This is a genomic window from Halorubrum sp. SD690R, from assembly GCF_005435035.1.
Classification (GTDB): Archaea; Halobacteriota; Halobacteria; order Halobacteriales; family Haloferacaceae; genus Halorubrum; species Halorubrum ezzemoulense.
Genome location: NZ_SGTV01000001.1, coordinates 1 through 54,515, shown reverse-complemented (window position 1 = coordinate 54,515; position 54,515 = coordinate 1). Strand labels below are relative to the sequence as shown.

The 54,515-nt window shown below is 69.9% G+C and carries 58 protein-coding genes and 2 tRNA genes (1 of these 60 running past the window's edge); 33 read left to right on the top strand and 27 right to left on the bottom strand.

Features of this window, described 5'->3' with window-relative positions; all coding sequences use genetic code 11:
* Positions 1–23, top strand: the end of a protein-coding gene (locus tag EXE41_RS00295; RefSeq protein ID WP_049931441.1) for a CrcB family protein. Its footprint begins 340 nt before the window's first position; only the last 23 of its 363 coding nucleotides appear in the window; the start codon falls outside the window, past its left edge; the stop codon is at positions 21–23.
* Positions 24–99: 76 nt separating this feature from the next.
* Positions 100–414, top strand: coding sequence for a hypothetical protein (locus EXE41_RS00290; RefSeq protein ID WP_049931442.1), 315 nt, complete (start codon positions 100–102; stop codon positions 412–414).
* A gap of 61 nt (positions 415–475) precedes the next feature.
* Here the strand turns inward: EXE41_RS00290 and cca are convergent, their stop codons facing one another.
* A complete protein-coding gene (gene cca, locus EXE41_RS00285) occupies positions 476–1,924 on the bottom strand; it encodes a CCA tRNA nucleotidyltransferase (protein WP_086216291.1) in 1,449 nt (482 codons plus the stop codon).
* Positions 1,925–2,084: 160 nt separating this feature from the next.
* Here cca and EXE41_RS00280 point away from each other — a divergent pair.
* A tRNA-Asn gene (locus EXE41_RS00280) sits at positions 2,085–2,157 on the top strand.
* A 328-nt stretch (positions 2,158–2,485) separates the two neighbouring features.
* A tRNA-Ile gene (locus EXE41_RS00275) sits at positions 2,486–2,560 on the top strand.
* Positions 2,561–2,765: 205 nt separating this feature from the next.
* On the opposite strand, the gene EXE41_RS00270 is transcribed toward EXE41_RS00275, so the two are convergent.
* Entirely contained in the window at positions 2,766–3,629 is an 864-nt protein-coding gene (locus EXE41_RS00270) for a TIGR01548 family HAD-type hydrolase (protein WP_137689984.1), read from the bottom strand.
* A gap of 96 nt (positions 3,630–3,725) precedes the next feature.
* Complete coding sequence (locus EXE41_RS00265; protein WP_137689983.1) at positions 3,726–4,226, bottom strand: UPF0146 family protein; 501 nt, start codon at positions 4,224–4,226, stop codon at positions 3,726–3,728.
* 39 nt (positions 4,227–4,265) lie between these two features.
* Here EXE41_RS00265 and EXE41_RS00260 point away from each other — a divergent pair, with 39 nt between their 5' ends.
* From EXE41_RS00260 to EXE41_RS00250, 3 genes are all read left to right on the top strand, one after another.
* On the top strand, positions 4,266–4,787 hold the full coding sequence (locus EXE41_RS00260) for an archaemetzincin family Zn-dependent metalloprotease (protein ID WP_049931446.1): 522 nt from the start codon (positions 4,266–4,268) through the stop codon (positions 4,785–4,787).
* Positions 4,788–4,899: 112 nt separating this feature from the next.
* The gene (locus EXE41_RS00255; RefSeq protein ID WP_049931447.1) at positions 4,900–5,199 is read left to right on the top strand and encodes a DUF6432 family protein; all 300 of its coding nucleotides are present in this window, start codon (positions 4,900–4,902) and stop codon (positions 5,197–5,199) included.
* Between the two features lie 47 nt (positions 5,200–5,246).
* Positions 5,247–6,404, top strand: coding sequence for an aminomethyltransferase family protein (locus tag EXE41_RS00250; RefSeq protein WP_094553276.1), 1,158 nt, complete (start codon positions 5,247–5,249; stop codon positions 6,402–6,404).
* A gap of 25 nt (positions 6,405–6,429) precedes the next feature.
* Here EXE41_RS00250 and EXE41_RS00245 read toward each other — a convergent pair whose 3' ends face one another.
* The 9 genes from EXE41_RS00245 to EXE41_RS00210 form a co-directional block, all read right to left on the bottom strand.
* Entirely contained in the window at positions 6,430–7,605 is a 1,176-nt protein-coding gene (locus EXE41_RS00245; protein WP_049931449.1) for an inorganic phosphate transporter, read from the bottom strand.
* Positions 7,605–7,733 (bottom strand): hypothetical protein, encoded by a 129-nt coding sequence (locus EXE41_RS19845; RefSeq protein WP_254921732.1) that lies wholly within the window; start codon positions 7,731–7,733, stop codon positions 7,605–7,607. The genes EXE41_RS00245 and EXE41_RS19845 overlap by 1 nt, the downstream gene beginning before the upstream one ends.
* Before the next feature lie 411 nt (positions 7,734–8,144).
* A complete protein-coding gene (locus tag EXE41_RS00240; RefSeq protein WP_137689982.1) occupies positions 8,145–8,678 on the bottom strand; it encodes a metallophosphoesterase in 534 nt (177 codons plus the stop codon).
* Positions 8,679–8,990: 312 nt separating this feature from the next.
* Positions 8,991–9,974, bottom strand: coding sequence for a replication factor C small subunit (locus EXE41_RS00235; RefSeq protein ID WP_086219969.1), 984 nt, complete (start codon positions 9,972–9,974; stop codon positions 8,991–8,993).
* 49 nt (positions 9,975–10,023) lie between these two features.
* Positions 10,024–10,278 carry a hypothetical protein gene (locus EXE41_RS00230; RefSeq protein WP_176450635.1) on the bottom strand — a complete coding sequence of 85 codons (255 nt, stop codon included), beginning with the start codon at positions 10,276–10,278 and terminating at the stop codon, positions 10,024–10,026.
* A gap of 44 nt (positions 10,279–10,322) precedes the next feature.
* Positions 10,323–11,246, bottom strand: a complete 924-nt coding sequence (locus tag EXE41_RS00225) for a DUF5995 family protein (protein WP_137689981.1) — start codon at positions 11,244–11,246, stop codon at positions 10,323–10,325.
* 81 nt (positions 11,247–11,327) lie between these two features.
* Positions 11,328–12,272, bottom strand: a complete 945-nt coding sequence (locus tag EXE41_RS00220) for an electron transfer flavoprotein subunit alpha/FixB family protein (RefSeq protein WP_137689980.1) — start codon at positions 12,270–12,272, stop codon at positions 11,328–11,330.
* Positions 12,272–13,060, bottom strand: a complete 789-nt coding sequence (locus tag EXE41_RS00215; protein ID WP_049931454.1) for an electron transfer flavoprotein subunit beta/FixA family protein — start codon at positions 13,058–13,060, stop codon at positions 12,272–12,274. Before EXE41_RS00215 ends, EXE41_RS00220 begins: the two co-directional genes overlap by 1 nt.
* Before the next feature lie 147 nt (positions 13,061–13,207).
* A complete protein-coding gene (locus EXE41_RS00210; RefSeq protein WP_137689979.1) occupies positions 13,208–14,488 on the bottom strand; it encodes a hypothetical protein in 1,281 nt (426 codons plus the stop codon).
* Positions 14,489–14,674: 186 nt separating this feature from the next.
* Here EXE41_RS00210 and EXE41_RS00205 point away from each other — a divergent pair, with 186 nt between their 5' ends.
* Together EXE41_RS00205 and EXE41_RS00200 are read left to right on the top strand one after the other, a co-directional pair.
* Positions 14,675–16,051, top strand: coding sequence for a hypothetical protein (locus EXE41_RS00205; RefSeq protein WP_137689978.1), 1,377 nt, complete (start codon positions 14,675–14,677; stop codon positions 16,049–16,051).
* Positions 16,052–16,195: 144 nt separating this feature from the next.
* On the top strand, positions 16,196–16,642 hold the full coding sequence (locus EXE41_RS00200) for a type IV pilin (protein ID WP_086215919.1): 447 nt from the start codon (positions 16,196–16,198) through the stop codon (positions 16,640–16,642).
* A 27-nt stretch (positions 16,643–16,669) separates the two neighbouring features.
* Here the strand turns inward: EXE41_RS00200 and EXE41_RS00195 are convergent, their stop codons facing one another.
* Positions 16,670–17,359: a methyltransferase domain-containing protein gene (locus EXE41_RS00195; protein WP_137689977.1), complete on the bottom strand. Its 690-nt coding sequence runs from the start codon at positions 17,357–17,359 to the stop codon at positions 16,670–16,672.
* A gap of 114 nt (positions 17,360–17,473) precedes the next feature.
* Here EXE41_RS00195 and EXE41_RS00190 point away from each other — a divergent pair, with 114 nt between their 5' ends.
* Positions 17,474–18,271 (top strand): DUF6663 family protein, encoded by a 798-nt coding sequence (locus tag EXE41_RS00190; protein WP_137689976.1) that lies wholly within the window; start codon positions 17,474–17,476, stop codon positions 18,269–18,271.
* 31 nt (positions 18,272–18,302) lie between these two features.
* Here EXE41_RS00190 and EXE41_RS00185 read toward each other — a convergent pair whose 3' ends face one another.
* Positions 18,303–19,277 carry a C-terminal binding protein gene (locus tag EXE41_RS00185; protein ID WP_086215917.1) on the bottom strand — a complete coding sequence of 325 codons (975 nt, stop codon included), beginning with the start codon at positions 19,275–19,277 and terminating at the stop codon, positions 18,303–18,305.
* Positions 19,278–19,520: 243 nt separating this feature from the next.
* Here EXE41_RS00185 and EXE41_RS00180 point away from each other — a divergent pair, with 243 nt between their 5' ends.
* Positions 19,521–19,796 carry a hypothetical protein gene (locus tag EXE41_RS00180; RefSeq protein WP_049931522.1) on the top strand — a complete coding sequence of 92 codons (276 nt, stop codon included), beginning with the start codon at positions 19,521–19,523 and terminating at the stop codon, positions 19,794–19,796.
* Positions 19,797–19,861: 65 nt separating this feature from the next.
* On the opposite strand, the gene EXE41_RS00175 is transcribed toward EXE41_RS00180, so the two are convergent.
* Complete coding sequence (locus EXE41_RS00175; protein WP_004598013.1) at positions 19,862–20,143, bottom strand: helix-turn-helix domain-containing protein; 282 nt, start codon at positions 20,141–20,143, stop codon at positions 19,862–19,864.
* A 284-nt stretch (positions 20,144–20,427) separates the two neighbouring features.
* Here EXE41_RS00175 and EXE41_RS00170 point away from each other — a divergent pair, with 284 nt between their 5' ends.
* From EXE41_RS00170 to EXE41_RS00160, 3 genes are all read left to right on the top strand, one after another.
* A complete protein-coding gene (locus EXE41_RS00170) occupies positions 20,428–20,736 on the top strand; it encodes a hypothetical protein (protein ID WP_086215915.1) in 309 nt (102 codons plus the stop codon).
* A 1-nt stretch (position 20,737) separates the two neighbouring features.
* Entirely contained in the window at positions 20,738–22,558 is a 1,821-nt protein-coding gene (locus tag EXE41_RS00165; RefSeq protein ID WP_049931463.1) for a ribosome biogenesis/translation initiation ATPase RLI, read from the top strand.
* 87 nt (positions 22,559–22,645) lie between these two features.
* The gene (locus tag EXE41_RS00160; RefSeq protein WP_049931464.1) at positions 22,646–22,912 is read left to right on the top strand and encodes an HAH_0734 family protein; all 267 of its coding nucleotides are present in this window, start codon (positions 22,646–22,648) and stop codon (positions 22,910–22,912) included.
* A gap of 27 nt (positions 22,913–22,939) precedes the next feature.
* On the opposite strand, the gene EXE41_RS00155 is transcribed toward EXE41_RS00160, so the two are convergent.
* The 3 genes from EXE41_RS00155 to EXE41_RS00145 form a co-directional block, all read right to left on the bottom strand.
* Entirely contained in the window at positions 22,940–23,569 is a 630-nt protein-coding gene (locus EXE41_RS00155) for an L-threonylcarbamoyladenylate synthase (protein WP_137689975.1), read from the bottom strand.
* A 101-nt stretch (positions 23,570–23,670) separates the two neighbouring features.
* Entirely contained in the window at positions 23,671–24,180 is a 510-nt protein-coding gene (locus EXE41_RS00150; RefSeq protein WP_086215912.1) for a redoxin domain-containing protein, read from the bottom strand.
* A 1-nt stretch (position 24,181) separates the two neighbouring features.
* Entirely contained in the window at positions 24,182–24,478 is a 297-nt protein-coding gene (locus EXE41_RS00145) for a glutathione S-transferase N-terminal domain-containing protein (RefSeq protein ID WP_089308014.1), read from the bottom strand.
* Between the two features lie 210 nt (positions 24,479–24,688).
* Here EXE41_RS00145 and EXE41_RS00140 point away from each other — a divergent pair, with 210 nt between their 5' ends.
* A complete protein-coding gene (locus EXE41_RS00140) occupies positions 24,689–26,113 on the top strand; it encodes a hemolysin family protein (RefSeq protein ID WP_049931468.1) in 1,425 nt (474 codons plus the stop codon).
* Positions 26,114–26,286: 173 nt separating this feature from the next.
* Here EXE41_RS00140 and EXE41_RS00135 read toward each other — a convergent pair whose 3' ends face one another.
* Positions 26,287–27,018 (bottom strand): DUF5781 family protein, encoded by a 732-nt coding sequence (locus tag EXE41_RS00135; protein ID WP_137689974.1) that lies wholly within the window; start codon positions 27,016–27,018, stop codon positions 26,287–26,289.
* A gap of 164 nt (positions 27,019–27,182) precedes the next feature.
* Here EXE41_RS00135 and EXE41_RS00130 point away from each other — a divergent pair, with 164 nt between their 5' ends.
* Positions 27,183–28,241, top strand: a complete 1,059-nt coding sequence (locus tag EXE41_RS00130; protein ID WP_137689973.1) for a hypothetical protein — start codon at positions 27,183–27,185, stop codon at positions 28,239–28,241.
* A 53-nt stretch (positions 28,242–28,294) separates the two neighbouring features.
* On the opposite strand, the gene EXE41_RS00125 is transcribed toward EXE41_RS00130, so the two are convergent.
* Together EXE41_RS00125 and EXE41_RS00120 are read right to left on the bottom strand one after the other, a co-directional pair.
* Positions 28,295–29,014, bottom strand: coding sequence for a queuosine precursor transporter (locus tag EXE41_RS00125; RefSeq protein WP_137689972.1), 720 nt, complete (start codon positions 29,012–29,014; stop codon positions 28,295–28,297).
* The gene (locus EXE41_RS00120; protein WP_086215908.1) at positions 29,007–29,234 is read right to left on the bottom strand and encodes a type II toxin-antitoxin system ParD family antitoxin; all 228 of its coding nucleotides are present in this window, start codon (positions 29,232–29,234) and stop codon (positions 29,007–29,009) included. The genes EXE41_RS00125 and EXE41_RS00120 overlap by 8 nt, the downstream gene beginning before the upstream one ends.
* Before the next feature lie 154 nt (positions 29,235–29,388).
* Between EXE41_RS00120 and EXE41_RS00115 the strand changes: the two genes are divergently transcribed.
* The 4 genes from EXE41_RS00115 (at position 29,389) to EXE41_RS00100 (ending at position 33,726) form a co-directional block, all read left to right on the top strand.
* A complete protein-coding gene (locus tag EXE41_RS00115) occupies positions 29,389–29,988 on the top strand; it encodes a biotin transporter BioY (protein ID WP_049931473.1) in 600 nt (199 codons plus the stop codon).
* Positions 29,989–29,994: 6 nt separating this feature from the next.
* Positions 29,995–30,729: an energy-coupling factor ABC transporter ATP-binding protein gene (locus EXE41_RS00110; protein ID WP_137689971.1), complete on the top strand. Its 735-nt coding sequence runs from the start codon at positions 29,995–29,997 to the stop codon at positions 30,727–30,729.
* Complete coding sequence (locus EXE41_RS00105) at positions 30,726–31,439, top strand: energy-coupling factor transporter transmembrane protein EcfT (RefSeq protein ID WP_049931475.1); 714 nt, start codon at positions 30,726–30,728, stop codon at positions 31,437–31,439. The genes EXE41_RS00110 and EXE41_RS00105 overlap by 4 nt, the downstream gene beginning before the upstream one ends.
* A gap of 124 nt (positions 31,440–31,563) precedes the next feature.
* A complete protein-coding gene (locus tag EXE41_RS00100; protein ID WP_137689970.1) occupies positions 31,564–33,726 on the top strand; it encodes a (Fe-S)-binding protein in 2,163 nt (720 codons plus the stop codon).
* Positions 33,727–33,784: 58 nt separating this feature from the next.
* On the opposite strand, the gene EXE41_RS00095 is transcribed toward EXE41_RS00100, so the two are convergent.
* The gene (locus tag EXE41_RS00095) at positions 33,785–34,081 is read right to left on the bottom strand and encodes a hypothetical protein (RefSeq protein WP_049931477.1); all 297 of its coding nucleotides are present in this window, start codon (positions 34,079–34,081) and stop codon (positions 33,785–33,787) included.
* A gap of 225 nt (positions 34,082–34,306) precedes the next feature.
* Here EXE41_RS00095 and EXE41_RS00090 point away from each other — a divergent pair, with 225 nt between their 5' ends.
* The 5 genes from EXE41_RS00090 to EXE41_RS00070 all read left to right on the top strand — a co-directional run bounded on the left by EXE41_RS00090 (position 34,307) and on the right by EXE41_RS00070 (position 40,139).
* The gene (locus EXE41_RS00090; RefSeq protein ID WP_049931478.1) at positions 34,307–35,299 is read left to right on the top strand and encodes a PstS family phosphate ABC transporter substrate-binding protein; all 993 of its coding nucleotides are present in this window, start codon (positions 34,307–34,309) and stop codon (positions 35,297–35,299) included.
* A 56-nt stretch (positions 35,300–35,355) separates the two neighbouring features.
* Complete coding sequence (gene pstC / locus EXE41_RS00085) at positions 35,356–36,330, top strand: phosphate ABC transporter permease subunit PstC (RefSeq protein ID WP_089308007.1); 975 nt, start codon at positions 35,356–35,358, stop codon at positions 36,328–36,330.
* Complete coding sequence (gene pstA / locus EXE41_RS00080) at positions 36,330–38,096, top strand: phosphate ABC transporter permease PstA (RefSeq protein ID WP_137689969.1); 1,767 nt, start codon at positions 36,330–36,332, stop codon at positions 38,094–38,096. Before pstC ends, pstA begins: the two co-directional genes overlap by 1 nt.
* A 1-nt stretch (position 38,097) precedes the next feature.
* Positions 38,098–38,931 (top strand): phosphate ABC transporter ATP-binding protein PstB, encoded by an 834-nt coding sequence (gene pstB, locus EXE41_RS00075; RefSeq protein WP_137689968.1) that lies wholly within the window; start codon positions 38,098–38,100, stop codon positions 38,929–38,931.
* A gap of 155 nt (positions 38,932–39,086) precedes the next feature.
* Entirely contained in the window at positions 39,087–40,139 is a 1,053-nt protein-coding gene (locus tag EXE41_RS00070) for a sodium:calcium antiporter (protein ID WP_086215904.1), read from the top strand.
* Positions 40,140–40,191: 52 nt separating this feature from the next.
* Here the strand turns inward: EXE41_RS00070 and EXE41_RS00065 are convergent, their stop codons facing one another.
* Positions 40,192–41,124 carry a VOC family protein gene (locus tag EXE41_RS00065; RefSeq protein ID WP_137689967.1) on the bottom strand — a complete coding sequence of 311 codons (933 nt, stop codon included), beginning with the start codon at positions 41,122–41,124 and terminating at the stop codon, positions 40,192–40,194.
* Positions 41,125–41,249: 125 nt separating this feature from the next.
* Between EXE41_RS00065 and EXE41_RS00060 the strand changes: the two genes are divergently transcribed.
* From EXE41_RS00060 to EXE41_RS00045, 4 genes are all read left to right on the top strand, one after another.
* Positions 41,250–41,669 (top strand): cobalamin B12-binding domain-containing protein, encoded by a 420-nt coding sequence (locus EXE41_RS00060; RefSeq protein ID WP_049931484.1) that lies wholly within the window; start codon positions 41,250–41,252, stop codon positions 41,667–41,669.
* The gene (gene meaB, locus EXE41_RS00055; protein ID WP_089308005.1) at positions 41,670–42,845 is read left to right on the top strand and encodes a methylmalonyl Co-A mutase-associated GTPase MeaB; all 1,176 of its coding nucleotides are present in this window, start codon (positions 41,670–41,672) and stop codon (positions 42,843–42,845) included. It begins immediately after the preceding gene.
* 90 nt (positions 42,846–42,935) lie between these two features.
* Entirely contained in the window at positions 42,936–43,889 is a 954-nt protein-coding gene (locus EXE41_RS00050; protein WP_137689966.1) for an alpha/beta fold hydrolase, read from the top strand.
* Positions 43,890–43,967: 78 nt separating this feature from the next.
* Positions 43,968–44,726 (top strand): response regulator, encoded by a 759-nt coding sequence (locus EXE41_RS00045; RefSeq protein ID WP_137689965.1) that lies wholly within the window; start codon positions 43,968–43,970, stop codon positions 44,724–44,726.
* Positions 44,727–44,790: 64 nt separating this feature from the next.
* Here EXE41_RS00045 and EXE41_RS00040 read toward each other — a convergent pair whose 3' ends face one another.
* A complete protein-coding gene (locus EXE41_RS00040; RefSeq protein WP_049931488.1) occupies positions 44,791–45,309 on the bottom strand; it encodes a DUF4442 domain-containing protein in 519 nt (172 codons plus the stop codon).
* A gap of 456 nt (positions 45,310–45,765) precedes the next feature.
* Here EXE41_RS00040 and EXE41_RS00035 point away from each other — a divergent pair, with 456 nt between their 5' ends.
* On the top strand, positions 45,766–46,758 hold the full coding sequence (locus EXE41_RS00035) for a TIGR00269 family protein (protein WP_049931489.1): 993 nt from the start codon (positions 45,766–45,768) through the stop codon (positions 46,756–46,758).
* Between the two features lie 66 nt (positions 46,759–46,824).
* Here EXE41_RS00035 and ftsZ read toward each other — a convergent pair whose 3' ends face one another.
* From ftsZ to EXE41_RS00020, 3 genes are all read right to left on the bottom strand, one after another.
* Positions 46,825–48,075: a cell division protein FtsZ gene (ftsZ, locus tag EXE41_RS00030; protein ID WP_049931490.1), complete on the bottom strand. Its 1,251-nt coding sequence runs from the start codon at positions 48,073–48,075 to the stop codon at positions 46,825–46,827.
* A gap of 4 nt (positions 48,076–48,079) precedes the next feature.
* Positions 48,080–48,259 (bottom strand): ribbon-helix-helix domain-containing protein, encoded by a 180-nt coding sequence (locus tag EXE41_RS00025; RefSeq protein ID WP_006111915.1) that lies wholly within the window; start codon positions 48,257–48,259, stop codon positions 48,080–48,082.
* Between the two features lie 214 nt (positions 48,260–48,473).
* Entirely contained in the window at positions 48,474–49,103 is a 630-nt protein-coding gene (locus EXE41_RS00020; RefSeq protein WP_137689964.1) for a zinc ribbon domain-containing protein, read from the bottom strand.
* Positions 49,104–49,281: 178 nt separating this feature from the next.
* Here EXE41_RS00020 and EXE41_RS00015 point away from each other — a divergent pair, with 178 nt between their 5' ends.
* Genes EXE41_RS00015 through EXE41_RS00005 form a run of 3 tightly spaced genes read left to right on the top strand, consistent with a single transcriptional unit; the run spans position 49,282 to position 54,343 of the window.
* On the top strand, positions 49,282–49,764 hold the full coding sequence (locus EXE41_RS00015) for a hypothetical protein (protein WP_049931492.1): 483 nt from the start codon (positions 49,282–49,284) through the stop codon (positions 49,762–49,764).
* Between the two features lie 18 nt (positions 49,765–49,782).
* Positions 49,783–53,364, top strand: coding sequence for a chromosome segregation protein SMC (gene smc / locus EXE41_RS00010; protein WP_137689963.1), 3,582 nt, complete (start codon positions 49,783–49,785; stop codon positions 53,362–53,364).
* Positions 53,357–54,343, top strand: a complete 987-nt coding sequence (locus EXE41_RS00005; protein WP_137689962.1) for a ScpA family protein — start codon at positions 53,357–53,359, stop codon at positions 54,341–54,343. Before smc ends, EXE41_RS00005 begins: the two co-directional genes overlap by 8 nt.
* Positions 54,344–54,515 lie beyond the last annotated feature (172 nt).

The window sequence follows — 54,515 nt, the reverse complement described above, 5'->3', positions numbered from 1 at the left end:
TCGCCGTCGCGGTCGCCGGCTGACGGAGGCTCACGGCGGCCGGGCCGTTCCTCCCCGACAAGCGACAAGTACAGGCTCCCCCAGTTCCTATGCGAGTGCGTGACCGACACCGACCGCTCCGTCGACGGCGAGTCGACCGCTCCGGCCGACTCGGGTGGTCCCGCTGACGACGTTACCCCCGAGGACGTCCCCGACTTCGGCGACCTCTCGATCCTCCAGCGCGGGTTCGTCGCCGCCGCGCAGAACCCCTCGCGCGGGCTGCTGGTCGTCGGCCTCTTCGTGTTCGCGCTCGCCTTTTACGCCGCGTTCTGGCTGTCGTTCCCCGGCGCCGCCGGACTCCTCACCGCGATCGCGCTGATCGTCGTCGTCGTCGCCGCGGCCGTCTACTGGCTCCTCGACCGCCTCTCCCGCTGAGCGGCCCCCTCGCCCGGATCGCTTTCGCCCGTTTCATTGGGAACGGCTCCCCTCGACGGTCTCACGGCCGCGGCTCGTAGAACCCGCGGAGCGGTCGACCGAACGCGGGGGCGAGCGTCGCCACCGCCTCGCCGACCAACACGTCGCGGTCGGCGAACGCCGGTTCCACCTGCGCGCCGAGCGCCACGTCGCCCGCGGCGTCGCTCTCTAGGTACCCGCGGACGGTGACGAACTCCCGCTCGCGCTCGACGACGTACCGGTCGCCGTCGATGAACGGCCCGTAGGTGTCCGGGTCGACGTCGTCGACGTACGACTCGTAGAAGTTCGCGGCGTGCTTCCGCACCGCGACCGGCGGCCCGTCGTGGCGCGCGACCGCCGGTCGCTCGGTCACCTCCAGTTCCGCGTACAGCGCGGCCCGCGTCGACTCGACGGCTGCGGCGCGCTCGGGCACCTCCCGGTCGCCGCTCCCCCCGTCGGCGTCGCTCCCCCCGCCGCCGTTCCTCGTTCCCGCTGCGTCGGTCATGGCGCGCGCTCGGAGCACGTCGAACCCGTGATCGTTGAGCCCGCCGACGATCCCGTCCAGCGATCGGCGGAGCTGCGGCCACAGCTGGTCGTCGACCACGTCCGGCGCGTCGAACACGACCGCGACCGGCGTCGTTCCCCGTCGGTCGAGATGCGCTCGCACTTCCTCGGGGTCGAGCGGTTCCGGTTCGTCAGGCTCGAAGAGCGCCTCGCTCGGGGCCGCGAGCAGCTCCCGCGCGTAGTGCTGGAAGCGTGCGAGGTTCGTCGCCGACAGGACCGCCGCGACGTTCCGCGTCGGGTCCGTCGGATCGACGACGACGAGGGGATCCTCGAACGTGCGCTCGGCGTGCCCCTCTGGGTCGAACTCCACCGGGGGGTGCCAGCTCCGCGCCGACTCGACGAGCGGGACGAACCCGCCGAGCTCCAAGACGAGCAACTCCGTGAGGTACCCCGAGAACCCCTCGGTGCGGAGGTCGCTGCCGTACGCGCCGATCCCCTTCAGGAACGCCTTCGCGAGCACCACGTCCGCGGCGAGGTCGTCGTCGAGCCGCGCAGAGAGGTACGCGTCGTGGAACGGGGTGCGGTCGACCGCGGAGACCAGATCCCCCGCCGTCTCCACGTCGTGACAGGGGACGAGGTCCACGTCGAACCCCTCGTAGTTCCCCTTCACGTACGGGTGTTCGGCGTACTCCTCGTGGCCGTCGGGGAGGACCGCGTGCCCGACCGCCAGCCCGTACTCCTCCAGCTCGGCGCGGTCGAGATCTGCGTCGAACCGGACGAACAGGTCGATGTCGCGGTCGCCCGCGACCCACGTGCCCCGCGCCGTCGACCCGACTTGGACCACGTCGGCGCCGACGGGGAGGTCGGCGATCGCCTCGTGGGTCCGGTCGGTCAGTGCCGTGGCCGCCGCTCGCAGTCGCTCCCGCTCTTCCGGCTCGGGAAGGACGCGCTCGCGGACCCGTGACAGCACCGCCTCCAGATCGTCCATACCGAACGGTCTCGCGGTCCGGCCGAAAACGTGTCGGTCGGATCGGCGGCGCGGCGGGCCGACGGAGCGCCGCCGCCGTCCCGCGGTCCGGCCCGTCGGCTTCCGCGCCGTCGGGCGGAAACGAAAGCCATATCAAAAGGACGCGAGTACCCGAAAACAGGCCGAAGTAGCTCAGTTGGTAGAGCGCCTCGCTGTTAACGAGGCGGTCCCAGGTTCGAGTCCTGGCTTCGGCGCCTCCCTTCGTACGTTTCTCGTCTATGCTCTCACCAGACCGTAGTCCTATTTTGCTCGTTTCCGCTCTGACTGAGTATGCCGAATCGAAGCGAGCAATTTGCTTCACTCGAGGAGCCACAGAAGCGCGGCCAAGCGGCCGAAGCGATCGTAACTGATACTTATCGAAGATGCTGGTGACACACAGATGACTATCCGGTACGAGCGGTCAAACATAACATATCAAAAACATCAATTGGCACGAGGATTACCATCTCAACGAAACATTAGCTTCGCTTGGTTCCAACCCGATAGGATAAAGAGGAACCGAGAGACAAATCGATCCGTGGCGGGCCTTTAGCTTAGTCCGGTTAAAGCGACTCGCTCATAACGAGTTGATCGCCGGTTCGAATCCGGCAAGGCCCATTCCGGTTTTTCACCGATTCCCCGCTGTATCTGGCCGTCTACTCCTGCTGGAGCGTCACGTCGGTCGCGGTCTCGTTCGCGGGGTCGTCGCTCACCGGACCCGACGTGTCCCGGATACCGGCGGTATCCGCGATCGCCGGCGAGATCCGTCACGGAGCGGTTAACGCGGGAGGGGCGCACGGTGCCCGAGCCGACGCGACGACGACTACTCCAGTAGCCCAACCAGTTCGTTCACGTCTTCGACCACGGCGTCCGCGCCGTTACCGGCGAACTTCTCGCGCCCCGCCTCGCCGGTGAGCCCGCCGGTGAGGACGCCAACCCCGTAGTAGACGCGCGTCTCGTCAGACTCGTCGGCGTTGCGTGCGGTCCGCACGTCGTCGAGGGTGTCGCCCGCGAACGCGACCCGCCCGGCGCCGAACCGCTCGGCGAGCTCGACGAGCGCCCGCGGGTGCGGCTTCCCCTCTTCCCAGTCGTCCATCGTGAACCGCCGGTCCTCGGGCGCGTCGAGGCCGACGCGGTCCAAGGCGATGTCGGCCTCGGCCGCCGGCCGCCCGGTGAGGACGCCCACGTCGAACCGCCCGGTGAGGTCGGCGATCGTCTCGGGGTCGACGAGCGTCGGCTCGTCGTGGATGTACCCGTCGGCCTCGAACGGCGGCTCGCCCCCCTCTAACTCGCGGTACAGCTCGCTGCCGAGGTACAGCGCCTGAAACGTCTCGCGGAGCGCGTCCCGGTCCCACTGGTCGCGGACGCGGGCCTGTGCGACTCGCGGGAGGTCGCCGACGACCTCCTTGGCGGCGTCGAGCCCGCCCCCGAGCTCGCGGACGCGCTCGGTGAACTCGTCGACGTCCATCCGGAGCCCCTCGCGGCGGGCCAACACGAACAACGCCGCCGCGTCGGTCAGCTCCCAGTCGTTGTTGAACCCGCCGGCGTTCTTGAACGCCTGGACCGCGTCCGGGTCGATCGGCTTGCCGCAGACCCGGTCGACCGATTCGAGGATCGCCCGACGGTAGGAGTCCGCCACGTCGACCAACACCCCGTCGATGTCGAGGACGACTGCGTCGACCTGCATACGGGTACCCCCGACTGGCGCCCGAATGAACGTTCGGGTTCGCGGTCGGCGTCGCCGGTTCGAGCCGTGCGGCGTCCCGGTCGCCGGTCCGTTCCGTCACCGCGCGACGAACACGACAGTTCCCGACTCCGTCGACTTCCGAGAGACGTCCACGACCGGCTCCTCGAACCCGAGCGTGGTGAACAGGCAGGCGGCGCCGAGTCGCTCCGCGAGCGCGACGGTCGCCCGCTGTAGCTCCGCCGGGAGGTTCCGAGCGTACACGGCGTCGACGCCGCCGGGCGCGTCCGGAGCCTCGCCGGCGATCTCGTCGCTCGCGCCGATCCCGAGCGCGCTCTGCGCCGCCCGCTCGTCGTCGGCCGCGAGCGCCGTCACGTCCGCGGCGACGACGCGGAGCGTTCCCCCGCTCGGCGCCTGCCTCCCCGCCGCCGCGTCCTGCGCCGCATCGTTCACTTCGACGTCGATCGCGACGACCTCGTGGCCCCGATCGGCGAGCGCACGGGCGACGCCCGGCCGGCGGCCGACTCCGACCTCGATCAATCGTTCGTACCGCCCGAGTGCGGCAACGAGCGCCCGCTCCGACGGGGGTGGTCGTACCACGGCGCGGCCTTTATGACCGCGGCGTTCAAAAGCGGTTCCATGCTCGTGGACATCGTCCCGGTCGGGGAGGTCACCCCCCGAGTGAAACGGGAGGCCTCCGGTGCGCTGCGTTCCGTATACGACTGCGACGTGACGGTCCACGACGATCAGCCGATCCCCGACTCCGCCTTCGAGGCAGATAGGGACCAGTACCGCGCCGAGGACCTCATCGAGACGGTCACTCGGGTCGGCGGCGGCGAGAAGAACATCGGCATCACGCCCGAGGACCTCTACTACCGCCGCCGAAACTACGTGTTCGGCCTCGCGTACCTCAACGGCAGCGGCTCCGTCATCTCCACGCACCGCCTCCGCACCTCCTCCGACGGCGGCGTCTCCACCAAGCCCGCGGTCGACGTGTTTGGCGACCGCGTCCGCAAGGAGGTCGTCCACGAGATCGGTCACACTCTCGGCCTGGAGCACTGTGACAACAGCAAGTGCGTGATGTCGTTTTCCCCGACCGTCCGCGAGGTCGACGTGAAAGAGGAGAACCTCTGTGGCACCTGTTCGCGGATCGTCCGCTGACGCGGCGCGACCGGCGTACCTTCCCCACGATCTGTCGCCCGATACCTCTCCGGTCGCCAATCCCTCTCCGATCGCCGGTAGACGTAAAGTCCGGCCCGCACAAGGGACGGGTATGGCCGCAAAGCCGGAATACCGCGACCGGCCGGACGTCGAGGTCGCGCTGCTCGACGCGCTCGTCGACCGCGGCGACGAGGGAATGACCGTCCTCGAACTGCGCGCGGCCGTCGACGCAGACATCGACGCCGTCGAGGAGGCCCTCTCGACGCTGAAGGAGGACTCGCTGATCACCGTCGAGTCCGAGGAGCACGTTCGGGTGTACGCCCACGAGAAGGTCGTTCCGGACCCGGAGGCGCCCGACGACGACCCCTCCGAGAGCCTCGTCGACGCGATCCGGGACCGACTCGGACTGTAGCCGTCGGAGACGGCGGCCTTTTGCCCCTCGATCGCCACCGTTCGACCATGACGCTCGTCTCCGGTACCCACGACGCGCACGGCGCCGCGTACCGCGACCGCGGCGGTCGCGAGGTCGTCGACCACTACGGGAAGCCCGTCCGCGTCGGCAAGGCGGTCCGAAACGTCGCGGGCGTGATCGAGATGGGGTACGGCGTCCTCGCCGTCAGGGGGAGCGACCGCGTCGAGTTCGTGGACAACGCCGTCTCGAACCGCGTCCCCGCCGAGGACGGCGAGGGAACGTACGCCCTCCTGCTCGATCCTCAAGGCGGGATCGAGACGGACATGTACGTGTACAACGCCGACGAGCGGCTGCTCGTCTTCCTCCCCCCGGAACGGGTCGAGTCGGTCGCCGCCGACTGGGCGGAGAACGTGTTCATTCAGGACGTCGCGATCGACGACGTGTCCGACGAGTTCGGCGTGTTCGGGGTTCACGGCCCGAAGTCGACCGAGAAGGTCGCCTCCGTCCTCGGCGGACCGGGCGCGCCGGAGGGGCCCCTCTCGTTCGTCCGCGGGTCGATGGTCGACGCCGGCGTCACCGTGATCGCGACGGACGCGCCGCTCGGCGAGGAGGGGTACGAGATCGTCTGCGCCGCCGCCGACGCGGGCGACGTGTTCGACACCCTGATCAACCGCGGACTCAACGCCGCGCCGTTCGGGTACCGAACGTGGGACGCGCTCGCGACGGAGGCCGGAACGCCCCTCTTCGAGTACGAACTGGCGGGCACGGTCCCGAACGTCCTCGGCCTCCGGAACGCGCTCGACTTCGAGAAGGGGTGTTACGTCGGGCAGGAGGTCGTCTCGCGCGTGGAGAATCAGGGGCGACCGAGCCGACGGCTCGTCGGCCTCGAACTCGACGGCGTCGCCGAGGCGGTCGACGGCGTCGACCCGAACGCGGACCCGCAGGGGATCGACGCCGCGCTCCCCGCGTCCGGTGCGGCCGTCTTCGACGGTGACGAGGCGATCGGCGAGGTGACGCGGGCGGCCGTCGGCCCCGCGACGGACGTGCCAGTCGCGCTGGCGCTCGTCGGGTTCGACGCCGCCCTCGGCGAGGTCACCGTCCGCGTCGACGGCGAGGAGAGTCCGGCCACCGCCGTCGACCTCCCGTTCGTCGACGGGAGCGCGCGGTCCGCGCGGCTGCCGACGTACCCCGAGGGACGCGCCTGAGGGTGAAGCGGAGCGGCGCCGCCCGTCACGCGACGAAGTCGACCGCCGAGTAGAGGCCGAACCCGAGCACGAACGCGCCGACGAGCGACCCGATCCACGCGAGGACCGTGTACCCCATCTTCTTCCGGCTCACGCCGGCGTCGCCCGCGGCGTAGCCCGCGCCGACGATCGCCGAGACGATGATCTCGTTGAACGACACGGGGATCCCGAACGCGACGGCGGTCTGCGCGATCGCGAACGACGGGATGAGCGCCGATATCGACCGTCGCGGCCCCATCGAGGCGTAGTCCTGCGCGAGCGCCTTGATCATCCGCGGCGCGCCGGTCCACGACCCGGCCAACAGCCCGACGCCGCCGCCGACGAGTAGCGCCCACAGCGGGACGCCGACCTCGCTGAAGATCGGGACGAGCGGGCCGATCGCGAGGCCGACCTGCGACCCGCCGGCCGAGAACGCGACGAGCCCGCCCATCGCGAGCAGGAACCGCCGCTGTGCCCCCTCGCGGTCGCGGCCGAGGTCCGCGTACACGGCGACCGAAACGAGCGCGGCGATCGCGACGCTCACCGCGGCGGGACCCGCGCCGCTGCCGCCCAGCCCCGCCCCGAGGACGCTCGCCACCGACGCCTGCTGGCCGGCGGGACCGAGCAGCGCGAACCCGACGTTCGCGAGGATCGCGCCGACGACGCCGGCGAGCGCGGCCGTGAGCGGTCGCTCGGGCAGCGACTCGCCGATGAGCATGCGCGCGACGCCGTAGGCGACGCCGCCGCCGACGAACGGCGTGAGCACCCACAGCGTCGCGATCTCGGCGTACTTCGGCCACGCCGGGTCGCCGCCGAGCGCGAGGCCGACGCCGACGACTGCGCCGGTGACGGTGAACGCCGTCGCGATCGGGTAGCCGGCGAACACGCCGACTGCGACCAGCGCGGCGGCCGTGACGAGCGCGACGATGGCCGCCACGGCGGTGAGCGTCACCCCGCCGATCAGTTCGGTGCCGACCGCCTCGGTCACGTTCGCGCCCTGGAGGATCGCGCCGAGGAGCCCGAGGACGCCGACGACGAGCCCGGCCCGCATCACGGAGATTGCGTTCGCCCCGACCGCGGGCGCGAACGGGGTCGAGCCCGACGACCCCGCGCCGATCGACCACGCCATGAAGAGGCTGGCGGCGGCGGCGACGAGGAGGGTCGCGGCGGTGGCGACGACCATCAGCGTCGCCCGTCGTTGTACCCCTCGTTCAGCCCCGCCACCGTGCGCCGGACGAGGAGGAACCCGAAGAAGAACAGCCCGAGAAGACCCACCAACAGGAGTACGAACAGCGGTTGGACCGGGAGCATACGCCTGAATCCGTCGGCACGCGGTTATAAGTTTCGAGCCGAACGGTCGCGTGACCCGGACGATTCCGACGCGTTCGGGCGATCGGATCCCGGTGACTAAAACGCGTTTTTGTCCCTCAGCCACGTATATGTCGATACCCCGACTACGTGTAATCGCGACCCCCCGCTTCGGCCCTCACGCTCGAACCCGCCGGCCGACCGCCGGCTGGTCGGACTCGCACCCGCTCCCTACCCAGTCCGGTATCCCCCTCCCCGGCCGACCAGCGACCGACAGCCGGCGCCCACATCCGCGTCGATCCGGGTCTTCCACCGCTGACACGACCGTCGGCCGGCCCGGCCGTCGGCGGGGCGTCGCGATCGGTCTCTGCCGACGCGACGGCGAGCCCGATCCGCTTCTCGTGATCCGCTCCCTTACTCGCGGCTCTCGGCCCCGATCCGGAACGTCTCGAACTCCTCCCCGTCCGGCGTCACCAGTCGCCCGTCCAGACCGTCTCCGGCCTCGTCGTCCACCGGACGCAATTCCGCGTGCGCCGGCCGGTTCCCGCGCGGTTGGGCGTGGCTGCCCGGATTCAGTATCGGGAGCCCGCCTGAGTCGTCGAACCGCGGCCGGTGGCTGTGGCCGCAGATCACGGCGTCGGCGTCGCGGCCGCGACCGAGCATGACGAGCCCCGTGTCGCCGCTGCGGTGTCGGTGCGTGACCGCGAACCTGACCCCCGCGTATTCGACGGTCCGAACCTCCGGGACGCGGTCGCGGATCGCGGCGTCGTCGTTGTTGCCGTAGACCGCCCGGAGGGCGGCGGTGGTCGACTGAAAAGCGTCTAAGACCGGCTCGCGGTAGAAGTCGCCCGCGTGGATCACCAGCTCCGCCTCGCGGACCGCCTCCGCGGTCCGCCCCTGAAGCCTCGACTCCTCGCGTGCGTGCGTGTCGGAGACGACGACGAGCATACCGGGAGTCCGCGCCGGCGTGAGTTAAAAAGCGCGCTCGCCACGGCGGTGCGTGCCTCCAAGTAGCAGCCGAAGGCGGCCGCGAGGAGCACGCGCGAGGGAGTCGGTCGCCCGGAGCAGCGCGGAGGGCGACCGACGAGGCTGGGGAGGCGTGAGGCGCGGTTGCCGTGCGGGGCGGGGGTTCGGGAGTGTCCGTCGCCGCTCCGGACTCAACGACATGTAACCGAGCGGCTGGGCTTTGGAAGTGTTCGCCGTCGCTGGGTCGTCGGTACCGGATAAACAAGCGCCCGGAGACTCGAAACCGGTCTATCGCTACTCGTCCAGCGAGAGCGCCGCGAGCAGCGACTCCAACTGGACCTGTTCGTTGGCGCCCTCGGCGATCCGGTAGTCGGCCTCGCCGATGCGCTCCATGAGCCGCACCGCCTCGCGTTCGTTCAGGTCGAACTCCCAGACTGAGCGGTGGAGCTGGTCGATCACGTCGCCGCCGGCCATCCCCGTCTCCGTGAGCAGCGTGTCGAGCGTCGAGCGCGCGCGAGCGAAGTCGCCCTCCAGCGCGTCGGTCACCATCGACTCGATCTCCTCCGGGCGGGCGGTCGCCGTGATCGCGTACACCGCCTCCTCGTCGACCACGTCGCCCGTCGTCGCCGCCGCCTGAAGCGAGTTGATCGCGCGGCGCATGTCGCCGTCGGCCGCGTACACCAAGGCGTCGACTCCGGCGTCGGTCACCTCGATCGACTCCGCGGACGCGATCTCGCGGACCATCCCGCCGACCGCCTCGTCCGACAGCGGCGAGAACCGGAAGACGGCGCAGCGCGACTGGATCGGGTCGATGATCTTCGACGAGTAGTTACACGAGAGGATGAACCGGGTGTTGTCGGAGAACTGCTCCATCGTGCGGCGGAGCGCCGCCTGTGCATCATCTGTAAGGCTGTCGGACTCGTCGAGGAACACGATCCGGAAGTCGCCGCCAAACGACGAGCGCGCGAACCCCTTGATCCGGTCGCGGACGACGTCGATGCCGCGTTGGTCGGAGGCGTTCAGTTCGAGGAAGTTGCCGCGCCAGTTGTCCTCGCCGTAGATCTCGCGGGCGATGGCGGTGGCCGCGGTCGTCTTCCCGACGCCCGCGGGCCCCGAGAAGAGCAGGTGCGGCACGTCGTCCTGCGCGATGTAGCTCTGGAGCCGCTCGACGATCTCCGATTGCCCGTGGATGTCGTCGAGCGTCTGCGGCCGGTACTTCTCGATCCAGATCTCCCGGCCCGTCGCGGTCGCAGCCGGCTGCTCGTCGGCCTCGCTCATTGCCCGATCCGAGGGTCGGCGGGGTGATAAACGAACCGAGACCGGGCTCTCACTCCGCCCGCAGCAGCCGCTGGAGCTCGTACGCGAACACCCAGACTCCCATCAGCACGCCGACGGGGACGACCACCGCCGCGATCTCTCGCGACACCGGCAGTTCCGCGACGTCGATGAGCAGGTGCGTCGTCGTCGCCGCGATCTGCGCGAACAGCTCGTACTCCTCGCGGATCGCGTCCGTCAGCATCGACCCGACGACGAGGGTCACCATCGCGGCGACGCCGTGGACCGTCCCCCGGATATGTGGCATAGTCGTCATATCCGCGAGGACCGTCATCAGTGTTTCTCTCGTCGCTACATCCGCCGTCGGACCGCCTCGCGGAACGCGCTCGCCGCGTCGCCGCCGTCCTCCGCCTCTCGCAGGCGCCCCGTCGCGTCGGCGTCTACATCCGGCGCGAGGGCGGCCGCCGCGGCGCCAGTCGCGACGGTCTCGGCGCGCCAGTCGACGTATCGCTCCCCGAGCCACGCCGGGAGGTCGGCGCGTAACACGGCGTTCCGCCAGGCGAACTCCCGAGCGCCCTTCAGGCCGAGCAGGGCCAACCGGTCGTCGAGGGGATCGAGCAGCCGGTCGACCCCGGCGATCCCGACCGCGGCGTACGCCTCGACGAGGACGTCCTGCACGGTCTGGACGAGCCGGGCGAGGATCGCGTTTATGCGGTCGTGGTCCTCGCGCTTGACATCGCGGTCCGGGTCGATTTCGACCTCACCGAGCGTGTACGTGAGGTCGTAGGTGATGTGCGCGTTGATCGCGAGCAGGGCGTCCTGCGCGACAAGCGACTCGCCGCGGACCGCGGCGGTGAAGGCGATCAGCCACGGTCGCGGGAGCGACTCGAACGCGCGGCGCTCGAACGCCGCCAGCGCCCGGCGGTAGCGCTCCGCGAAGGCGACGAGGTACGACGCGGCCCACTCCGGGTCGACGAACGCGCCGTCGTCGATCGCGGTCCGGACGGTCGCCGTCATCCGGCTGTACACCGTGAGAAACACCGCGCGCCGGTCGCCGCGCTCGCGGAGGTACGACTCGGTCCGCGCCAGCCGCTCGTCGACATCGGCGACGGACGCGAACGGGCCCGAGACGATCTCGAGGAGGCCCGGATCCGGCTCCTCGTCGGCTAGGGCCGCGGCCGCGCCGTCCGCCTCGATGTCGACTGTCCGTCGGACTCCGGCGAGCAGCGCCTCCGCTTCGTCGACGGTCGGAACGCTGGTGCGGATCGGGATCATCGTGACGAGACGGCGAACGCCGTCAGAACGTTCGGTACTCCGCCGCGATACAAGAGCGTTGCCGCCGGCTCCGGGGTCTGCCTACGCGAACTCGTCGATGAGTTCGGGCACCACGTCGAAGAGGTCGCCGACGATCCCGTAGTCGGCGATGTCGAATATCGGCGCGTTCGGGTCGGTGTTGATCGCGACGATCGTGTCCGACCCCTTCATGCCGGCGACGTGCTGGACCGCGCCGGAGATGCCGACCGCGATGTACACGTCCGGCGTGACGACCTTCCCGCTCTGTCCGACCTGCCGGTTCTTCGGCAGCCAACCGTTGTCGACGATCGGTCGAGAGGCGGACAGCGTCGCGCCGAGCGCGTCCGCGAGGTCCTCGATGAGCTCGATGTTCTCCTCCTCCTCGATGCCGCGGCCGACCGAGACGAGCACGTCGGCGTCCGCGATGTCGACGTCGCCGCCGCCGACCTCCTCGAAGCCGGTGACGCGGGCTCCCGACTCGGGGAGGTCGATGTCGGCCGCCTCGACCGTCGCGTCTCCGACGCCCTCCGCGGGCGGCCACTCGCCGCCCCGGACCGTGAGGACGAACCGGTCGCCCTCGACGTCGACCGTCGTCTCGACCTTCGAGCCGTACATCTCGCGGGTGACGGTGAGCCCGTCGTCGTACTCGATCCCGACCGCGTCGGTCACCAGCGGGACGCCGAGGCTCTCGGCGAGGGCGGGCGCGTAGTCGAGCCCGTTGACGGAGTTCGGCAGCACCACCGCCCCGGCGTCGACGCGGTCGGCCAGCGTCGAGGCCGCCGCTCGGTAGGCGTTGTGGTCGAACTCCTCGCCGTCGGCGACGGCGTGGATCGCGTCGACCCCCTCGCGGTTCAGCTCCTCCGCGAAGGCGTCGACGTCGCCCGCGACGACCGCCACGTGGAGGTCGACTCCCCGCGCGTCGGCGAGCTCTCGGCCGGCGGTGATCGCCTCGTACGAGACGTCGCGGAGCTCTCCCCGGCGGTGTTCGGCGGCGACGAGCACGCTCATTACGCGCTCACCCCCTTGTCACGGAGGACCTCGGCAAGGCGACCCGCGGACTCCCCGGCGTCCCCCTCGATGATCTCCGCGTCCGACTCGCTCTCCGGCTCGTACATCGAGGTGAGCGTCAGCGCGCTCTCGACGTCCTCGGCCGTCAGCCCGAGGTCGGACAGCGCCTTCACCGCTATCTCCTTCCGCTGTGCCTGCCGGATCCCGCGGAGGCTCGCGTACCGCGGCTCGTTGAGCCCGGTCTGGACGGTCAACACCGCCGGGAGGTCGACGTCGGTCAGCTCCTCGACCCCGCCCTCCAGCTCGCGGTGGACGTGGGCCACCCCCGCGTCCGCGTCGACATCGAGGTCGTTGACGACCGCGGCGTGCTCGAAGCCGATCCGCTCCGCGAGCGCGACGCCGGTCGCGCCGAACCCGGTGTCGGCCGCCTGGACCCCCCCGAGGATCAGGTCCGGCTCCTCCTCCGCGACGACCGCCTCGAACAGCTCGACCTTCGAGGCGACGTCGGCGAACCCGCCGTCCAGCGCGTCGTCCCAGACGCGGACCGCGCGGTCGGCGCCCTTCGCGAGCGCCATCCGGATCGTCTCCTCCGAGCGCTCCGGCCCGACGGTGACGGTCACGACCTCGTCCGCGATCCCGGCCTCGGCCAGCTGGACCGCCGCCTCGACGGCGTAGTCGTCCCACTCGTTGAGATCGTACTCGAGATCGGACTCGGCGATGTCGGTCCCCTCGATCGCGAAGTCGTCGTCCGCCTCCGCGACCTCCTTGACGGTCACCAGAACCTTCATGATCGTTACTCGGTCGCTCGCCCTGTAATGGTTTTCGGAACGGGCGAGGACGGACCGGCGGTTTCCGCTTCCACGGGTCAGCGCTCGGCGCTCGAACGGGCGCTGTCGCCGCCGTCGCTGTCTCCTCGCTGTCGCCGCCGCCTCCGCCTACTCCTCGCCGTCGCTGCCCGTCTCGTCCTCGCCGTCGGGCAGCGAAATGAGGTTCTCGCGGCCGAGTCGGAGCTTCTCGACGCGCCCCTCGTCGGCCATCGCCGAGAGCAGCTGCGAGACCTTCGCGTCCGACCACCCGGTCTCGGCGACGATGTCTGCCTGCCGCATCCGGCCGCCGTTCTCGTCGAGGAGCCGCTCGACGCGTTCCTCGTCCGAGAGCAGCGAGAGGTCCGGCCCGTCGTCGCCGTCCTCCCCCTCTCCGACGGAATCGCCGGGGTCGTCCCCCGAACCGTCGTCTTCCGGACCGCCGTCGCCGGCACCGATCGGCTTCCGGTCGGCGCCGCCGGGGTCCGCGGTCTCGGAGGTCGCGGCTGACTCGTCCGAGACATCCTCCTCTGCGGTGATCCGGCGGTACCCGACGACGCTGCCGGCGATGAGCGTGGCCCCGAGCAGTATCGCGGCCGCCAGCATTCCCCACGGAGCGCCCGCCCCGGCGGGCTCGTACACGATCCGTACCGGGTCACCGCTCTCGAACGTCTGGGGGCCCTCGATTATCACGTCGCCGTCGGAGAGCTGCGTCACGGCGGTGCTCGGCGTTCCGGTGACGGCGTACCCCTCCGGCGTCGCCACCTCCAGGGTCTGGCTCGCCTCGAGGCTACGCAGCCACGTCTCGTTGCCCGGCGTCGTCAGCGCGTCCCCGAGGATCAGGCTCTCGCCGTCCTGTGCGAGGAACTCGGTCCAGGTGAACCGCAGGCGGAACTCACCGACGGCGACGGCGTCTTCGGTGGCGACGTCGAACTCGCTCGGGTCCTCGTACACCTCGACCTCCCGCTCGACGCCCTCGATAGACATCGACCGGTCGACGGTGCGGCTCGCCTCCCGACGGAATCCCTCGAACAGCGCGGCGTTCGGCCCGATCTCGCCGCCGCGGAAGCGCTCGCCGGCCGTGCGGAACACGTCGGTCTCGTTCTCGTCGGCCAGCGAGTACCGCACCGCGACGGTCCAGTCGGCGCTCCGGTCCGGGTTCAACGCGAGTCGGATACGGGTCGTCGACGGCGAGGTGATCGCGTCGTCGGTCTGTTGGCGAACCGCTGATTCCCCGCCGAGAGACCCCCGAACGTCGGTCGAGCCGTCGAGCGGCCCGGCGTGGTTCGGGGCGACCTCCGCGTCGAGGGGAGAGGGGGCCGTCGTCGCGCCGGTGACCGCGCCGCCGGCGCTCGCGAGCAACGCGAGCGCGACGATCGCGACCAAGAACGCGCGCAAGGCGGGGTTCCGCATACGTCTCCGGCCACTCGCGCGCCGGGCAAAACGCTTTCCATACGCTGTTTTTCGACGGGAAACGCGGTCGAACTCCCACTCACGTCCGCGGCCGGACGTGCCGTCGACCGCGACACCGACCCGCACGGCGCCGGTGACCGACCGCAGTGGGTGGATTTTTTGTATCGCGGGGCGAACCAGCAGACGATGAGAGCCCTCCCGATCGCCGCGGTCGCGGTCCTGCTGCTCGTGGCGCCGGTCGCCGGCGTCGCCGGCCCCGGCGTCGCCGCCTCCGACGGCGCTTCGCCCGCCTCAGAGCCGGCGCGGCCCGCCGCCTCCGTCCCGCCTTCCGGCCCGGCGCAGTCCGTTGATCCCGTCTCGCCCTCCACATCCCCGTCACGGTCCGTCGATCTCGCCTCCTCGGCGGATTCCCCGTCGACCCCCAGCCAACTCGCGCCGCAGATCGAAACGGCGAACCTCACGCTCCGGACGCTCTCGACGCCGTCGGGCGCGGCGACGCGCGTCAGCACGTCCACCCGGGGCCCCGACCTCGGATCGTCGCTCGGGTTCGCGACCGCCGACGCCGACGCCGCCTTCGAGACGGCGGCCGTCGTCGACCGGATCGAGCGCACCGAGACGAACGTCGAGCGCCAACAGCAGATCCTCGCGGAGATCAACCGCGTCGAGCGCGCCGAGGTGGCGCTGTACCGTCGCCAGTCGGAGGCCTTCAGCTCGCACGCCGACGGCGAGATCACTGACCGCGAACTGCTCGACGAACTCGTCCGTGTGGCGGCGACCGCTAAGGAGTACGACGAGCGGCTCGACGCGATCGACGCGCTCGCCGACGCGACGGAGGACTTCAGCTCTCCCGGTCGGCTCGACGAGCTTCAGGTGGCGCTACAGGTGTACGAGGGGCCGGTCCGCGACCGCGCCCTCGCCATCGCCCGCGGGCAGTCCGCCCCGAGCGACATCTACGTCGCGTCGAGCCAGGGCGCCGTCGTGCTCGCGACCGTCGTCGAGGACGAGTACGTCCGCGAGGTCTTCCGCACGGGCCGCTGGGACCGCGGCGGCAGCGACATCTCGAACGACGCGGCCATCGAGATGACCGAGGCGGCCTACCCTGAGACGGCCGCGCTCCGCCAGCCCGACGCGTTCGGCGCGGGCTCGGTCCAGCGTATCACGATCCCGCACGAGTTCGGCACCCTCCAGACGTTCGTCAGCGGCGGGACGGAACAGGTGTTCGTCGAACACCAGCGGGTCGGCCTGACGGCGTTCCCCGACAGCGAACCGGTCACCGCCTCCGGCGACGGGTTCAACGTCACCGTCGAGCGGACCTACCCCGGCGGCCCGGTGACCGTCACCGTCCTCGACGACGAGACGGGTGAACCGGTCCCCGATGTCACCGTCACGAAGTCCGTCGGCGGCGGAGACAGTCGGGCGATCGGCACCACCGACGGGGCCGGCGTCGTTCGGACGCTCTCGCCCGCCGAGCTGTACCGGATCACGGTCGTCGACGAGCCGTACGTCGTCGTTCTCGACGACATCGAACCCCTGACGACCCCGAGGCCGGTCGGCGACGAGTGACCGGTCGGCCGGGTCGTCTCCGCCGGTCCGGACCGCCCGTTCCGGCCCGCGTTTCCGCCCCCGCTCGCCGCCGCCCGGGCCGACCCTTTTGTACGGAACCGCCGCAGGACCGCCGTGCCACCAGCCGCTCGTCGCCGCCGGGGAATGGCGCCCGTCGCGGGCGTGCTGCTCATCGCGATCACGGTCGTGCTGGCCGGCGGCGTCGCGGCCGCCGCGCTCGACGGTCCCAGCGCGACGGTGCCGCCGTCGGCGGTGCTGTCGCTGTCGGCGACCGACGATCGGATCGCGATCGATCACCGCGGCGGCGACCCGATCGACGTCTCGGCCGTGACGATCCGCGTCAGCATCGACGGCGAACCGCTCGACGAACAGCCGCCGCTCCCGTTCTTTTCGGCCGCCGGGTTTCACCCCGGGCCGACCGGTCCGTTCAACGCCGCCGGCGACGACACGCTGCGCGTCGGGGAGACGGCGACGTTCCGCGTCGCGGACACCAACGATCCGACGCTCGAACCCGGCCGGACGGTCACCGTCGACATCACGGCCGACGGGCAGCCGGTCGCGTCGCTGGAGGCGTCCGTCGAAGCGGGCTGAAGCGGGCACGACGCGGGAACCGCGCTCTCACTCGGCGTCGGGCGCCGAGGGTTCCGCGTTGGCGGCGGTCGAACCCGACCCGTCGTCCGTTCCGTCGTCGCCGGGAACGCGAGCGACGGTCGTGATCGCTCGCGGACTCTGCGGCGTCGCCTGCTGGATGTGGTGTTCGTACTCCTCGTAGCCGGCGGCCTCGAACATCCGGTCGGCCTCGTCGGCGTCGTAGAACAGCATGATCGCGTCGGCCACCCGCTGGAGGATCGGGTTGTTCGGGTAGTCCGGACCGACGACGAGCACCTGTCCGCCGGGCTTCGCGACGCGGCGGAGCTCGCGGAGCCCCTCGACGGGATTCGGCCAGTACTCGATCGAGCCGGACGACCAGACCACGTCGAACGCGTCGTCGCGGAACGGGAGCCGCTCGGCGTCGCCGCGATAGAAGTCGACGCGGTCGTGTTTCCCGAACTTCTCGAACGCCTTCTCCATCTGGTGGACGCTCTGGTCGAGGCCGTGGACGTCGTCGGCGTGCTCTAACAGTCCCTCGGTGCCGAACCCGGTGCCGCAGCCGACGTCGAGCACCGTCGGGTCGTCGCCGAACTCCAGCCACGAGAGCGCCTCGGCGCGCATCTCCTCGTTCCAGTTGAAGCGGTTGATCTGGTCGTACACCTTCGAGAGGTACTTGTAGAAGAGCCGGGCGTTCGACTTGTCCTCGAGGATCCCCATTTACCGGTTCATTGGGCCGCCCGCCCCATAACGACACGGATCCGCGGTCGGCCGACGCCGGTTTCGGCGCCCGCTTCCGACCGTCTTTTCCGCCCGCCACCCGTTCTCTCGGGCATGAACCCGACGACGAGCGGCCGGTTCCGCGTCCACGACCGGCGCCAGCGGCCGGACATCGACGACGACGCGGCTCGGAGCGGCGTCGACGACGCCGAGGAGTTCGTCCTCGTCGAACTCGCCGACGAGCCGGTCGATCCGACGGACCCCGACGCCGCGGACCGGTACGACCCGCTGTACGCCACCGCCGAGGGATACGACGGCGACCTCGCGGACGCCGTCGACGCGCTCCGTCCCGGCTTCGTCGTCGACGCGACGCTGGCGTGGACCGACGGCTCCGCGCGATTCCGCGGGGTCGAGGTCGTCCGCGAGACCCGGTTCCGCTTCGCCGACGACGTGGAGGGGATGTTCGAGGCGGCCGTCGAGACGTGGCGACAGATCCGCGCGGACGGCGAGCCCGTCGGCTCGATCACGACCCGGTCGAACGACGGCGATCCGAACGGCGCGCTCTACCTCTTCGCCGATGCGCCCGGCAGCGACACCTTCGAGGAGGTCCGAACCGGGCGGCTCCCGATCGAACCGCTCGTCGCGCGGGTGAACGACTCGCGGGACGACGACGACCCGCGGGAGGTGTTCGTGCTGCGCCCCGCGGAGTACGAGTTCGTCGCCGTCTACGTCGTCTTCGACCGCGACGGCGTCCTCGCGCAGACGGTCCGCGACACCTACGACCTCGGGGTCGGCTTGGCTGCGGGGCTCGACGCGAACTATCCCGACGGTGACGGCGGGAGCGACTCGCCGGTTCTCGACGAGGCGGGCGACTCGGACGACGACGACTTTGACGCCCTCGACCGCCTGTAGACGGAGCACCTGCGCCGTCGACGGCGCCGAACTACAGCCAGTCCGCGTCGGGGTCGACCCGGCCGGCCGGCGTCTCGCCGTTGAGGACGGCCGCCACGTCCGCCGCGCCGCTCCGGTTGAGGTCGTCCTTCGCCTCCTCGCTGTACCACGCCGCGTGCGGCGTGACGACCGTGTCGTCGCGCCCGACGAGTGGGTCGTCCTCCGGCGGTTCCTCGGCGAGCACGTCGAGGCCGGCGGCCTTGATCTCGTCCGCCTCCAGGGCGTCGAGCAGCGCGTCGGCGTCGACGACCGGACCGCGACTCACGTTGACGACGACCGAGTCCTCGTCGAGGCGCGCCAGCGCGTCAGCGTCGACGATTCCCCGGGTCGCGTCCGTCAGGGGGGCGTAGACGCCGACGTGGTCGGCCCGGTCGAACAGCGCCTCGAAATCGACCTCCTCGACGCCGTACTCGGCCATCTCGTCGGCACCGACGAACGGGTCGTACGCGACGAGGTCCGCGTCGAACCCGGAGAGCTGCTCGGCGGCGCGCTGCGCGATCGGCCCGAACGAGAGCAGCCCGATGGTCGACGCGCTCACGCGCCGGATCGGCGCGCCGGCCTCCCAGCTCCACCCGCCGCCCGCGACGGCGTCGTCGTACGGCTTCAGCGACCGCAGGCACGCGAGGAGCAGCGTCACCGAGTGCGTCGCGACCTCGTCGGTACAGTAGTCCGGGACGCGGGTGACGGTGACGCCGCGCTCCGCGGCCGCCTCCACGTCGATGTTGTCGACGCCGACCGCCGACCGGACCACGACGTCGAGGTCCGTGGCGTCGAGCGCCGCCTCCGTGACGGGCGTGTTGATGTCGGTGACGACAGCGTCGGCCCCCGAGGCCGCGTCGATCAGCCGCTCGGTCGAGCCCAGCTCCGCGACTTCGATCTCGACCGGCTCGTCGACGGCGTCCGCGAGCACCTCGCGGTACGTCTCCGGGTCTATCATCGGGAACGCGGACAGCACCAGTTTGGCCATACGCCTCCTCTCCCGCCGATCCACTTTACGACTGTCACTGACGCTGTCAGGCCTTCATACGTCCGTTTCGATCGTGTAGGATATCCTCTCCCCGTGTCGTCGAGGCTCGGTCAACGGGCCGCCCGTCCGCTTCGAATCGGCCTCGTCGCCCCCCGCTTCCGGGGGCCTCGGTCGCGTTCCGATGACTCTTTGCGGCCGCCGACCGTACGGCTACCCGTGAGCGAGGACAGTTCGAAGCCCCCGATGCTGGTTCTCCTTGAGTCGCTGTCGTTCTACCGCAACGTCCGAGTGGGGGCGGCGGCTGGCGCGCTGCTCGCGGTCCTGCTGTACCTCGTCAGGACCCTCGAACTGCTCGGACCCGTGATCGACACGCGCGAGTACCCGCTTTTCGGACCGGACGTCTGGTTCCTCCTGCTGGCGTTCGTGCTGGCGGCGACCTCGGCGCTGTCGGTCGCGGTCGTCCTCACGATCGCGACCGCCGTCAGCGGCGCACGCGGCGCGGAGCGTCCGGAGTCATAGGGACCGCATCGGGCCGCCGCGAGAAGGGGGGCGATCGGAACCGCACCGACGATCTGAAGATCCCGTCAGTCGGCCGTACAGGAGGCCTCGCTCTCGTCGGCGGTGAACTCCTGAGCCGGCTCCGTGAGCTTGTAGAGGTTCTGCCTGGCGTCCGCGAAGTAGACGTCCTCGTCGACGACGCCGATCCCCTCGAGCCGTTCGAGCGCGTACCGGACGGTGCGGGCCGACAGCATCGACTCTTGGACGATCCCCTTCTGGGTCAACGGTCCGTTGTACTCGAGCACCTTGAAGACGAGTTTGGCGCTCGGCGGGAGGTCGTCGAGGCCCTCCGTTTGAGTTCCTTCCATCGTTACGATTCGAAACCGCACACGCTCATAAATGTTGATGGAGCATTGCCGCTGAACCGCCGTATACCGGAGATATGCGCCGCTTTTCGCGGTACAAACCGGCAATATGGCCCTATTTCTCCCCGCTGGACTGACCAGTCAGTCAGCGATTCGGCTCGCGCGCGCCTCGGCCGGGGCGACGCGCGCCGGACCGACCCGGCGGATGTCCCCGCGGTACTCCCGTCGCGGTCGCGGCCGGCGGCGGGAACGAACGGCTTTTCACGGGCGCTCGCGGATCCGAAGGCATGAGCGACGACTCGGGCCTCTCCGACCACGCGCGCGGCGTGGTCGTCACGACCATCTGCTGTCTCGCCGGGATCGCCGCCGGCGTCGTTTCGGCCGTCTACGTCGGCACCGATCCGGCCTCCGCCGCGAGCACGACCGCGGTGTTCGTGCTCGGGGCGTTCGTCATCGCGCAGTACCCGATATTTAAAGCGGTCGGCGTCGGGGACTTCGGCGTCAAAGACAACCTCTACGTCGCGTTTCTCACGTTCACCCTCTGGTTCATCAGCTACACCGTCCTCCTGACGTCCGGCGTCGAACTGGGGGTCTGAGATGGCGGACGACAGTATCGCGGTCGTGGACCTCGACCGGTGTCAGCCCGACCGCTGTAACTACGAGTGTATGAAGGACTGCCCGCCCAACCGGACGGGCAAGGAGTGTATCACGGAGCGCGGTGAGGACGCCGAAGAGGGCGATCCGGACCAGATCCACATCTCCGAGGAGATCTGTCTCGGCGAGACGTGCGGCATCTGCGTCAACTCCTGCCCGTTCGACGCCATCGAGATCATCAACCTCCCCTCCGAACTCGACGACGACCCGGTCCACCGCTACGGCGACAACGCCTTCTCGCTGTACGGCCTCCCCACGCCGGAGCCGGGCAGCGTCACCGGTATCCTCGGCCCGAACGGGATCGGGAAGTCCACGGCCGTCCACGCGCTCGCCGGCGAGATGGTCCCGAACCTCGGCGACCACGCCGCCGACGGCGACTGGGAGCGCGTCCTCGACCGCTTCCGCGGCACCGGGATCCAGAGCTACCTCGAATCGCTCCGCGACGGCGACGTGACGGTCGCGCGCAAGCCGCAGTACGTCGACCAGATCCCGAACCAGTTCGACGGGAACACCCGCGAACTCCTGGAGCGGACCGACGAGCGCGGCGCGCTCGACGATCTCGTCGACCGCCTCAACATCCGCCCGGTGATGGACCAGGACATCGACTCCATCTCGGGCGGCGAGCTCCAGCGCGTCGCCATCGCGGCGTGCCTCGCACGTGACGCCGACTTCTACTTCCTCGACGAGATCACGCCGTACCTCGACATCGGCCAGCGGATGATCGTCGCCCGGCTCATCCGCGAGCTCGCCGACGACGACGCGGCCGACCGGTCGATGCTCGTCGTCGAACACGACCTCGCCATCCTCGACCTCCTCGCCGACACCCTCCACGTCGCGTACGGGGAGCCCGGCGCGTACGGGGTCATCACCGACCCGAAGTCGGTGCGGAAGGGGATCAACGAGTACCTGAAGGGGTACCTCGACAACGAGAACATGCGGATCCGCCCGTCGGCGATCACCTTCGAGGAGCACGCGCCGCGGGTCGCCTCCCGGAGCGAGACGCTGATCGAGTACCCGGACCTGCGGAAGTCGTACGGCGACGGCGAGTTCGAGCTCCGCGTTGAGGGCGGCGAGATCAACCGCTCCGAGGTGTTGGGCGTCGTCGGCCCGAACGGGATCGGGAAGTCCACGCTCGCGCAGCTGTTCACGGGTGACTTGGAGCCCGACGAGGGCGAGCTCGACTTCGCGCTCGACATCTCCTATAAGCCGCAGTACATCGACATCGACCAGCACATGCGGGTCGACGCGTTCCTCTCGTCGATCACCGACGAGTTCGGCTCCTCCTACTGGAACACCGAGATCGCCCAGCCCCTCCAGTTGGAGCGCGTGATGGAGCAGAACCTCTCGGACCTCTCTGGCGGGGAACGTCAGCGCGTCGCCATTGCGGCCTGTCTCTCCGACGACGCCGATCTCTACCTGCTCGACGAGCCCTCGGCCCACCTCGACGTGGAGCAGCGCGTCCGGGCGACCACGGCGATCCGCCGGTACGCCGAGAACCACGACGCGACGGTGATGGTGATCGACCACGACATCTACATGATCGACCTGCTGGCCGACCGGCTGATGGTGTTCGACGGCGAGCCGGCCGAGCGCGGCCGCGCGGCGCCGCCGCAGGACATGCGCGACGGCATGAACGAGTTCCTCGCCGACCTCGAGATCACCTTCCGCCGCGACGAGCGCACCGGACGCCCCCGGATCAATAAGCCGGGCTCACAGCTCGACAGCCAGCAGAAGCGCGACGGCGAGTACTACTACTCCGGCTGATCGGAATCGACGTTCGCGGTCGCGCCCCGACGCCCGTCGATTCGCGGTATCGAAGCGATTAAGCCCGGAACACGCAAACGCCGGCACATGAAACACCTCATCATCCGCGGCGACCCCGACATCCGGAAGGACGCGGTGATCGAGCACGACGGCGAGGAGCTGGTCTGTTTCGGCATCAACGTCCAGGGGGGCTGGCACGGCCCGGACGAGCCCCAGCTATGGTGTACCGTCGGCACCGAGGACGAGCGTGACGCCTACGACAAACGCGAGTACGTCCCCCACTGGCTCGACGTCGAGACGGTCGACGCCGGGGACCTCGACGTGATCAAGGCGAAGGGCGACCTCTCCGTCTAACGCGCCGACCGCTTCTCGCCGGCGCTTCTACCCGTCTACCGGCGGGTCCGCCAGCCACGCCTCGATGGCGCCCGCCATCGCCCCGCGGCGGTGGATCGTCCCCGCCTCGGGGTCGACGACCGTGCTCTCGGTGCCGGGCGTCTCGCTGCCGTCGATCACGGCGGCGACCCCGTCGCGGACCCGGTCGTCGAGGTCGCCGAGGTCGGTGACGCTGCCGGTCCCGGAGACATTGGCGCTCGTCGCCGTGAGGGGACCGGTCTCGGCCATGAGCGCCCGCGCGAGGTCGTGGTCCGGCACGCGGATCCCGACGCGGTCGCGGCCGGCGGTGAGCGCGTCCGGCACGCCGTCGCCGCGCTCGACGACGACGGTCACCGGCCCCGGGAGGAACGCCCGGGCGAACGCCACCGCCCGCTCCGTCGGGCGGGTGTGGCGGAGGGCGTCGTCGACGCTCGCGACGCCGAGCGAGAGCGGATTCGACCGATCGCGGCCCTTCAGGTCGAAGACGCGCTCGACGGCGTCGGGATCGAGCGCGTCCGCGCCGAGCCCGTACACCGTCTCGGTCGGGTAGACGACGAGGTCGCCGCGGTCGACGGCGGCGGCCGCCGCGCGCAGCTCGTCGGATCGGTCCGGTCCGTCGTCGCTCGTATCGGCGGTCACGTGCGGCTATTCGGTGCCGAGTTGAAAAAGCGTGACGAGTGGACGTTGCCGCCCCCACCGACGCCCGCCGGGAGACGACGCGGCCGCGGAGCGTGAGGGTATCAGTCGACGAGGTTCGCGACCGCGTCGTCGATCGCCTCGGCGTCGGGGAACGCGGGGTGTTCGCCCGCGACCCACGCGTACTCGACGGTTCGGTCGGCGTCGAGGAGGAAGACGGCGGGACGACTCTCCGTGACCCCCGTCATGCCGTCGATGTCGTGCGCGAGGCCGTACTCCTCGATCACGCCCGCGCCCGGGTCAGAGAAGATGCGGACGCCGTCGCCGCGGTCGGCGAGCAGGCGCTTGTGGGCGTACGGCGTCGAGATCGAGACGCCGAGGACGTCGACCTCGTCGCTCCACCCGTGGTCGTCGACCGTGTTGTAGAGGTACGTCCCCTGAAACGCGCCGTCCATCGGGTGGAAGAGGAGGAGCGTCGGCCCGTCGACGACGTCGGCGAGCGAGCGGTCCTCCCAGTACTCGCCGTTCACGAGCGGGCGGGTGAAGTCGGGCGCCGCGTCGCCCTCCTCGACGTGGTCGGTCTCCGGGAGAGAGACGACGTCGAAGTCGGGCATCTCAGGCACCTCCCTCGGCGTCGACCGCGCGGCCGCCGTCGGCCGCCGCGTCGCCGTACGTGCCGCGGAGGTACTCGACGATGTTCGCGCTCTCGGACATCGTCACGCCCGTCTCGCGGTCGACGATCGCCGGGACGCTCCGCGCGCCGGAGACGCGCTTGACGACGTTGCGCTCCGAGTGCATCGGCTCGACGTATCGGGAGCGGTACGCCACGTCGAGTTCGTTCAGCGTCCGGACCACGCGCTCGCAGTACGGACACGCTTGGAGCCGGTACAGGGTGATCTGTGGCTCGGTCATGCCTCGCGATTCGCCCGCGAGACGGGTAATCGTGTCGGCAGCGGCACCCTCGGTGTCGGCGGATCCGAGTCGGCGACGATTCGGGGCACCGCGCGCACCGGTGGGCGCGCTCGGGTGCGCGGCACGGCGACCGTTTCCGCGGCGGTCGGGTCGCTTCCGGGTTAGTCGAAGGGAACGCTTTAATCGCGGGCCGACGGATGACAAACGAACATGGGCTTGTCGTCTAGTGCGCCGGTGGTCGATGTCCTCCAGATACCGATGCCGGGTCAAGAGGTCGTGACCGCCCTCGGTGTCGTTGCGATTATGCTTCTCATCGGGCTCTCGGCGTTCTTTTCCTCGTCCGAGATCGCGATGTTCTCGCTGCAGCAACACCGCATTGATAGCCTCGTCGACGAGGGGGTGACGGGGGCGAAGACGATCCGCGACATGAAACAGAACCCCCACCGCCTGCTGGTGACGATCCTCGTCGGGAACAACATCGTCAACGTGGCGATGACCTCCATCGCCACCGCGCTGTTCGGGATCTACCTCTCGCGGGGGCAGTCGGTGCTGGCGACGACCTTCGGGATCACGACGCTCGTGCTGATCTTCGGCGAGAGCGCGCCGAAGTCGTACGCCGTCGAGAACACCGAGTCGTGGGCGCTGCGGATCGCCCGCCCGCTGAAGGCCTCCGAGTACGCCCTCTACCCGCTCGTCGTCCTCTTCGACTACATCGTCAAGGGCGTCAACAGCGTCATCGGCGGCTCGGCGGCCATCGAGTCGACGTACGTCACCCGCGACGAGATCCAGGACATCATCGAGACGGGCGAGCGCGAGGGCGTCATCGAGGAGGAGGAGCGGGAGATGCTCGACCGCATCTTCCGGTTCAACAACACCATCGCCAAGGAGGTGATGACGCCGCGGCTCGACGTCACCGCGGTCGCGAAGGAGGACTCCGTCGAGGAGGCGATCGAGACGTGTATCCAGGCCGACCACGAGCGCGTCCCCGTCTACGAGGGGAACCTCGACAACATCATCGGCGTGGTGACGGTGCGCGATCTGGTCCGCGAACTGCGCTACTCCGAGGGCCAGCCCTCCCTCGAGCGCGTCGTCAAGCCCACGCTCCACGTCCCGGAGTCGAAGAACGCGGACGAGCTGCTCGCGGAGATGCAGGAGAACCGCCTCCAGATGGTGACGGTCATCGACGAGTTCGGCACCACGGAGGGGATCATCACCTTAGAGGACATGGTCGAGGAGATCGTCGGCGAGATCCTCGAGGGCGACGAGGAGGCGCCGGTGGAGTTCGTCGATGACAACGTCGCGGTCGTCCAGGGCGAGGTGAACATCGACGAGGTCAACGAGATCCTCGGGATCGATCTCCCGGAGGGCGAGGAGTTCGAGACGCTCGCGGGCTTCGTGTTCAACCGCGCCGGGCGCCTCGTCGAGGAGGGCGAGGAGATCGAGTTCGACGAGATCCGGATCCGTATCGAGCGCGTCGACAACACCCGCATCATGTCTGCGCGCGTGACGGTCCTCGACGGCGACGCGGGGGCGGCGGACTCGAGCGCCCCGGTCGAGGCCACCGACTTGACCGACGAGACCGAGGCGGCGGAGACGGACGGCGAGGGCGGGCCCGCTCGGAACGACGCGGAATAGTCGCGGACTACGACATCTTCGGAGTTCGATGCGATTGTCTGTGGGTAGCTGACCGCGATTGTCAGTACGAACGTCAGAATATCCAGCCGTTCACTTATAAACAGCCATCACCGAAGCGGCGAAGACCGCCGCCAAACCTCCTGCCGCACCACAGCCCCACGCCTCCTCGGCTTTCAAACGGCGTAGGCGCGGGCGGCCGCGACGAGCGCCTTCCGGTAGTCGCTCTCCGAGGGGTCGTGACCGAGGTCCAGGAACCGTGCTTTGAACGCGTCCACGTCGACGGCGTCGGTGTCGCTGCCGGCCGCGCGCGCGAGGTCGTAGATGCGGTGGTCGGGACCAGCGATGTCGTGTCGCTCCACGAGGGCGAGCGCGAACGCGGCGTTGACGGCGGTGATCTCCGGGTCGGCGCCCGCCGTCACCGGCGGTGAACCGGTACGAGCCACGTCGGGGCGGTCCGCGACCGCGGCCGCCAGCGTCGATTCGAGGAAGCCGAGGAGCTTGTTCGCGGGCGCCACCGAGAGCGTGATGTCGTCGGCGTAGATGTCTTTCATGTGGTTCGCGATCTGGTAGCAGTGCGCGAGCTTGCGGCGCTCGACCTTCTCACCGGAGAGACCGAGGTACAACGCCTCCTCCGTGGACTGAAGGTGCGAGGGGTGTCCCTCCTCGTACCGGGCCATGTGCGCGAGCTCGTGGATCGCCAGTTCGCGCGCCATCGCGCTCGTGGCGGCCCGCCGGGAGACGTTCAGGACGTGGTGGTCGTCGTAGTGGCCGGCCCACGTCCGCTCGTCGGGGTCCTCGCGGACCACGACGCGGACCGGCGCCTCCACGGAGCGCTCGGTTTCGAAGAGGTCCGCGGCGCCGAGAAACGGGTCGGGAGGAACGTCCCCCTGAACGCGAAGATCCATGCGTACAGTTCACACGGGTGGCGGCGGTAAGTCTCTTGCGCTCGCGGACCCGGTTCGCGGCGCGCCGGCGCCCGGTTCCGACGACGACTCTCGCCCTCCCTAGGCGACTCGTTCCTCTCGGCGACCGGCGTACGCTTTTGATCCCTCCCGACGAACGTCGAACCATGCGCGTCTACGCGGCGTACGACGACGGGCTCCGGATCGTCGACCCCGCGACCGGCGCGGTCGAGACTCGCCTCTCCGGCCAGCGCGTCGACTGTCTCTCCGTCGCGGACCCCGGCGACGGCGCGGCGGGAGCCGGAACCCGCGGTCCGCGCGTCCTCGCCGGGACCTTCGACGCGGGGCTGTTCCGCTCCGTCGACTGCGGCGAGCGGTTCGCGGGCGCGGCCGCGTCGACGCTCGGTCCCGAGGGGTCCGGCCCGGACGCGGTCACCGCGGTCGCGACGAGCCCGCACGACCCCTCGGTCGTCTGGATCGGCACGGAGCCCTCGCGCGCGTACCGCTCCGTCGACGGCGGCGAGACGGCGGCACTGGTCGGCGGGCTGACCGACCTCCCCTCGGCGTCCGAGTGGTCGTTCCCGCCGCGACCCGACACGCACCACGTCCGGTGGATCGAACCCTGTCCCGCCGATCCGGACCGCTGGCTCCTCGGGATCGAGGCGGGTGCGCTCGCCGTGACGGCCGACGGCGGCGCGACGTGGACCGACCGCCCGCCGGGGTCGCGCCGCGACACCCACGCGATGGCGACGCACCCGGACGCCCCCGACCGCGTCTACGCCGCCGCCAGCGACGGCTTCGCCGAGAGCGACGACCGCGGCGACTCGTGGCGCGTCCGCGACGCCGGCCTCGACCACGGCTACGTCTGGGGGCTCGCGGTCGACCCCGGGGACCCGGACACCGCCGTGGTCAGCGCGGCCCGGGGCGCGACGGCCGCCCACCGCCGCGGCGAGGCGCACCTGTACCGCTACCGTCGCGGCGGGGAAGAGGAGGACGAGGGGACGGGGGCGACGGGCGACGCGGGCGCGTTCGAGCGCCTCGACGACCGCGGCGTTCCGACCGGGGAGGGGACGTATCGAGCGGTCCTCGCGGCCGGGCGGTCCGGCGGCGAGATCTGGGCGCTCTCGAACCGCGGGCTCTTCGTGACCCGCGACGCCGGCGACTTCTTCGAGCAGGTCCCGGTCGATCTCCCCGACCGCCCGGCGCGGGCGCTGGCGGTCGCTTGAGCAGCGAGCGAGGCGAAAAGCGACGAAACGCGGTCGAACGCCGTCGAAAGCAGTCAGTCTCGGACCGTGCCGACGATCAGGTAGACGACCGGCGTGTCGAGGACGGCGATCGCGAGCTTCAGCAGGTACTGACCCAGTCCGAGCGCGAGCAGCGCCGGCGGGTCGAACACCGGCCCGACCCCGAGCAAGAGCGGGGCGGCGTAGAAGGCGACGCCGACGAAGATGGCGGTGTCTATCGCTTGGCTCGTGGCGGTCGAGCCGATGTTGCGGAGCCACAGCATTCCCTCGCCCGTGCGGTCGCGGATCGCGTGGAACACGAACACGTCCCAGTTCTGGCTCACGACGTACGCCAGCAGGCTGCCCGCGACGATGTTCGCCGCCGGTCCGAGCGCCGCCTGGAAGGCGGCGGACACCTCGGGGTCGACACCGGGCGCCGCGAGCGTCGACCACACCAGCGCTAACACGAGGAAGTTCGCGAGGAACGCGACGTTGACGACCACCTGCGTCGCGCGCCGGCCGTACAGCTCCGCGTAGCAGTCGGAGGCGAGGAACGTGAGCGCGTACGCGAGCGCGGCGCCGGGCAGCAGGATCTCCGCGCCGACCACCGGCAGCGCGAACGGGAGCGGCAGCGCGAGCACCTTCGCTGCGGTGAGCTGCGCGGTCCCGAGCGCGACCGTGAACAGCGTGATAAGCGCCACCGCCGCGACCGCCGTCCGGTCCAGCGGGTCGGTCCGGAAGGGCCCGTTCCCGCCGGCCGCCGTCCGACTACTCATCGGTCTCCCCCGTCGACTCGCTCCTCTCCAACCCCGCCGCCGTCGCCGGGTCGTCGTCGAGCCGGTCGTGGCGGGCGTCGATCTCGTCGAGCAGGTCGAGGGTCTTCCGGATCGACGCGCGCACCGCGTCGCTGCGGTTCACGAACTTCCCGTCGTCGCCCACGTGGTCGTCGAGGTCGGCAAGCAGCTCCGCCGGGATCTCGACGCTTATCTTCGGCATACTCGCGTCGTGGACGCCGGGTAGGGATGAACGTTATTATCCGGAGATTATCGAGAGAGTCCCGAAGTGCTCGACTCGACGTCCGGCTGCGCTGCCCGCCCGCCCAGAGCTCGTAAACCGCTACGTTGAAGTGGGTTTACGAGTCCGTTGAGTCATGGCAACGAACACGGAGTCCGTCGATCTCGTCGGCGACGAGGCGGCGACGAACCTCGCTCGCGCCGCGCTGTTCGCGGCGCTCGTCGGGGCGTTCGCGTACGTCTCCTTCCCGAACCCGCTCTCGGCAGGGGTACCGATCACGCTCCAAGTCCTCGGCGTGTTCCTCGCGGGGATCATGCTCGGCCCGGTGTGGGGGTCGCTCTCGATGGTCCTGTACCTCGCCGCCGGCGCGGTCGGCGCGCCGGTCTTCTCCGGCGGCACCGCGGGGATCAGCTACCTGATCGCCAGCCCGACGCTCGGGTTCCTCTGGTCGTACCCCTTCGCCGCGGGAGTGATCGGGCTCGTCGCCCACCGCGGGACGAGCCTCTCCGAGGTCGACGCGGTCCCGACGCCGGTCCTCGTGGGAGCGATGGTCGCCGGGACCGCGATCATCTACGGGTTCGGCACGGTTGGCTTCGCGGTGATACAGTACGACCCGTGGTACGCGTCGCTGTGGCAGGCGTTCCTTGTCTCTTCGCTCGCCTTCGTCCCCGTCGAGGCGGTCAAGATCGCCGCCGCCGTCGGCATCGTCAAGAACGACGCGATCGCGGCTGCCTGACCCGGCGTGATCGCCGTCAGCGACCTTACGCACGCGTTCGACAGGGCGGTCGCGCTCGACTCGGTCTCGCTCTCCGTCGACGACGGCGAGTTCCTCCTCGTCACCGGCCCGAACGGCTCTGGCAAGACGACGCTCGTCCGTCACTTCAACGGCCTGCTCTCGCCCACCGAGGGAGAGGTCCGGGTCAACGGCGTCCCGGCCGAGGCGGACCTCGTCGCGGCGCGGACGGCGGTCGGGATGGTGTTCCAACGCCCGGCGGACAGCTTCGTCGCCGCGACGATCGCGGCCGACGTGGCGTTCGGCCCCGAGAACCTCGGTCTGTCCCACGACGAGATCGACCGACGCGTGGCGACCGCCCTCGACGCGGTCAACCTCGCCGGGCGGGGCGACGAGCGGATCGACGCGCTCTCCGGCGGCGAGAAGGCCCGTGTCGCGGTCGCCGGCGCGCTGGCGATGGAGCCGGACCACCTCGTCCTCGACGAGCCGTTCTCGGGGCTCGACGAGCCCGCCCGTCGCTCGCTGCTGTCTCACCTCGCGTCGCTCTCGGCCGACGGAACGGGGATCGTCGTCGTCACTCACGACCTGCGCGGCCTGATCGACCGGTGTGACCGGGTGATCGCGCTCGCCGACGGGTCGATCGCGTTGGACGCCCCGCCCGAGGCGGCGCGCGCCGAACTCCCCGCGCTCGACGTCCACGTCCCGGCGAGCGAGCGCCTCGAGGGCGAGTCCGACACGCGATGATCGGCTACGTCCCCGGCTCGACTGTCGCGCACCGGCTCGACCCCCGGGCGAAGATCGCCGTTCAGGTCGCGTTCGCCGCCGCGGCGTTCGCGTACACGACCCCCCGCGGGCTCGCCGTCCTGTCCGTCCTCGCGCTCGCGGTCGCCCGGCTCGCGTCGCTGTCGCTCGCCGGCGTCGTCCGCTCGTTCAGGGTCATCCTCCCCTTCCTCGTCGCCGCGCCGCTCGTCGCGACGATCGAGCTGTCTCCGCCGGCGATAGACCCGGGAGCGGCCGTCTACCCGGCGCTGTCGAGCTACCGCGTGCTGCTCGTCGTCGTCGTCAGCGCGGCGTACGTCCGTACCACGACGGTCCGGGAGTCGCGCGCGGCGATCCAGCGGACCGTCCCGGGTCGCCCCGGCGTGTTCCTCGGCGTCGGCGTCTCGCTCGTCTTCCGGTTCCTCCCGGTTCTCCGGCGGGAGATCACGGCGGTCAGGGAGGCGTCGGCGGCCCGGCTCGGCACCGAACGCCCGCTCGTCGACCGGATCGAGCGCGTCGCCGTCGCGGGCGCGACCCGGACGCTGGGGCGCGCGGACCGCCTCTCCACGGCGCTCTCGGCCCGCTGTTTCGCGTGGAACCCGACGCTGCCGCGGCTGACGCTCACCCGGATCGACGCGCCGGCGCTGGCGCTCGCGGGAGCGCTGCTGGCGGCGGCGCTGTTTCGGGCCGTCTGAGCCGTCGTCGCTTGCGCGGACCGGGATCTCCCCCGCGGCGGGAGCCCTTCGATTCGCGCGAACGCCGCGCGGCGGCCGCTGCGCTGTGGCAAGTTTTAACCCGGCCGTATCCCGGTGATCGATCATGACTCCCTTACAGGCGGCCACCCGCGAAACCTTCTGGACCATCGGTCCGGTGGGGAAGGCCGCGTTCTACTGGCTCGCCGTCGTCGCGATCCTCGTCTTCCTGTACGGCGTGTACGCGCGGTTCGCGGCGTACGCGCGCGGGAGCGAAGACCCGCGAGACCGGCTGTCGGACCTCCCCGGACGGGTGATCGGGGCGACGAAGACCGTCCTCGCGAACGAGAACCAGTTCGACGGGGACCTCTACACCGGCGTGATGCACACGTTCGTGCTGTGGGGGTTCCTCGTCCTGCTCGTCGCGACGACCATCCTCGGGATCGACATCGACCTCTACCGTCCGCTCACGGGCGAGTCCTTCTGGGTCGGCGACTTCTACCTCGCGTACCAGTTCGCCGTCGACGCGTTCGGCCTGCTGTTCGTCGTCGGCGTCGGCATGGCCGCGTACCGCCGCTACCGGCAGCGCGAGGGGCGGCTCTGGGGAAAACACACCTCCTTCGAGGACGACGCGTTCGTGTGGACGCTGTTCCTGCTCGGCGTCGGCGGCTTCGTCGTCGAGGGCGTGAGCATGGTCGGCCAGCCGGGGCGGGCGACCGAGACGGTGAGCTTCGTCGGGATGGCGCTCGCGACCGGGCTGGAGTCGTCCGGGCTCACGGCCGCGGGCGCCGAGGCGATATACGGCGTCCTCTGGTGGAGCCACTCGCTGCTGGCGTTCGCGTTCGTGGCGTGGATCCCCTACGCGAAGCCGTTCCACATGATCTCGTCGTTCGCCAACGTCGTCGCCCGCGACGAGAAGGCGGGCGCGCGGCTCCCGAACGTCCCCGCGGACCTCGACCACACGAACGCGGAGTCGCTCGACGACTTCACCTGGAAGGAGCTGATGGACGGCGACGCCTGTACGAAGTGTGGCCGGTGTACCGACGCCTGCCCCGCCGACACGGTCGGGCGCAACCTCGACCCGCGGAACGTCATCCTCGATCTGAAGTCGTACCGCGAGTCGGTGAGCGACGACCCGGTGGCCGGCTCGGGCGGCGGAGGCGGTCCCGCGGCGACCGACGGCGGCACGGTCCCCATCGTCGCCGACGAGGGCGGCGTCATCGACGCCGAGTCGATGGAGTCCTGTATGTCCTGTATGGCGTGTATGGACGCCTGCCCGGTCGACATCGAGCACCTCACCTCCTTCACGAAAATGAACCGCCAGCTCGTCGACGAGGGGGCGGTCGACTCGAACCTCCAAGACGTGTTCCAAGACGTGATGCAGAAGGGGAACACCTTCGGCGACTCCCAGGCGACCCGCGGCGACTGGGCCGACGACCTCGACGACGTCGAGGTCCCGGACGCCCGCGAGACCGAGGTGGAGTACCTCTGGTACGTCGGCGACTACCCGAGCTTCGACGACCGGAACAAGAAGGTCGCGCGTGCGCTCGCCCGCCTCTTCGACGAGGCGGACGTGTCGTTCGGCATCCTCTTTGACGACGAGAAGACGGACGGCAACGACATCCGCCGGATCGGCGAGGAGTTCCTCTACCTCGAACTCGCCGGCCACCACGTCGAGACGTTCGCCGACTGCGAGTTCGAGAACATCGTCTGTACCGATCCGCACTCCTACAACACGATCAAAAACGAGTACCCCGAGGTCGACTTCGCGGAGTTCGCGGACGACCCGATGATGCCGTTCGAGCGCGAGGAGCCGTGGAACGCTGACGGCGCGGTCGACGTGTTCCACTGGACGCAGGTGGTCGAGGAGCTGGTCGAGGCGGGCCGGCTCGGCCTCTCGGGCGACGAGCTGGACTACACCGTCACCTACCACGACCCCTGTCACCTCGGCCGGTACAACGACGAGTACGAGGCACCCCGCGAGCTCATCCGGGCGACCGGCGCCGACCTCCACGAGATGCCCCGGTCGCGGGACGACTCGTTCTGCTGCGGCGGCGGCGGCGGCGGGCTCTGGACCGAACACGAGGAGGAAGTCAAGCCGAGCGAGGAGCGGCTCCGTGAGGCCGTCGAGGACACCGACGCGGGGGCGTCGATCGAGAAGTTCGTCGTGGCCTGTCCGATGTGTACGACGATGTTCGAGGACGGGCGGAAGACGGGGGACTTCGAGGACCAGATCGAGATCGTCGACGTGGCGGAGCTGCTGATCGAGGCGGTGGAGGTCGGATCGTAGCGTGGGGACTCGGTCCGTCGGAGCCGCCGGACCGAGACGCTCGCCGCGACCGCCGTCCCTACGCTCGCCGCGACCGCCGGTCCGTCGCCTCGTCCGTGCGCCGCAACAGCGCTCGCCCGGGGGCGCGGTCGCGGACCGGCGCGTCGCCGAGGTAGTCGACGAGCGCGTCGCGGAGCAGGGCGACGCCCTCGTCGTCGAGCGCCGCGCCCCGCTCTAACGACTCGATCGGGCGGTGGTACGGTGCCTCGTCGTCGGTCGCGCTCCGCGCGGCGTCGAGCAGTGCGGCGTGAGCCACCCACGCCTCCTCCCGGGAGGTCGTCGGCGCCGGCGGCCCGTCGGTCGTGGGAGGCGTCATTCGTCCGGGTTCTCCCGGTACGAGGACTTAAAACCACGTCCCGGTTTCGCCCCGATCCGGCGCCGAGGAGCCGCGCGCCGCCGTCTCTCCCCGCCGACCGTCGCTCTTCGAGAGTATATACTACTATATAGAATATGTGGAAGCATATAGCTGTACTGGGGAGTATGCGACACCACGTACCGTTCATAGCATACTACTTAACCGGAACTCGTCCACCCACACGTAATGGAGTCCAGTCACGACGCGGACGCAACGGGAATCACGCGGCGGAAATCGCTCGCGGCGATCGCCGGCGCCGGGGCGCTCGGTCTCGCCGGCTGTACGCAGAGCGGAGACGGCGGCTCGGGCGGCGACGAGCTCTCCGGTCCGATCAACATCGCCGGTTCGAGCACGGTGTTCCCGCTGATGAGCGCGGTCATGGAGGACTTCGCTGAGCAGCACCCCGGCGTCGACCCCGACATCAGCTCGACGGGGTCCGGCGGCGGATTCTCGAACTTCTTCTGTACGGGCGACACCGACTTCAACAACGCGAGCCGACCGATCCAGCCCGAGGAGGAGGAGCTATGCGAGGAGAACGGCGTCGAGTACGTCGAGCTGATTGCGGCGACCGACGCGCTCACGGTCGTCGTCAACCCCGACGCCGACTGGATCGACTCGCTCACGACCGAGGAGCTCGCCCAGATCTGGAAGTCCGACCCCGTCCAGACGTGGGACGAGGTCCGCGACGAGTTCCCGAACGAGGAGATAAACCGCTTCGGCGCCGCCGACACCTCCGGCACGTACGACTACTTCATCGAGGCGATCCTCGAAGAGGAGGGCCACACCAGCGACTATCAGGCGACTGAGCAGGACAACACGATCGCCCAGGGCGTCTCCGGCGACCCGTACGCGATCGGCTACTTCGGCTTCGCGTACTACTTCCAGAACCCCGACCAGCTGAAGGCCCTCGGCATCGACGACGGCGACGGGCCGGTCGAGCCGAGCCTCGAAACCGCCTCGTCGGGCGAGTACACGCCGCTCTCGCGGCCCCTCTTCACCTACCCGTCGATCGAGTCGCTCGGCGAGGAGCACATCGCCGAGTTCGCCCGCTACTTCGTCGAACAGACGACGAACGAGGAGCTCGTCGCCAACGACGTCGGCTACGTGCCCGCCACCGAGGAGACGCAGGAGGAACAGATGCAGACGCTCGAAGACGCGATCGAGCAGGCGCAGGGCTGAGCCGGCGCGATGAACCGGTGTATTGATTTACGACAGCGTTCGATACCCCACCGTTCGTGACTGACAGCACAGAGAGTCCCGACCTGTCGCGGCGGGGCGGGCTCACACGACTGAAAGAGGGAACCTACGGCGGCCTGTTCGCGGCGTGTGCGGCGATAACCCTGCTCACCACGGCCGCAATCTTTGTCACGCTCCTGTCGGACGCGGTGGTGTTCTTCCGCTCGATCTCGATCGCCGAGTTCCTCACCGGCACCAACTGGAGCCCGAACCCGGCCGGCGGCGGGCAGGCGTTCGGCATCATCCCGCTTCTCATCGGGACGATCACGGTGACGATCACCGCGGCGTTCATTTCGATCCCGATCGGGACGCTCACGGCAATCTACCTCAGCGAGTACGCGACCCCGAACGCCCGGTCGATCCTGAAACCGCTGTTGGAGATCCTCGCGGGGATCCCGACGGTCGTGTACGGGTACTTCGCGCTCGTGTACGTCACTCCGGCGCTGAAGGCGACGCTGTTCCCGGAGATGAGCACGTTCAACGCCCTGTCCGCGTCGATCATGGTCGGGATCATGACGATCCCGATGGTGTCGTCGATCTCCGAGGACGCCATGAGCGCCGTGCCCGACGAGCTGCGGCAGGCCGGCTACGGGCTCGGCGCGACCAAGTTCGAGGTGTCGACCGGCATCGTCGTCCCGGCGTCGATCTCCGGGATCGCCTCCTCGTACATCCTCGCCGTCTCCCGCGCTATCGGCGAGACGATGATCGTCGTCGTCGCCATGGGCGCGCAGGCGCGGATGCCCGCGGTCCGGGAGGCGCTCTTCGGTATCCCCTTCGTCAACCCGGCCGACGTGCTCTTGGAGTCCGGGATGACCATCACCGTCGCGATGGTCCAGATCACCGGCGGCGACCTCACCGGCGGGACGCTCCCGTACAACTCCATGTTCGCGCTCGGCCTCGCGCTGTTCGCGGTAACGCTCGTCATGAACGTGATCAGTGATATCATCGCGCAACGCTACCGGGAGGAGTACTGATGGCGACCGACAACGCGAACGCGAACGGCTTCGGCGAGGTCAGTCGAGTCCGGGGAATCGTCTTCGAGTACCTGTCCCTGGGCGCGAGCGTGTTCGGCCTCGTCGCGCTCGGCGTGCTCCTCGTGTACGTCGCCATCGACGCCTTCGATCTCGCGAACGCGAGCCCGGAGTGGCTGCTGACGTACTTCCTCACGCTCGTCGTCCCGTTCCTCGCGTTCTGCCTGTACAGCGCGAGCGACCCGACCGTGACCCGACGCGCGCTCGGCGCGCTCGGCGGCGGCCTCGTCGCCGTCGCCGCGCTGTTCACCGCCATCGAGGCGCTCGTCGTGCCGATTCCGCGGCTCAACTGGCAGCTCGCGTACCTCTTCGTCGTCGCGGCCCCGGTCACCGCGTACCTCGCGTACGTCGGCAGCGGCGGCCGCGTCGGCGCGGTCGGCTTCGGACTCCTCGGGCGGCTGGTCGGCGGAGCCGCCGTCGGGCTCGCGGTCGGCACGCTGTTCCTCGTGTTCGACCCGCTGCTGTGGTTCCTCGCGTACACGCTCGGGGTCCTCCCGGCCGTCGGGCTGTACGCGTTCGGGCGGCGACGGTCGACGCCCCGAGCGCGGACCGCGGCGGCGCCGGTCGGCCTCGGCGGACTGGTCGCCGCGGTGTTCCTCCGCGAGGTGATCCCGACGTACCCGTCGGACCTGATCATCTACCTCTGGACGGTCGCCGTCCCGGTCGCGGTCGCGGGGGCGCTCCTCGTCGCCGACCGCCGGGGGCGCGTCGCCGCGGCCGCCGTCGGCGGCGTCCCGCTCGCCGCCGCGACTGCCGGGGGGTTCCTAGCGCCCGGCGCCGGGCTGCCCTCCCCGACGGTCCTCCTCGTGCTCGTCTCGATCGGCGTGCCGACCGCGGTGTACGTCTCTCGCGTCGTCGACGCCGGCGAGGGTCTCGCCGGCCTCGGGCTCCCGCTGCTCCTCGCCGCGGGCGCGGTCCTGGGCGCGCTGATCGTCGGAGCACTTGGCTTTCCGGCCCCCGACCCGTGGCTCGACGGGTCGTTCCTCACGGCGGCACCCTCTCGGACGCCGTCGGACGCCGGACTCTATCCGGCCATCGTCGGGTCCGTCATCATCATCGCGCTGGTCGCCGTGCTGTCGTTCGCGCTCGGGGTCGGCACCTCCGTCTTCCTGGAGGAATACACGCCGGGGACCGGGCCGCTCGGGACGCTGACGCGGATCCTCCAGGTCAACATCGCGAACCTCGCGGCGGTGCCGTCGGTCGTCTACGGGCTCCTCGGGCTGGGACTGTTCGCGAACCTCCTCGGGCTCGGCATCGGGACGGCGGTGACCGCGGCGCTGACGCTGTCGCTGCTCATCCTCCCGATCACGATCATCTCCGCGCAGGAGGCGATCCGGGCGGTGCCGGACGACCTCCGGCGCGGCTCCGACGCCATGGGCGCGACGCGCTGGCAGACGACGAAGAACGTGGTGCTGCCCGAGGCGATGCCGGGCATCCTCACCGGGACGATCCTCGCGCTCGGCCGCGCGATCGGCGAGACGGCGCCGCTGATCATGATCGGCGCGGCGACGACCGTGTTCAGGGCGCCGGACAGCCTGTTCAGTCGGTTCAGCGCCATGCCGATGCAGATCTACACGTGGGCCGGCTTCCCGCAGGCCGACTTCCGTTACGGCGTCGTCGCCGCAGGCGTTATCACGCTACTTCTCATCCTCGTCGGCATGAACGGGACGGCGATTCTGCTGCGGAACCGCGCGGAACGGGGGAGCTAACATGAGTAACACCACATCAGACGACTCGCTCATCACGACGGAGGTACAGGCGGACTCGGACGACGACAGCGCGGCGCCCGCCGCGGGCACCGCGGTGGCGGCGCGGAACCTGAACGTCTACTACGGCGACGAGCAGGCCATCGACGACGTGACGATGGAGATCCCCGAAGAGCGCGTCACCGCGCTCATCGGCCCCTCGGGCTGCGGGAAGTCGACGTTCCTCCGGTGTATTAACCGGATGAACGACATGATCGAGATCTGCCGCGTCGAGGGGGACGTGGAGTTCGGCGGCAAAAACGTGTACGACGCCGACGTCGACCCCGTCGCCCTGCGCCGGAAGATCGGGATGGTGTTCCAGAAGCCGAACCCGTTCCCGAAGTCGATCCGCGACAACGTCGCGTACGGGCTGAAGATCCAGGGGTTCGACGGCGACGTCGACGAGCGCGTCGAGGAGTCGCTGAAGGGCGCCGCGCTGTGGGACGAGGTGAAAGACCAGCTGGACTCCTCGGGCCTCGAACTCTCCGGCGGGCAACAGCAGCGCCTCTGTATCGCCCGGGCCATCGCACCTGACCCGGAGGTCATCCTTATGGACGAGCCGACCTCCGCGTTGGACCCCGTCGCGGCCTCGAAGATAGAGGACCTGATCGACGACCTCGCGGAGGAGTACACGGTCATCATCGTCACGCACAACATGCAGCAGGCGGCCCGGATCTCCGACCGGACGGCCGTGTTCCTCACCGGCGGCGAGCTGGTCGAGTACGACGACACGGCGAAGATCTTCGAGGACCCCGAAGCGCAGCGCGTCGAGGACTACATCACGGGCAAGTTCGGATAACGTTCCTCGAAATTCGCCCGGGGATCCGGAACGGCCGCCGACGCGGTGCGGTCGCCGCGCGCGGCGGGCGCCGTCCGGCGGACTGACGCACCGACGGCCGGACCACCCGAGCGCTTCCGGAATCACTAATCGGCTCCGTGCGTACCGATCGCACGGTGACGATACTCTACGAGCTCATCGGCGACCAGCCGCTCGCCGTCTGGATCGCGCTCGGCGTGATCGGGTTCCTCCTGACGTGGAAGGGCGCGAACGTCGTCGAGTCCACGACCTCGAAGATCAGCGACCACTTTGGCGTCTCGCAGGCGGTACAGGGCGGGCTGATCGTCGCGGCCGCCACGTCGTTCCCCGAGCTCGCGATCATCGTGATCTCCGTCTTGGTCCTCGGCGAGTTCGGCGTCGGCGCCGGTGCGCTCATCGGTACGGCGGTGTTCAACATCTTGGTCATCCCGGCCGCGGTCGCCATCACGAGCGGCGACACGGCGACGACGCAGGGGATCGTCTACCGCGACGCCATCTTCTACACCGTCGCGGTCCTCGCCCTCTTCGGCGTGATCGCCTTGGGCGTCCTCGGGACCGACGGGCGGGAGCTCGCCCGGATCTCCCCGCAGATGGGCGTCGGGCTGTTGGTACTGTACGGCGTGTACGTCATCCTGCTCGTCGGCGGCAAGAGCGGCGCGTCGGATCGGAAACGGGCCGAGTCGACGAACGTCCCGAAGCAGCTCGGCCTGTTCGCGGGCGGGCTGGCCGTCGTGCTCGTCGGCGTCGAGTCGATGATCGGCATGACGCTTCAGGTCGCCGACGCGCTCGGCGCGCCGCCGTTCCTGATCTCCGTGACCGTGCTCTCGGTGATGAGCTCGTTCCCGGACCTCCTCGTCGGCGTGAAGATGGGGCAGGCGGGCGACAAGCGGGCGGCGGTCGCGAACGTCTTCGGGACGAACACGTTCAACCTCGTCGCGGCGCTGCCGATCGGCGTCATCCTCGCCGGCGGGGTGTCGATCGGCTTCCTCACCTCCGTCCCGCTGCTTTTGTTCCTGTTTTACACGACGCTCGTCGTCGTGGTGCTGTCCGCGACGGACTTCGAGATATCGACCGAGGAGGGGTACGTCTTCCTCGCCATGTACGCGGTGTTCCTCGGGTGGATGACGACCGAGGCGCTCGGGGTCACCGCCTTCCTGACCGAGTCGACGCTCCGGACGATCGTCGGGTGAGCGGTTCGTGAGCCGGTCCGAGGCCGGCCACTGAGCGGACCCGCGGGACCGACTACTCAGTCAGAACGCGGACCTCGATGCCGTCGGTGTCAGTGACTACGATCCCGTCGTCGCGCTCGGCGACCGCAAACTCGGCGTCGCCCTCGGCCGCGACCGCGTCGAGCCGCGTTCGGACCGCGTCCAGCGCGGCCACGTCCGGAACGATCACCTCGAACCACGCCAGCCCGCGCCCGCCGGCCGGCGTCGTCCGCCCTCGCCACGTGTTCGCGCCGAGGTGGTGGTGGTAGCCGCCGGCCGCGACGAACCGGACGTCAGGGCCGCTCATCCCCGTCGCGAAGCCGAGTCCGTCGACGTACACCGCCTCGAACGCCGACAGCGAGGTCACTTCGAGGTGTACGTGACCCAAATCGGTGTCGGCGGGAGCGCGATCGACGAGGGCGGCGGAGCCGACTCCGCCGCCGTCGCTCCCGTCGCCGGCGGCCTCGGCGACTCCTTCGATATCGAGCGGTTCGGTCGCCATCCGCGCCGTTCCGCTCCCGGTGCGGGGCCACTCCTCCCGCGGCCGATCGCGGTATATCTCCACCCCGTTTCCCTCCGGGTCGTCGAGGTACAGCGCCTCGCTGACGAGGTGGTCGGAGGCGCCGTCGAGGCGCCACCCCTCCCGGACGCGCGCCAGCGCCTCGCCGAGCGCGGCCCGCGAGGGAACACGAAACGCGGTGTGGAAGAGCCGGGCGTCGCTCCGCTCTCGGTCCGGCGCGTCGGCGTCGCGTTCCAACACGAGCAGCGGGGCCCCTCCCGCCCCGAGCGTCGCGCGCCCGTCGTTGCGGTCGAGGACGGAGAGCCCGACCACGTCGCGGTAGAACGCGACCGCCTCGTCGAGGTCGGCGACCCGGAGCGCCGCGCGGCCGATCCGCGTTTCGGGCGGAAGGCCGCCTCCGCGGTCGCTCGCGGCGGTAGCGGAATCGCCGTCGTTGGTGTCGGTCACGAGACGATCTACGGTCGTCCGCGCGTTCAACGCGTCGGTGGCGGATCCGGACCGGAGGGGGTCCCCCGCTCGGACCTTCCCTATCTTCCGTTAGAATCAAGCGGGCACGTGACCCACCATGGGGCATGAGTGCCGAACAGCAGGAGCGGGCCGTCCGGTGTCTGGTCGCGAAGGTGGGGCTCGACGGCCACGACCGGGGCGCACACGTGATCGCGCGGGCGTTCCGCGACGCCGGCTTCGAGGTCGTCTACTCCGGGCTCCACCGGGCGCCCGAGGACATCGTTCAGGCGGCGGTTCAGGAGGACGTGGACGTGCTCGGCATCTCGATTCTCTCGGGCGCGCACAACACCTTGGTCCCGAAGGTGATCGAGGGGCTCGAGGAGTACGACGCGTTCGACGACACCCTCGTCCTCGTCGGCGGGATCATTCCGGACGAGGACGAGGACGACCTGAAGGAGCTCGGCGTCGCCGAGGTGTTCGGCCCCGGGACGCCGATGGAGGAGACGATCGAGTTCATCCGGAACAACGTTCCGGAGCGCGCGTAGATGGCCGGGCCGGACGCATCCGCGGTCGCCGACGCGCCGACGCTCTCCGAGGCGGACGCCGCGCTCGTCGAGGACCTCCTCGCGGGGAGCCACCGCGCCCTCGCCCGCGTGATCACCAAGATCGAGAACCGGACGCCGGGCTACCGGGCGATCGTCTCCGCGCTCCACGAGCACACCGGCGGCGCGGACGTGGTCGGGATCACGGGCTCGCCCGGCGCCGGGAAGTCGACGCTCGTCGACAAGCTCGCCGCCGCCTACCGCGAGCGCGGTGACACGGTCGGCGTGATCGCGGTCGACCCCTCTTCGCCGTACACCGGCGGCGCCGTCCTCGGCGACCGTATCCGGATGGGGTCGAACGTCGGCGACATGGACGTGTTCTTCCGGTCGATGAGCGCGCGCGGTCAGCTCGGGGGACTCTCGACGGCGACCGCGGACGCCGTGAAGGCGCTCGACGCCTTCGGGAAGGACTTGGTCGTGTTAGAGACCGTCGGCGCCGGACAGAACGAGGTGGACGTGGTCCGCACGGCCGACACGGTCGCGGTGCTCGTCCAGCCCGGCTCCGGCGACGACGTCCAGACGCTGAAGGCCGGCATCCTCGAGATCGGCGACGTGTTCGTCGTCAACAAGGCCGACATGGACGGCGCACAGCGGACCGTCGCCGAGCTAGAGGAGATGGTCCACCGCCGCGAGGGCGGTACGACCGGACGCGACGCCGGCCACCACGGCGCGACCTCGACGGCCCCGACCGGCGCCGGGGGCTCGTCGTCCGATCACGGCGACGGTGACCGCGCGGGTGGGTCCGGACACAGCGGGTCCGATCCGCACGCGGACGATTCCGACGGGTCGTGGACGCCCGACGTGTTAGAGACCGTCGCGAACACCGGCGAGGGCGTGGCGGCGCTGATCGAGACGTTCGACGCGCACGCGGCCTACCTCCGGGAGTCCGGTCGGATCGCGGCGACGGAGCGGCGCCGGTACGCCGAGGAGATCCGCACGCTCGTGCGGGCGGACGTGGGGTCGCTCGCGACCGCCGAGATCGAACGGCACGGCGGGATCGACCGGCTCGCGGAGCGCGTCCGCGACCGGGAGACGGACCCGTACGCGGTCGCCGAGGCGATCGTCGGTCCGATCGCCGACTGCGTCGACGAGGCCGCGGACGGCGACGCCGGCGACTGACGGGCGGTTCCCCGAACGCCCGGCCCGCTCCGAGTGGCGGCGTTCCGCCGCGTCCCACGAGTATAAGTCGCCAGCGAACCAACAGTTTGTATGAAGCTCAGGAACCTCCTCGGCGGCGCCGTCCTCGGCGTCGGCGCGCTCGCCGCGCTCAACACCGGCCTCCGCTACGAGGGCGAACTGGAGCCCCCGCTCGACGGCGACGACGGCCTCTTCCGCTGGCGCGGGATGGACGTCGCGTACACCGAGGCGGGCGATCCGGACGACCCCGACCTCGTGTTGCTCCACGGGATCAACGCCGCCGGTTCCTCCGGCGAGTGGCGCGCGGTGTTCGACGACCTGGCCGACGAGTACCACGTCGTCGCGCCCGACTTCCCGGGGTACGGCCGCTCCGACCGGCCGCCGCTCCGGTACTCCGCGGCGCTGTACGAGGACTTCGTTCACGACTTCCTCGCCGAGTTCGACGAGCCCGCGGTCGTCGCCTCCTCGCTGTCGGCGGCGTACGCGGCCGCCGCGGTCGACGACGGCGACGCGGACGGCGGGGTCGAGCTGAGCGGCTTCCTCGCCGTCTGTCCCACCGCGACCGCGGGGCCGAGTCCGGCGAAGGGGTGGCTCCGCGAACTGCTCCGCGCGCCGCTCGTCGGCCGGGCGCTGTTCAACGCCCTCACGGCGAAGCCGTCGATACGGTACTTCAACGCCGACCACGGCTACGACGACCCGGCGAACCCGAGCGCGGAGTGGACCGACTACGAGTGGCGCACGACCCACGTCGAGAACGCGCGCTTCGCGCCCGCGTCGTTCGTCTCCGGGACGCTCAACAGCGAGATCGACCTCGCGGCCGCGCTCGCCGACCTCGACGTCCCCCCGACGATCGTCTGGGGCCGAGAGGCGACCGTGAGCCCCCTGACGGACGGCCGCGAACTCGCGGACGCGGCCGACGCGCGCCTCGTCGTCTTCGACCGCGCGCGGCTGCTCCCGCACGTCGAACACCCCGACCGCTTCGTCGAGACGGTCGAGGAGGCGCTCGTCGCCGGCGCGACCGCGTAACGACCGGTCTCGTCCGCGATTCTCAGCCCTGAATATCGAACGGTCACGGATAAGTACGCCACTCCCCGAGGACTCGCAATGACGGACACGTTTCGCCTCCTGTGCGTCGACGACGAACCGGGGCTGGCCCGGCTCGTGGCGACGCACCTCGAACGAGACGACGACCTCGGCTGCGAGACGGCGGCCGAGACGGACCCTCGCGAGGCGCTCCGCCGCGTCGAGCGCGAGTCGTTCGACTGCGTCGTCAGCGACTACGACATGCCCGGCCTCACCGGCGTCGAACTGCTCTCGGCGGCGCGCGAGGCCGAGCCGGAGCTCCCGTTCCTGCTGTTCTCGGCGACCGGTCCCGACGAGATCGCGGCCGAGATGGTCCGCGAAGGCGTCAGCGACTACGTCTCGAAACACGGCGGTGCGGACGGTTACACCGCACTGCTCCGCCGCGTCAAACGCGCCGAGGCAGGCGAGCGCGGGCGCCTCGACGCCGGCTTCGACGACGGCCGCCCCTCGGACGTCGCGCTCGACGGCGTCTGTACCGTGGGACCGGACGGCACCTTCGAGTTCGTCGGCGAGGAGTACGGCGAGCTGTACGGGTACGACCCCGAGGAGCTCGAAGGTGAGCCGTGGCAGCGGCTCCACCCCGCCGACGAAGTCGAGCACATCCGCACCCACATCATCCCGGCCGTAACCGGCGGCGAGCGGTGGAGCGGGACGAGCACGGGGCTCCGGGCGGACGGCAGCCGGTTCGCCGAGTCGAAGATGGTGAGCACCACCGCGGACGACCGGTTGGTCATCTCGGTGTCGCCGCTCGACGCCGTCGGACGCGCCGCCGACGACTGAGCCGACCCGCCGCCGGCTCGCGACGGCTTCTCACTGACGCCTTCGCAGTCCTCGCGACGGCTCCTCACTCGTCGCGGCGGACGTACAGCGTCTTCTCGCAGGCCGCGTGGACCCCCCCGTCCTCGTCGACGAGTGAGACGAGGTACTCGCGGTCGGTCGACTCGCCCGGGTCGAGTTCCTCGCGGATCGCCTCGGTTTCGTTGGACGGCAGTTCGAACTCCGCGTACAGCGTGTCGCGACCCGGCTCGATGAACTCCAGCGCCGCCGACTTGTCCCACACGGTGAACCCGTCGCCGAGGACGCGGCGGAGCATCATCATGTACACCGGGTCGATCGCGGCGTAGATACTGCCGCCAAAGATTGTGCCGACCGCGTTCCGGGTGCGCCAGTTCAGCGGAACCCGGATCCGGACGTACCGCCACCCGGCGGCGATGTGGTCGACGCGCGCCCCGGTCCCCCGGTACGCGGGCAGGAGGTTGAACCCGTACCGCCAGAGCCGGGTCCGGCGGCTCTCCGCCGGCGGGTCCTCGCGAAGCGGTCGCGGGTCGGGATCGCGGTCGACCCCGGTCGGGGAATCGGTCACGCCGATTCGGGGGGTTCCGCCGACAAACCGGTGTCGGAACCGGCGACAACGCGTCCGGGGTTTCACAGAGGAACAGGGAGGAATCCCACGGCTTCAGTCGTGGATCACTGGCGTCTAACACGCGTTTACGCGGATCTCGACGGCGCGTGCCTGCGAGCGGCCGACAGGCCGCGAGGAGCACGCCCGAGGGACGCCGCGAACGCCCGCGGGGCGTGAGCGGGAGCGAGGCGCGACGCGCCTCTGGCAGCCGGCGACGAGGCTGGGGAGGCGTGAGGTGCGGGGCCTCGCGGCTGGGGCCTCGGAGGCGGTTTCGACCAATCCGTGTTCCGCCACTCCCGAGCGAACGGTCGGGCTCTCGGAATCGTTTGCGCCGGCGTCGCCGCCGCCCCGTCTCACTACTCTCTTCGCGTAGCTGGCCCGAAACGGGTATCCCCGCGCGACCGCAACCCGACACCGATGGAGTGCGACAAGTGCGGGGCCGACGCGATCCACCACGCCGCCTACTCCGGGGCGCACCTCTGCGGCCAACACCTCCGGCAGTCGGTCGAGAAGCGCGTGAAGCGTCGGGTCCGCGAGGACGGCCTCCTCGACCCGGACGCGACCCCCGACGACCCCGACCGCTGGGTGATCGGCCTCTCCGGCGGGAAAGACAGCGTCGCCCTGACGACGATCCTGGACGACGTGTTCGGGAAGGACCCCCGCGTGGAGATGCTCGCCTTAACGATCCACGAGGGGATCGAGGGGTACCGCGACGCGAGCGTGGACGCCTGCGTGGAGCTGGCCGACGACCTCTCCATGCGCCACGAACTCGTGTCTTACGAGGAGGAGTTCGACGTGCGGATGGACGACGTGGTCGAAGACGACCCCGAGAATATGGCGGCCTGCGCGTACTGCGGCGTGTTCCGCCGCGACCTGCTGGAGAACTACGCCGCCGAGTTCGACGCGGACAAGCTGCTCACCGGACACAACCTCGACGACGAGGCGCAGACCGCCATGATGAACTTCCTCGAAGGCGACGTGCGGCAGGTCGCGAAACACTTCGACGCCTCGCTCGGGCCCTTCGACGAGCGCGGGGACACCGACGCGTTCGTCCCGCGTGCCAAGCCGCTCCGCGACGTGCCGGAAAAGGAGATCGCGCTGTACTGCCACGTCCGCGACCTCCCCACGCACATGGCGGAGTGCCCCCACGCCGAGGAGGCGTACCGCGGCGAGATCCAGTCGACGATCCACGCCTTAGAGGAGAACCACCCCGGCGCGCGCCACTCGATCATGGCCGGCTACGAGGAACTGTCCGCGCTCGCGGCCGACGCCTACCGCGGGGACGGCGAGAAGGGAGACGACGCCGACGGCGAGAGCTCCGCCCTCCGCGAGTGCGAGCGCTGCGGCTCGCAGACGAGTCGCGACGTCTGTCGGAAGTGCCGGCTGCTAGAATCGATCGAAGCCGTCTGAGCGCGGAAGACGCGCGCCGGCGCGTCGGAAAAAGTCGACCGCGGTCGATCCCCGGACGACCGAGGGTCAGCGGATGACGTCGAGTCCGTTGTTCTTCTCGATCTGGTCGCTGCCGCCGTCGGACTCCCAGCCGCGGTCGGTGCCGCCGGAGACCGCCGGCTCGCCCCTGTTGCCCGCGCCGCCTGCGCCGCCCGCACCGCCTGCTGCCTCGTTCGCCTCGGCGGCCCGGGAGCGCGAGTCGCCGAGGTCGTCGGCGTTGACCGCCGCCCGTGACTTGTCGGCCTGCTTCTGGGTGGAGGGGCCGAGTACCTGCGCGCTCTGGACGCCCGTCATGATCGCCATGACGCGCACCTTCCCCTTGTACTCCTCCTGGATGCGTGCGCCCCAGATCACGTTGGCGCTCGCCTCCAGCCGCTCGGTGATGTTGTTCGCGATTCCCTCGGCCTCCTTCAGCGTGAGGTCCGGGCCGCCAGTGATGTGGACGAGCCCGCCGGAGGCGCCGCGGTAGTCGACGTCGAGCAGCGGGTGGTTCATCGCGTCGTTGACCACCTCTTGGGTCTTGTTCTTGTCCTGCGTCTCGCCGACGAGCATGACCGCGACGCCGCCTTGGTTCATGATCGTCGACATGTCCGCGTAGTCGAGGTTGATGAGGCTCGGTTGGGTGATCGTCTCGGAGATCCCCTTCACCGTCTCCGCGATGATCTGGTCCATCACGGAGAACGCCTTCCCGATCGGCAGGTTCGGGACGTAATCGAGCAGGCGGTTGTTGTCGAGGACGATGATCGAGTCGGCCTCGTTCCGGAGGTCTTCGAGCCCCTCTTCGGCTTTCACCGTGCGGGCGCGCTCGACGTTGAACGGGGTCGACACCATCCCGACGACGATGGCGCCCTGCTCTTTGGCGATCTTCGAGACGACGGGCGCCGCGCCGGTGCCCGTGCCGCCGCCCATGCCGGCGGTGACGAAGACGAGGTCCGCGTCGCCGAGCACCTCTTTGATCGTCCCCTGCGCCATCTCCGTGGCGCGCTCGCCCATCTTGGGGTCGCCGCCGGCACCGAGCCCCTGCGTGAGCGACTTGCCCACGAGGATCTTGGTGTCGGCCTCGATCATCTTGAGGTGCTGTTTGTCCGTGTTGATGGCGACGGTGTCGGCGCCGTCGACGCCGATGTTGTACAGCCGGTTGACCGTGTTGTTCCCGGCGCCGCCGGCACCGACGATGACGATCCGGGGGTCCCCGAACTCGTCGTCGTCCATGTCGACGTCCATGTCGCGTTTCTCCGCTTCCGCGTTGTCGAGGGCGTCCTGAACGAGATCTTGCATCAGTTTACACCTTCGCCCAGCTGCGGTTGCGGCCGCGCTCGTCGCGCTCGCCGTCCTGTTCGTTCAACATGTCGCGGACGGCCGACCGGATCGCCTCGCTCCGGTTCGGGAACTCGCCCGTTTCCACCATCTGTTCGACCTCGTCGATCTGCTGTTTCGGGATTCGTAGTGTCACACGCTCCATTGTATTCCCCCGGTAAGACGGCGAACACGCGACGCGTGTGTCTTACAGTCCGGAGCCGCCCGGGCAGGGGGCCGTGCCCCGAGCCGGACGCCCGTTGTAAGACGACCGTCTTACGCAACTCAAATCACCGAGGCTACCAATATAAAACTATCGGACGTTGTAAGACAAACCGCTGAGTCGGTCGATTTCGACGGATTTGAGCGCTTACAACCTGTTACCTGTCTTTCAATACGTCTGCGGCCGGGGTCCGCCGACCGCAGCCAGGGCAGAACGCCCAGTCCGTCCGGATCTCGTCACCGCACTCGCAGAACGCTCTGTGCGACTGCTTTTCTCCGCAGTTCGGGCAGTACACGTGCTCTCGCGGGACGACCTCGCCGCAGCCACCGCAAGCACTTTCGCCCGTCTGCGCCTCACGGTTCCGGGCACCGACGCTATCCTCCGTCTTACGTCCGCCCGAGTCCGCCGCCTCGGCCGTCTCACGCGCCACACTGACGGCCTCCGCCGGCTCGCTCGACCCGGCTGACGGCGCGTCGAGCGTGACGTTTACGTTGACGTCGCCGGCGCCGCCGGGCGCGTACGCGGGTAGACCGGCGCTGTCCGCCGAGCCGAGCCGCTCGTCGAGCGCCGCGTCGAGCCGCTCCGTGATCAGCTCGTCGACGCGGTCCGCGAGGGCGTCGTCGACGCTCCCGGCCGCGGCGTCGGACGCGTCGGACGCGCCGTCCTCCGCGTCGACCTCGTCGAGGTGCGTCCGGAGCGCCTCCCGCATCACCTCGCTCTTGGAGGCGTCACACGCTTCCAGCCGGTCGACGAGGTCGTCGTCCGCCCGGAAGGTGATCTTGCTCATACCGGACTCGTACCGCCGGTCGGTACAAGTATCTTCCCCCGTTGTCTGACACGTTTACCGAATCCGAAATGTTTGGCCGAACGTCGATACGCCGCGGCGTTCGCCCCCGATCGTGGTATTTGGTCACACGTGTGTCTGACGCAGATTTATACGCGTCGCGCGAGCATGCGTGAATATAATGAGTAACCGCGTCGAGGACCTCGAACGGCAGGTCGCGGAGCTACAGGCGGCGGTCAACGGGCTCACCGAGGAGCTCGTCGAGATGAAGGAACGCGTCCGACAGCTCGAAGACGAGCGGTCGGTCGCGGTCGAGGCCGACGCCGCCGGCCCGGCGGCCGGCGCCGAGGCGAGTGCGTCCGACGCCGAGCCCGCGGCCGATCGCTCGGCGGGAGACGACCCCGCGGCCGAGGAGGCCGGGGACGACTCGGCGTCCGGCGGCGAGCGGACGACCCACTCCGACGACCACGTCGACGTCTTCGAGTCCGTCGAGGAGTCGTCCGACGGGGCGGACGCGGCCAGCGCGGACGCCGCGAGCGACGGTGAGGACGTCATCGTGCCCGAGCAGTCGGCGACGACGCCCGACGCCGACGCGGCGGCCGAGGAGCCCGCCGAGGACGACGAGGGCGAGTCGAGCGAGGGCGACGACATCATCGTCGCGTAACCGGTCGCCTCCGACCACATGCACATCACTGAAGTCGTTCTGGACGGGTTCAAGAGCTTCGGGCGAACGACGAGGATCCCCTTCTACGAGGACTTCACGGTCGTCACCGGCCCGAACGGCTCGGGGAAGTCGAACATCATCGACGGCGTGCTGTTCGCGCTCGGCCTCGCCCGCACTCGCGGGATCCGCGCCAAGAAGCTCACCGACCTCATCTACAACCCCGGCCACGACGACGGCGAGGCCGCCGACGGGCCGAACGAGGCCTCGGTGACGGTGGTTCTCTCCAACGAGGATGGGACCCTCGACCGGTCGCAGGTCGTCTCCGCGGCCGGCACGGAGAACGTCGGCGACGTCTCCGAGATCACGATCAAGCGGCGCGTCAAGGAGACCGAGGACAACTACTACTCGTACTACTACCTCAACGGCCGTTCGGTGAACCTCTCGGACGTTCAGGATCTGCTCGCGGCCGCGGGCGTGACGCCGGAGGGGTACAACGTCGTCATGCAGGGCGACGTCACCGAGATCATCAACATGACCCCCTACCAGCGGCGGGGAATAATCGACGAGATCGCGGGCGTCGCCGAGTTCGACGAAAAGAAGGAGGCCGCCTACGAGGAGCTCGACACCGTCGAGGACCGCATCGGCGAGGCGGACCTCCGGATCGGCGAGAAAGAGGACCGGCTCGACCGGCTCTCCGACGAGCGCGAGACCGCCCTCCAGTACCAGGAGCTCCGCGACGAGTTAGAGGAGTACCGCGGGTTCCGAAAGGCCTCCGAGCTGGAGGAGAAGCGCGACGCGCTCGCGACCGTCGAGGCCGACATCGACGAGGCCGAGGCGGACCTCGGTGAGCTCCGCGCGGAACTCGACGCCAGGCAGGGGAAGCTCACCCGGCTGGAGGAGGACCTCGAAGACCTCAACCACGAGATCGAGACGAAGGGCGAAGACGAGCAGATCGAGATCCGCTCGGAGATCGAGGAGATCAAAGGCGGGATCTCGCGGCTGGAAGACAGGATCGAGTCGGCGGAGTCGCGCGCCGAGTCCGCCGAGAACGACCGCCGGCAGGCGTTCGTCCAGATCGACCGCAAGGAGGAGACAATCGAGGAGTTGGAAGGCGAGATCCGCGAGACGAAAGTGGAGAAGGCGTCGGTGAAATCGGAGTTGGCGACGAAGCGCTCCGAGTTGGCCGACGTCGAGGCGGAGATCGAGGGTGCCGACACCGAGTTCGACGAGCTGAAGGCCGAGCTGTCGGAGAAGAAGGAGGCGATCGAGTCGCTCCGCGAGGAAAAAAACGAGACGCAACGCGAGAAAGACCGGCTGCTCGACGAGGCCCGCCGCCGCTCGAACGCGGTGAGCGAGGCTTGCGAGGAGCTGGAGGAGGCCCGGGAGTCGCTCCCGGAACACAAAGCGCGGATCTCCGAGCTGAAAGGGGAGCTCGACAAGGCCGAGAAGAATCAGGCGACCATCGAGGACGCGGTCGCCGACCTGTTCGCCGAGAAGGCGGAAGCAGAGGAGCGCCTCGAGGCGATCGAGGACACCCTCCGCGAGAAGCAGAATGAGTACGCCAAGCTGGAGGCGGCGGCCGACCAGCGCGGCGACGCCTCGTGGCCCCGGGCGGTCACCGAGGTGAAGAACGGCGGCATCGACGGCGTCCACGGCGCGGTCGGCGAACTCGCCTCTGTCGAAGCCCAGTACGCCGAAGCCTGCGAGACCGCGGCCGGCGGGCGGCTGGCGAACGTCGTCGTCGACGACGACGGCGTCGGCTCAACCTGTATCGACTACCTCAAGCGGCGCAACGCGGGCCGGGCGACGTTCCTCCCCGTCACGGAGATGGACGACCGGAGCCTGCCGCGGAAACCCTCGCTGCCGGGCGTCGTCGATTTCGCGCGGAACCTCGTCGACTACGACGCCGAGTACGAGTCGATCTTCTCGTACGTGCTCGGCTCGACGCTCGTCGTCGAGGACATGGCGACCGCCCGCGATCTGATGGGCGACTACCGGATGGTCACCCTCGACGGCGACCTCGTCGAGAAGTCGGGCGCGATGACCGGCGGCTCCGGCGGCGGCTCCCGCTACTCGTTCACGAAGTCCGGCGGCGGCAAGATCGAACGGCTCGCGACGGAGATCTCGGAACTCGAAGACGAGCGCCGGTCGGTCCAGTCCGAGATCGACGCGCTCGACGACGACATCGAGGACGCGCGCGACCGGAAGGCCGACGCGGCCGAGCGCGTCCGGTCGCTGGAGGCGGACGTCGAGCGCGCAGAAGACGACCTCGCGGAGGCGGAAGCCCGGATCGAGGAGCTAGAGGCCGAACTGGAGGAGCTGGAGGCGGAACGCGAGTCGGTCGACGCGGAGATGACCGCGTTAGACGAGGAGCTGGCGGAGACGGACGCGGAGATCGACGAGCTCGCGGCCGAGATCGACGAGATCGAGGCCGAACTCGCCGACTCGAAGATCCCCGAGCTCTCCGAGCGCGCCGACGAGATCCGCGCCGAGATCGGCGACCTCGACGACCGCATGAGCTCGCTCGACGGCCGGATCAACGAACTGGAGTTAGAGAAGGGGTACGCCGAGGACGCGCTCGACGACCTCCACGACGACGTCGAGGAGGCCCAGAACGCGAAGGCGGAGGCCGAGGAGGCGATCGCCGACCACGAGACGGCGATCGAGGAGAGGGAGGCGGAGCTCGAAGCGAAGAAGGAGGCGATCGCCGACCTCGAAGAAGAGCTCTCGGCGCTGAAAAGCGACCGCGAGGAACTCCGCGAGGAGATCCGCGAGGCGACGCAGGCGCGCGACGAGCAGCGGTCGCTCGTCGCCGAGGCCGAGTCGGACCTGTCGGACCTCACCGACCGCCGCGACCGCTTGGAGTGGGAGATCGACGAGTTAGAGTCGCAGGTCGGCGCCTACGAGGCCGACGAGATCCCCGACCTCGACGAGGTGGAGTCGCGGATCGAGGAGCTGGAGACCGAGATGGAGGCGTTAGAGCCGGTGAACATGCTCGCGATCGACGAGTACGAGGAGGTCGAGGCCGCGCTCGACGAGCTCCGGGAGCGCCGGGACGTGCTCGTCGAGGAGCGCGACGCCATCGAGGAACGCATCGAGGGGTACGAGGCGGCGAAGAAGGAGACGTTCATGCAGACGTTCGAGTCGATCAACGACCACTTCGAGGACATCTTCGCGCGCCTCTCGGCCGGGACGGGGGAGCTCGTCTTGGAGAACCCCGAGGACCCGTTCGAGGAGGGGCTGACCATGAAGGCCCAGCCCGCGGACAAGCCGGTCCAGCGGCTCGACGCGATGAGCGGCGGGGAGAAGTCGCTCACCGCCCTGTCCTTCATCTTCGCCGTTCAGCGCCACAACCCCGCGCCGTTCTACGCGCTCGACGAGATCGACGCCTTCCTCGACGCCGTCAACGCCGAGCGCGTCGGCGAGATGATAGAGGAGCTGGCCGAGGAGGCGCAGTTCGTCGTCGTCGGCCACCGCGCGGCGCTGTTGGAGCGCTCGGACCGCGCCATCGGCGTCACGATGCAGGGCGACAACCTCTCGGCGGTGACCGGGATGCAGTTCGGCGACGACGCCGACGAGGAGGTGAGTGCGGATGACTGAGAAGGGCGACGGGGCCGCCGGCGGCGTCCCGGACCTCGACCTGACGAGCGACCGCGACGGCGCGGCCCCGTTCACGGACGACGCGTCCGGAGACGAGGCGGAGTCGACCGGCGCGCCCGATTTGGACGTGCCCGACGTCTCACCGTCGGACGTGCCCGATGTCGCACCGCCGGACGAGACCGACGACGACGAGGTCGAGCCAGTCGAGCTCCTCGTCCAGCTCGCCGAGGAGGGCGAGATCGAACCGTGGGACATCGACATCGTCCAAGTGACGGACGCCTTCTTGGAGAAGCTCGACGAGACGGACCTCCGAACGACCGGCCGGGCGCTGTTCTACGCCAGCGTCCTCCTCCGGATGAAAAGCGACGGCATGCTGGCGGACGACGACGAGGACGAGGAGCCGGAGCCAGAGCCGTGGGAGGTCGCGATGGAGGGCGGCGCGCCCGACCCGGCCGCCGACGGGTTCGACCCGGTCGACAAGCTGGAGGCCGAGATCGACCGCCGGCTCGACCGGAAGAACACTCGCGGGTCGCCGGAGACGCTCGACGAGCTCGTGCGGGAGCTGCGCGAGGCCGAGCGCGGCTCGTGGTGGAAGGACTCCCGGGAGTACGACACCTCGGAGTCGCCGCACGGCCACGCCCGCGGCACGCAGACGCTCGACTACCGCGCCGGCGACGAGTTCCGGCAGGACGGCGAGCCGACCGCGGGCGAGGCGACCGACCGCACCCACGACGAGGACATCGAGGAGGTGATCGTGGAGATCGACGGCGTCCTCCGGAGGCACTTCGACCGCGGGCGCACGGAAGTGCTGTTCGCGGAGATCGAGAGCGCCGGCGGCCGCCCGTTCATGACGTACCTCGCGCTGCTGTTCATGGCCCACCGCGGCTCGGTCCGCCTCCAGCAGGACGACCTGTTCGGCGATCTCTGGGTGAAGGACCCGTCTGCGATGACCGCCGAGTCGGAAGCGATCGCGGACTAATACGTTTCTAGGGAGGGAACCGTCCCCAGTGATGTCGCCGTTCTGTAGTGAATAGCTGCCCGTCAATCGGCGGCGAACGCCTCCGAAGCCCCAGCCGTGAGGCGGGCAGACGCTCTCTGCGCTCCTCGTCGCTCGTTTCACTCGCTCCTGCGGTGCTTACGTCGCCTCTGCC

Bases quoted from the DNA above. Each gene is read 5' to 3' on its own strand.
- EXE41_RS00130 (WP_137689973.1), top strand. From the start codon at position 27,183: ATGCGCGTCTACGCGGCGTACGACGACGGGCTCCGGATCGTCGACCCC.
- smc (WP_137689963.1), top strand. From the start codon at position 49,783: ATGCACATCACTGAAGTCGTTCTGGACGGGTTCAAGAGCTTCGGGCGA.
- EXE41_RS00245 (WP_049931449.1), bottom strand. From the start codon at position 7,605: ATGGTCGTCGCCACCGCCGCGACCCTCCTCGTCGCCGCCGCCGCCAGC.
- EXE41_RS00025 (WP_006111915.1), bottom strand. From the start codon at position 48,259: ATGGAGCGTGTGACACTACGAATCCCGAAACAGCAGATCGACGAGGTC.
- EXE41_RS00180 (WP_049931522.1), top strand. From the start codon at position 19,521: ATGCTGGTTCTCCTTGAGTCGCTGTCGTTCTACCGCAACGTCCGAGTG.
- EXE41_RS00165 (WP_049931463.1), top strand. From the start codon at position 20,738: ATGGCGGACGACAGTATCGCGGTCGTGGACCTCGACCGGTGTCAGCCC.
- EXE41_RS00145 (WP_089308014.1), bottom strand. From the start codon at position 24,478: ATGACCGAGCCACAGATCACCCTGTACCGGCTCCAAGCGTGTCCGTAC.
- EXE41_RS00170 (WP_086215915.1), top strand. From the start codon at position 20,428: ATGAGCGACGACTCGGGCCTCTCCGACCACGCGCGCGGCGTGGTCGTC.
- EXE41_RS00185 (WP_086215917.1), bottom strand. From the start codon at position 19,277: ATGGCCAAACTGGTGCTGTCCGCGTTCCCGATGATAGACCCGGAGACG.
- EXE41_RS00105 (WP_049931475.1), top strand. From the start codon at position 30,726: ATGATCGGCTACGTCCCCGGCTCGACTGTCGCGCACCGGCTCGACCCC.
- EXE41_RS00255 (WP_049931447.1), top strand. From the start codon at position 4,900: ATGGCCGCAAAGCCGGAATACCGCGACCGGCCGGACGTCGAGGTCGCG.
- EXE41_RS00090 (WP_049931478.1), top strand. From the start codon at position 34,307: ATGGAGTCCAGTCACGACGCGGACGCAACGGGAATCACGCGGCGGAAA.
- EXE41_RS00195 (WP_137689977.1), bottom strand. From the start codon at position 17,359: ATGGGGATCCTCGAGGACAAGTCGAACGCCCGGCTCTTCTACAAGTAC.
- EXE41_RS00160 (WP_049931464.1), top strand. From the start codon at position 22,646: ATGAAACACCTCATCATCCGCGGCGACCCCGACATCCGGAAGGACGCG.
- EXE41_RS00115 (WP_049931473.1), top strand. From the start codon at position 29,389: ATGGCAACGAACACGGAGTCCGTCGATCTCGTCGGCGACGAGGCGGCG.
- EXE41_RS00125 (WP_137689972.1), bottom strand. From the start codon at position 29,014: ATGAGTAGTCGGACGGCGGCCGGCGGGAACGGGCCCTTCCGGACCGAC.
- ftsZ (WP_049931490.1), bottom strand. From the start codon at position 48,075: ATGCAAGATCTCGTTCAGGACGCCCTCGACAACGCGGAAGCGGAGAAA.
- EXE41_RS00100 (WP_137689970.1), top strand. From the start codon at position 31,564: ATGACTCCCTTACAGGCGGCCACCCGCGAAACCTTCTGGACCATCGGT.
- EXE41_RS00015 (WP_049931492.1), top strand. From the start codon at position 49,282: ATGAGTAACCGCGTCGAGGACCTCGAACGGCAGGTCGCGGAGCTACAG.
- EXE41_RS00060 (WP_049931484.1), top strand. From the start codon at position 41,250: ATGAGTGCCGAACAGCAGGAGCGGGCCGTCCGGTGTCTGGTCGCGAAG.
- EXE41_RS00050 (WP_137689966.1), top strand. From the start codon at position 42,936: ATGAAGCTCAGGAACCTCCTCGGCGGCGCCGTCCTCGGCGTCGGCGCG.
- EXE41_RS00190 (WP_137689976.1), top strand. From the start codon at position 17,474: ATGAACCCGACGACGAGCGGCCGGTTCCGCGTCCACGACCGGCGCCAG.
- EXE41_RS00210 (WP_137689979.1), bottom strand. From the start codon at position 14,488: ATGCGGAACCCCGCCTTGCGCGCGTTCTTGGTCGCGATCGTCGCGCTC.
- EXE41_RS00020 (WP_137689964.1), bottom strand. From the start codon at position 49,103: ATGAGCAAGATCACCTTCCGGGCGGACGACGACCTCGTCGACCGGCTG.
- EXE41_RS00120 (WP_086215908.1), bottom strand. From the start codon at position 29,234: ATGCCGAAGATAAGCGTCGAGATCCCGGCGGAGCTGCTTGCCGACCTC.
- EXE41_RS19845 (WP_254921732.1), bottom strand. From the start codon at position 7,733: ATGCTCCCGGTCCAACCGCTGTTCGTACTCCTGTTGGTGGGTCTTCTC.
- EXE41_RS00220 (WP_137689980.1), bottom strand. From the start codon at position 12,272: ATGAGCGTGCTCGTCGCCGCCGAACACCGCCGGGGAGAGCTCCGCGAC.
- EXE41_RS00150 (WP_086215912.1), bottom strand. From the start codon at position 24,180: ATGCCCGACTTCGACGTCGTCTCTCTCCCGGAGACCGACCACGTCGAG.
- EXE41_RS00035 (WP_049931489.1), top strand. From the start codon at position 45,766: ATGGAGTGCGACAAGTGCGGGGCCGACGCGATCCACCACGCCGCCTAC.
- EXE41_RS00225 (WP_137689981.1), bottom strand. From the start codon at position 11,246: ATGATCCCGATCCGCACCAGCGTTCCGACCGTCGACGAAGCGGAGGCG.
- EXE41_RS00135 (WP_137689974.1), bottom strand. From the start codon at position 27,018: ATGGATCTTCGCGTTCAGGGGGACGTTCCTCCCGACCCGTTTCTCGGC.
- EXE41_RS00240 (WP_137689982.1), bottom strand. From the start codon at position 8,678: ATGCTCGTCGTCGTCTCCGACACGCACGCACGCGAGGAGTCGAGGCTT.
- pstA (WP_137689969.1), top strand. From the start codon at position 36,330: ATGGCGACCGACAACGCGAACGCGAACGGCTTCGGCGAGGTCAGTCGA.
- meaB (WP_089308005.1), top strand. From the start codon at position 41,670: ATGGCCGGGCCGGACGCATCCGCGGTCGCCGACGCGCCGACGCTCTCC.
- EXE41_RS00270 (WP_137689984.1), bottom strand. From the start codon at position 3,629: ATGCAGGTCGACGCAGTCGTCCTCGACATCGACGGGGTGTTGGTCGAC.
- EXE41_RS00205 (WP_137689978.1), top strand. From the start codon at position 14,675: ATGAGAGCCCTCCCGATCGCCGCGGTCGCGGTCCTGCTGCTCGTGGCG.
- pstB (WP_137689968.1), top strand. From the start codon at position 38,098: ATGAGTAACACCACATCAGACGACTCGCTCATCACGACGGAGGTACAG.
- cca (WP_086216291.1), bottom strand. From the start codon at position 1,924: ATGGACGATCTGGAGGCGGTGCTGTCACGGGTCCGCGAGCGCGTCCTT.
- EXE41_RS00005 (WP_137689962.1), top strand. From the start codon at position 53,357: ATGACTGAGAAGGGCGACGGGGCCGCCGGCGGCGTCCCGGACCTCGAC.
- EXE41_RS00140 (WP_049931468.1), top strand. From the start codon at position 24,689: ATGGGCTTGTCGTCTAGTGCGCCGGTGGTCGATGTCCTCCAGATACCG.
- EXE41_RS00250 (WP_094553276.1), top strand. From the start codon at position 5,247: ATGACGCTCGTCTCCGGTACCCACGACGCGCACGGCGCCGCGTACCGC.
- EXE41_RS00235 (WP_086219969.1), bottom strand. From the start codon at position 9,974: ATGAGCGAGGCCGACGAGCAGCCGGCTGCGACCGCGACGGGCCGGGAG.
- EXE41_RS00045 (WP_137689965.1), top strand. From the start codon at position 43,968: ATGACGGACACGTTTCGCCTCCTGTGCGTCGACGACGAACCGGGGCTG.
- EXE41_RS00095 (WP_049931477.1), bottom strand. From the start codon at position 34,081: ATGACGCCTCCCACGACCGACGGGCCGCCGGCGCCGACGACCTCCCGG.
- EXE41_RS00175 (WP_004598013.1), bottom strand. From the start codon at position 20,143: ATGGAAGGAACTCAAACGGAGGGCCTCGACGACCTCCCGCCGAGCGCC.
- EXE41_RS00200 (WP_086215919.1), top strand. From the start codon at position 16,196: ATGGCGCCCGTCGCGGGCGTGCTGCTCATCGCGATCACGGTCGTGCTG.
- EXE41_RS00230 (WP_176450635.1), bottom strand. From the start codon at position 10,278: ATGCCACATATCCGGGGGACGGTCCACGGCGTCGCCGCGATGGTGACC.
- EXE41_RS00260 (WP_049931446.1), top strand. From the start codon at position 4,266: ATGCTCGTGGACATCGTCCCGGTCGGGGAGGTCACCCCCCGAGTGAAA.
- EXE41_RS00215 (WP_049931454.1), bottom strand. From the start codon at position 13,060: ATGAAGGTTCTGGTGACCGTCAAGGAGGTCGCGGAGGCGGACGACGAC.